Source organism: Corynebacterium sp., assembly GCF_043426755.1.
Lineage (GTDB): Bacteria > Actinomycetota > Actinomycetes > Mycobacteriales > Mycobacteriaceae > Corynebacterium.
The window spans coordinates 57672-112301 of the sequence record NZ_JBHWRP010000040.1; the positions used below are offsets into that span (position 1 = coordinate 57672).

The 54630-nt window shown below is 62.2% G+C and carries 43 protein-coding genes and 2 pseudogenes (1 of these 45 cut by a window edge); 27 read left to right on the top strand and 18 right to left on the bottom strand.

Features of this window, described 5'->3' with window-relative positions; translation table 11 throughout:
- The 8 genes and pseudogenes from ACHFGA_RS03975 to ACHFGA_RS04010 form a co-directional block, all read right to left on the bottom strand.
- A pseudogene (locus ACHFGA_RS03975) lies at positions 1-323 on the bottom strand (YibE/F family protein) (it extends 898 nt beyond the left edge of the window).
- Position 324: 1 nt separating this feature from the next.
- Entirely contained in the window at positions 325-1593 is a 1269-nt protein-coding gene (locus tag ACHFGA_RS03980) for a pyridoxal phosphate-dependent aminotransferase (protein WP_394281129.1), read from the bottom strand.
- 64 nt (positions 1594-1657) lie between these two features.
- Entirely contained in the window at positions 1658-2266 is a 609-nt protein-coding gene (locus tag ACHFGA_RS03985; protein ID WP_394281130.1) for a DUF1707 domain-containing protein, read from the bottom strand.
- Positions 2267-2308: 42 nt separating this feature from the next.
- Positions 2309-5050, bottom strand: coding sequence for a (Fe-S)-binding protein (locus ACHFGA_RS03990; protein ID WP_394281131.1), 2742 nt, complete (start codon positions 5048-5050; stop codon positions 2309-2311).
- Between the two features lie 69 nt (positions 5051-5119).
- Positions 5120-6373, bottom strand: coding sequence for a Fic family protein (locus tag ACHFGA_RS03995; RefSeq protein ID WP_394281132.1), 1254 nt, complete (start codon positions 6371-6373; stop codon positions 5120-5122).
- 99 nt (positions 6374-6472) lie between these two features.
- Complete coding sequence (locus ACHFGA_RS04000) at positions 6473-8419, bottom strand: ABC transporter ATP-binding protein (RefSeq protein WP_394281133.1); 1947 nt, start codon at positions 8417-8419, stop codon at positions 6473-6475.
- On the bottom strand, positions 8416-10122 hold the full coding sequence (locus ACHFGA_RS04005) for an ABC transporter ATP-binding protein (RefSeq protein WP_394281134.1): 1707 nt from the start codon (positions 10120-10122) through the stop codon (positions 8416-8418). The genes ACHFGA_RS04000 and ACHFGA_RS04005 overlap by 4 nt, the downstream gene beginning before the upstream one ends.
- A gap of 90 nt (positions 10123-10212) precedes the next feature.
- Complete coding sequence (locus tag ACHFGA_RS04010; protein WP_394281135.1) at positions 10213-11568, bottom strand: FAD-dependent oxidoreductase; 1356 nt, start codon at positions 11566-11568, stop codon at positions 10213-10215.
- A 274-nt stretch (positions 11569-11842) separates the two neighbouring features.
- Between ACHFGA_RS04010 and ACHFGA_RS04015 the strand changes: the two genes are divergently transcribed.
- From ACHFGA_RS04015 to ACHFGA_RS04040, 6 genes are all read left to right on the top strand, one after another.
- Positions 11843-13510, top strand: coding sequence for a nitrite/sulfite reductase (locus ACHFGA_RS04015; RefSeq protein WP_394281136.1), 1668 nt, complete (start codon positions 11843-11845; stop codon positions 13508-13510).
- 209 nt (positions 13511-13719) lie between these two features.
- Positions 13720-14493 (top strand): phosphoadenylyl-sulfate reductase, encoded by a 774-nt coding sequence (locus ACHFGA_RS04020; RefSeq protein WP_394281173.1) that lies wholly within the window; start codon positions 13720-13722, stop codon positions 14491-14493.
- Positions 14490-15392, top strand: a complete 903-nt coding sequence (gene cysD, locus ACHFGA_RS04025) for a sulfate adenylyltransferase subunit CysD (RefSeq protein WP_394281137.1) — start codon at positions 14490-14492, stop codon at positions 15390-15392. Before ACHFGA_RS04020 ends, cysD begins: the two co-directional genes overlap by 4 nt.
- Positions 15392-16603: a sulfate adenylyltransferase subunit 1 gene (locus tag ACHFGA_RS04030; RefSeq protein WP_394281138.1), complete on the top strand. Its 1212-nt coding sequence runs from the start codon at positions 15392-15394 to the stop codon at positions 16601-16603. Before cysD ends, ACHFGA_RS04030 begins: the two co-directional genes overlap by 1 nt.
- Entirely contained in the window at positions 16600-17289 is a 690-nt protein-coding gene (locus tag ACHFGA_RS04035; RefSeq protein ID WP_394281139.1) for a sirohydrochlorin chelatase, read from the top strand. The genes ACHFGA_RS04030 and ACHFGA_RS04035 overlap by 4 nt, the downstream gene beginning before the upstream one ends.
- Positions 17290-17335: 46 nt before the next feature.
- Entirely contained in the window at positions 17336-18259 is a 924-nt protein-coding gene (locus tag ACHFGA_RS04040) for a sulfite exporter TauE/SafE family protein (protein WP_394281140.1), read from the top strand.
- Here ACHFGA_RS04040 and ACHFGA_RS04045 read toward each other — a convergent pair.
- The 3 genes from ACHFGA_RS04045 to ACHFGA_RS04055 form a co-directional block, all read right to left on the bottom strand.
- A complete protein-coding gene (locus tag ACHFGA_RS04045) occupies positions 18256-19443 on the bottom strand; it encodes an HNH endonuclease signature motif containing protein (RefSeq protein ID WP_394281141.1) in 1188 nt (395 codons plus the stop codon). The two genes, ACHFGA_RS04040 and ACHFGA_RS04045, sit on opposite strands and share 4 nt — an antisense overlap.
- Positions 19444-19561: 118 nt before the next feature.
- Positions 19562-20095 carry a type 1 glutamine amidotransferase domain-containing protein gene (locus tag ACHFGA_RS04050; protein WP_018582275.1) on the bottom strand — a complete coding sequence of 178 codons (534 nt, stop codon included), beginning with the start codon at positions 20093-20095 and terminating at the stop codon, positions 19562-19564.
- A gap of 53 nt (positions 20096-20148) precedes the next feature.
- Positions 20149-21543 carry an AI-2E family transporter gene (locus ACHFGA_RS04055; RefSeq protein ID WP_394281174.1) on the bottom strand — a complete coding sequence of 465 codons (1395 nt, stop codon included), beginning with the start codon at positions 21541-21543 and terminating at the stop codon, positions 20149-20151.
- A gap of 53 nt (positions 21544-21596) precedes the next feature.
- On the opposite strand from ACHFGA_RS04055, the gene ACHFGA_RS04060 reads away from it, so the two are divergent.
- The 5 genes from ACHFGA_RS04060 (at position 21597) to ACHFGA_RS04080 (ending at position 27171) form a co-directional block, all read left to right on the top strand.
- Positions 21597-22565 carry a hypothetical protein gene (locus ACHFGA_RS04060; RefSeq protein ID WP_394281142.1) on the top strand — a complete coding sequence of 323 codons (969 nt, stop codon included), beginning with the start codon at positions 21597-21599 and terminating at the stop codon, positions 22563-22565.
- A gap of 216 nt (positions 22566-22781) precedes the next feature.
- Positions 22782-24644, top strand: a complete 1863-nt coding sequence (gene dnaK / locus ACHFGA_RS04065) for a molecular chaperone DnaK (RefSeq protein ID WP_394281143.1) — start codon at positions 22782-22784, stop codon at positions 24642-24644.
- A gap of 48 nt (positions 24645-24692) precedes the next feature.
- On the top strand, positions 24693-25388 hold the full coding sequence (gene grpE, locus ACHFGA_RS04070) for a nucleotide exchange factor GrpE (protein WP_394281144.1): 696 nt from the start codon (positions 24693-24695) through the stop codon (positions 25386-25388).
- Between the two features lie 160 nt (positions 25389-25548).
- Positions 25549-26739, top strand: coding sequence for a molecular chaperone DnaJ (dnaJ, locus tag ACHFGA_RS04075; RefSeq protein ID WP_394281145.1), 1191 nt, complete (start codon positions 25549-25551; stop codon positions 26737-26739).
- A gap of 21 nt (positions 26740-26760) precedes the next feature.
- Positions 26761-27171 (top strand): heat shock protein transcriptional repressor HspR, encoded by a 411-nt coding sequence (locus ACHFGA_RS04080; protein ID WP_394281146.1) that lies wholly within the window; start codon positions 26761-26763, stop codon positions 27169-27171.
- A 78-nt stretch (positions 27172-27249) separates the two neighbouring features.
- Here ACHFGA_RS04080 and ACHFGA_RS04085 read toward each other — a convergent pair whose 3' ends face one another.
- The 4 genes from ACHFGA_RS04085 to ACHFGA_RS04100 form a co-directional block, all read right to left on the bottom strand.
- Complete coding sequence (locus ACHFGA_RS04085) at positions 27250-28059, bottom strand: TIGR04086 family membrane protein (RefSeq protein ID WP_394281147.1); 810 nt, start codon at positions 28057-28059, stop codon at positions 27250-27252.
- Between the two features lie 125 nt (positions 28060-28184).
- On the bottom strand, positions 28185-29954 hold the full coding sequence (locus ACHFGA_RS04090; RefSeq protein ID WP_394281148.1) for a pyruvate dehydrogenase: 1770 nt from the start codon (positions 29952-29954) through the stop codon (positions 28185-28187).
- A 61-nt stretch (positions 29955-30015) separates the two neighbouring features.
- On the bottom strand, positions 30016-31185 hold the full coding sequence (locus tag ACHFGA_RS04095) for an alpha/beta hydrolase (RefSeq protein ID WP_394281149.1): 1170 nt from the start codon (positions 31183-31185) through the stop codon (positions 30016-30018).
- Positions 31182-31433: a hypothetical protein gene (locus ACHFGA_RS04100; RefSeq protein ID WP_394281150.1), complete on the bottom strand. Its 252-nt coding sequence runs from the start codon at positions 31431-31433 to the stop codon at positions 31182-31184. The genes ACHFGA_RS04095 and ACHFGA_RS04100 overlap by 4 nt, the downstream gene beginning before the upstream one ends.
- 88 nt (positions 31434-31521) lie before the next feature.
- Here ACHFGA_RS04100 and ACHFGA_RS04105 point away from each other — a divergent pair, with 88 nt between their 5' ends.
- Positions 31522-32298, top strand: a complete 777-nt coding sequence (locus ACHFGA_RS04105) for a carbon-nitrogen hydrolase family protein (protein ID WP_394281151.1) — start codon at positions 31522-31524, stop codon at positions 32296-32298.
- Here the strand turns inward: ACHFGA_RS04105 and ACHFGA_RS04110 are convergent.
- The 3 genes from ACHFGA_RS04110 to ACHFGA_RS04120 all read right to left on the bottom strand — a co-directional run bounded on the left by ACHFGA_RS04110 (position 32295) and on the right by ACHFGA_RS04120 (position 35753).
- A complete protein-coding gene (locus tag ACHFGA_RS04110) occupies positions 32295-33440 on the bottom strand; it encodes a hypothetical protein (RefSeq protein ID WP_394281152.1) in 1146 nt (381 codons plus the stop codon). The two genes, ACHFGA_RS04105 and ACHFGA_RS04110, sit on opposite strands and share 4 nt — an antisense overlap.
- A gap of 71 nt (positions 33441-33511) precedes the next feature.
- Positions 33512-34588, bottom strand: coding sequence for an LLM class flavin-dependent oxidoreductase (locus ACHFGA_RS04115; protein WP_394281153.1), 1077 nt, complete (start codon positions 34586-34588; stop codon positions 33512-33514).
- Between the two features lie 64 nt (positions 34589-34652).
- Positions 34653-35753 (bottom strand): NAD(P)-binding domain-containing protein, encoded by a 1101-nt coding sequence (locus ACHFGA_RS04120; protein WP_394281154.1) that lies wholly within the window; start codon positions 35751-35753, stop codon positions 34653-34655.
- A 90-nt stretch (positions 35754-35843) separates the two neighbouring features.
- Between ACHFGA_RS04120 and ACHFGA_RS04125 the strand changes: the two genes are divergently transcribed.
- From ACHFGA_RS04125 to ACHFGA_RS04195, 15 genes and pseudogenes are all read left to right on the top strand, one after another.
- A complete protein-coding gene (locus ACHFGA_RS04125; RefSeq protein ID WP_394281155.1) occupies positions 35844-37205 on the top strand; it encodes a sodium/glutamate symporter in 1362 nt (453 codons plus the stop codon).
- A 151-nt stretch (positions 37206-37356) separates the two neighbouring features.
- Positions 37357-38817 carry an MDR family MFS transporter gene (locus ACHFGA_RS04130; RefSeq protein WP_394281156.1) on the top strand — a complete coding sequence of 487 codons (1461 nt, stop codon included), beginning with the start codon at positions 37357-37359 and terminating at the stop codon, positions 38815-38817.
- A 58-nt stretch (positions 38818-38875) separates the two neighbouring features.
- Positions 38876-40330: an MDR family MFS transporter gene (locus ACHFGA_RS04135; RefSeq protein WP_394281157.1), complete on the top strand. Its 1455-nt coding sequence runs from the start codon at positions 38876-38878 to the stop codon at positions 40328-40330.
- 383 nt (positions 40331-40713) lie between these two features.
- The gene (locus tag ACHFGA_RS04140) at positions 40714-41580 is read left to right on the top strand and encodes a class C sortase (protein ID WP_394281158.1); all 867 of its coding nucleotides are present in this window, start codon (positions 40714-40716) and stop codon (positions 41578-41580) included.
- Between the two features lie 118 nt (positions 41581-41698).
- Complete coding sequence (locus ACHFGA_RS04145; protein WP_394281159.1) at positions 41699-43579, top strand: hypothetical protein; 1881 nt, start codon at positions 41699-41701, stop codon at positions 43577-43579.
- Complete coding sequence (locus ACHFGA_RS04150; protein WP_394281160.1) at positions 43576-45084, top strand: LPXTG cell wall anchor domain-containing protein; 1509 nt, start codon at positions 43576-43578, stop codon at positions 45082-45084. The genes ACHFGA_RS04145 and ACHFGA_RS04150 overlap by 4 nt, the downstream gene beginning before the upstream one ends.
- A 209-nt stretch (positions 45085-45293) precedes the next feature.
- Complete coding sequence (gene clpB, locus ACHFGA_RS04155; RefSeq protein ID WP_394281161.1) at positions 45294-47843, top strand: ATP-dependent chaperone ClpB; 2550 nt, start codon at positions 45294-45296, stop codon at positions 47841-47843.
- 58 nt (positions 47844-47901) lie between these two features.
- Positions 47902-48321, top strand: a complete 420-nt coding sequence (locus ACHFGA_RS04160) for a DUF4265 domain-containing protein (RefSeq protein WP_018581066.1) — start codon at positions 47902-47904, stop codon at positions 48319-48321.
- A 19-nt stretch (positions 48322-48340) separates the two neighbouring features.
- The gene (locus tag ACHFGA_RS04165; protein ID WP_394281162.1) at positions 48341-49180 is read left to right on the top strand and encodes a sulfurtransferase; all 840 of its coding nucleotides are present in this window, start codon (positions 48341-48343) and stop codon (positions 49178-49180) included.
- 89 nt (positions 49181-49269) lie between these two features.
- Complete coding sequence (locus ACHFGA_RS04170; RefSeq protein WP_394281163.1) at positions 49270-50538, top strand: hypothetical protein; 1269 nt, start codon at positions 49270-49272, stop codon at positions 50536-50538.
- A gap of 10 nt (positions 50539-50548) precedes the next feature.
- Complete coding sequence (gene pyrE / locus ACHFGA_RS04175) at positions 50549-51103, top strand: orotate phosphoribosyltransferase (protein ID WP_394281164.1); 555 nt, start codon at positions 50549-50551, stop codon at positions 51101-51103.
- Entirely contained in the window at positions 51096-51752 is a 657-nt protein-coding gene (locus ACHFGA_RS04180) for a TrmH family RNA methyltransferase (RefSeq protein ID WP_394281165.1), read from the top strand. The genes pyrE and ACHFGA_RS04180 overlap by 8 nt, the downstream gene beginning before the upstream one ends.
- Before the next feature lie 43 nt (positions 51753-51795).
- Positions 51796-52977, top strand: a complete 1182-nt coding sequence (locus tag ACHFGA_RS04185) for a glycoside hydrolase family 76 protein (protein ID WP_394281166.1) — start codon at positions 51796-51798, stop codon at positions 52975-52977.
- Between the two features lie 111 nt (positions 52978-53088).
- Positions 53089-54123 (top strand): class II fructose-bisphosphate aldolase, encoded by a 1035-nt coding sequence (gene fbaA / locus ACHFGA_RS04190; RefSeq protein ID WP_394281167.1) that lies wholly within the window; start codon positions 53089-53091, stop codon positions 54121-54123.
- A gap of 98 nt (positions 54124-54221) precedes the next feature.
- A pseudogene (locus ACHFGA_RS04195) lies at positions 54222-54630 on the top strand (hypothetical protein); the annotation flags it as partial.

Below are 54630 nucleotides of genomic sequence, written 5' to 3' on the forward strand. Positions count from 1 at the left end.
CCATTGGTGATGCGCACGAGCGCCCGCTGGCATTCCTCACCCGGAACATTGCGCACAATCTCCGGTGACTCCTCAAACGCCTGCCCCGTAGAAGGCGAGCTGCACTGGCGATCGTCGACAAGCTCAATCGTGCCCTTGACCTGTGGATGGTTCAACGCGAACGTGGAAGAAAACTCCGGCGCAACATTCGGCGGCGCAGACGGCGGCCACAGCAGCACCAGGCCGATCAGCGTGGCGATCAGCGCCACGCCCAGGCCTGACAACAGGCCGACACGGAACGGAGAGCGTGACGACGAAGGCCCCTTCGCAGCGTGGCGTCCCATTTTACTGGTGGTAGCTCGCGAGGAAGTTGCCCATGCGCTCAATCGCGTTTTCCAGCTGGGATGCCCACGGCAACGTCACCAAGCGGAAGTGCTGATTGTCCGGCATGTTGAAACCGGTGCCCTGCACCAGCAGGATCTTCTCGGCGCGCAACAGGTCCAGGGCGAACTTCTCATCGTCGTGAATATCGTGCACCTCAGGATCCAGGCGCGGGAAGCAGTACAGCGCACCCATCGGCTCCACAACGGACACGCCCGGGATCTCGCGCAGCTTCTCCACCGCAACATTGCGCTGCTTCAGCAGGCGGCCGCCCTCGCCGGTGAGCCCGTAAATGGACTGATGCCCGCCAAGAGCCACCTGAATTGCGTGCTGGCCCGGCACATTCGCGCATAAGCGCGTCCCTGACAGCAGCTCTAGGCCCTCGATGAAGCCCTTCGCATAGCGCTTCGGACCAGTAATGATCGCCCAGCCCGCGCGGTAGCCCGCCACACGGTACGCCTTGGACAGGCCATTGAACGTCACCGTGATCACGTCGGGAGCGACCTCTGCCATGGAGATGTGCTGGGCACCGTCGTAAAGAATACGGTCGTAGATCTCGTCGGCAAGAATCATCAGGTCGAACTCGCGCGCAATGTCCGCGATGCCCTCCAGCACCTCACGCGAGTACACAGCACCGGTGGGGTTGTTCGGGTTGATCACCACGATCGCCTTGGTATTGTCCGTGATCTTGGAGCGGATGTCCTCCAGCGAGGGGTTCCACCCATCGTCCTCATCACAGATGTAGTGCACCGGCGTGCCACCCGACAGCGATACAGACGCCGTCCACAGCGGGTAGTCCGGCGCCGGGATCAGCACCTCATCGCCATCGTTGAGCAGCGCTTGGGTGACCATCGAGATCAACTCGGACACACCATTGCCCAAGTACACGTCATCCACATCGAAGCGGGGGAAATCGTCGATAAGCTCATAACGCGTCACCACCGCACGACGCGCCGGGATGATGCCCTTCGACGTCGTGTAGCCCTGCGACGTGGGCAGCGCCGCAATCATGTCACGCATGATCACGTCCGGCGCCTCGAAGCCGAAACTAGCCGGGTTGCCCGTGTTCAGCTTCAGGATGGTGTGCCCGTCCAGCTCCATCCGCTCCGCCTCCGCAGTGACCTCGCCGCGGATGTCATACGCCACCCCCTGCAGCTTGTCGGCTTCGCCGAAAATGCGTCGTGCTTGACGACGAGGGGGTGTGGTTTCTGGGGTCTGTTCACTATGGGCCATGGGCGTTATTCTGCCACATCCCGGCGTGCTTATTGGAGGAGCAAGCCCAAGCGGGGGATCTGCCCTATTTCTTGCGCGGCTGGTTGAATCGCGACAACGCGTTCTGGGCGATGCCCATGGCCTCCCCGGTCAGCTCCTCCATCTGTCGCTTCCGCTCGATGCGGCGCTGCGCCGTTTCCGCGGCGTTGGCCGCCCGGATCTCACGCATCCGCTGGCGCTCCAGCTGACGCGGGCTGGGCACGTACCACTTGGCCGGGCCGACCTTCATCACGTACAGCAGGATGAACACGGTAGGGATCAGCAGCAAAATCGTGACACTGGCACCGGAGCCCGTAGCGGCGATCAGGCCAAACATTGCCGCGAAGGAACCGACCGTGGTTAGCCCGAGGAGACCTGCGCGCGTTTTCTGCCCGCGCTGGTGCGTCTCTGCAATCTCATTAGCGCTGTAGACCGCAACATCTTGTCCCGCCCCAGGTTGGTGCGGGATGTCCTGGAACAGCGGTGTGAGCTCGCCGCGGCAGTCAGCACCGCAGACGGCGTCGATCCGGTCCTCATATTCAGGCAGCGAGATTCGGCCTTCGGCAAGCGCGCGCCCGAGAGCGCTCATGGCGTCTGAGCGCTCGTCGTCGGAAAGGCGCATCTGCGGGTCACGTGGCTGATATGGGAGGTTCACGACAATCAGTATAGAGGCAAGCCCGGCGGCAATGGTCAGCCCTTAGCGATCATCCTCCGGAGCCGGTGGCGCGGGTGGAGTTGGAGGTGCAGGCGGTGCAGGCGGCGCGGGTGGAGTTGGCGCAGCGGGCGGCTCTGGTGGTTCCGGCACGTTGGGCGCGGCGGGAGCCGCTGGGGCACTTGGCGCTGGGGGTGCAGCTGGCGGGGTCGGCGCGGCGGGGGCCGATGGAGCCTCTGGCGCCGACGGTGGCGTTGGCGCGGACGGTGCTGCGGGAGCACCTGGCGCTGCCGGGGTCGCTGGAGCTGCAGGCGGGGTTGGTACAGAGGGAGCCTTTGGCGCGGGCGGCGGAGTAGGAGCACCAGGCGCAGCTGGTGGTGTTGGCGCACTCGGGGTGGACGGAGTACTCGGAGCTGCCGGAGCCGCTGGTGCAGCTGGAGGTGGCGTTGGTGCGCTGGGCGCAGCGGGAGCTGCCGGAGCCGCAGGTGGAGTCGGAGCCGAGGGTGCTGCGGGAGCTGCTGGAGGTGGCGTTGGAGCAGCAGGTGCTGCAGGAGCACTGGGGGCCGCCGGAGCCGACGGTGCTGCGGGGGCGGCGGGCGCAGCGGGTGCGCTCGGCGCGGCTGGGGCAGCAGCAGGCGGGGTCGGGGCGTCGTCGTTAAGCGCGGCGGTTGAGCCGGTAGCGGGCTTGCGCTTCGGCGTGATCGTCAGGGTTGCGCGAGAGGGATTGACGAAGGATTTTTCGGCGGGGGCGGGGAGTTCGCCGTCGACGAGGATGGAATCGCGAAGCAGGGTGGACACGTCGCGCGGGTTGGCGGCGGCGCCCAGGGCCTTCACGCCGCCGGCGAACATGTTGTTGCAGAACGGGCAGCCGGTCGCGATGTCGGTGGCGCCGGTGGCCAGCGCCTGCTCGGTGCGGAACTCGTTAACGCGCTGGCCGATATTCTCCTCCATGAACATGCGGGCACCGCCGGCGCCACAGCAGAAGGCCTCGTCGCGGTTGTTCTCCATCTCGGTGACCTGCACGCCGGTGGATTCGAGCAGTTCACGTGGCGGATCGAAGATTTTGTTGTGGCGGCCGAGGAAACACGGATCGTGGTAGGTGATCGGCTTGCGGTCCTCCGGGCCACGTGGCACGGGCGTGAGTCGGCCTTCGCGCACCAGCCGGTTCAGCAGTTGGGTGTGGTGGAAGACGTCGAAGTGGCCGTCGAAATCGGGGTATTCGTTGCGGATCGTGTTGAAACAGTGCGGGCACGTGGTCACGATCTTGCGCTGGCCAGCAGGAACGCCGTCGAAAGCAGCATTGAGCGTATCGACGTTCTGTGCGGCCTGCATCTGGAACAGGTACTCGTTGCCGGCGCGTCGGGCAGGATCGCCCGTGCACGTTTCACCGGTGGACAGCACCGCGTACTTCACGCCCGCGGTTTCCAGCAGTTCGACGACGGCGCGGGTGGTGCGCTTGCCGTGATCGTCGTAAGCGCCAGCACAGCCCACCCAGAACAGGTACTCGGTATCGGTGAAATCAGCGATATCCTCGCCGACGACCGGCACCTCCAGGCCGTCGCGGCGCGCTTCCTCCACCCAGCTTGCGCGTTCCGACGAGTTCCTGCCCCACGGGTTGCCCTTCGTCTCAATGTTTTTGAACAGGCCGGTGAGCTCGGAAGGGAACTCGCTTTCGGCCAGCACCTTGAAGCGGCGCAGGTCAGTGATGTGGTCGATGTGCTCGATGTCCACGGGGCACTGGTCCACGCACGCGCCACAACTGGTGCACGACCACAGTACATCCGGGTCCACCTCGCCCGCCATGGACAGCACGTCCAGGCCGGCGTGGGAGTCATAGTTGTCCAGCGCCGAATTTCCCAGGTCCATCATCAACTTCTTCGGGCTCAGCGGTTTGCCTGTGTTCCACGCGGGGCACAGTTCCTGGCAGCGACCGCACTCGGTGCATGCGGTGGAGTCCAGTAGCATCTTCCAGGAGGCGGGGGCGACGGCTTCGTTCACGTCTTCGTCGTCAAGCGACGGCGTCGGCAGCGCGCCCAGGGCCTTGGTGCCGTCGGGGTTGCGCTGGAAGAAGATGGTGAAGAATGCGGCGAAGCGGTGCCATGCCACGCCCGCGTTGAGGTTGCGGGAGACGAACATGACGAAGAGGAGGCCGCCGAGCAGCTTCACCAGGGCGAATGCGGACACCAGCGCGGGCGATGCTGGAAGCAGTTTTGCGATCTGGCCGCTGATGAAATCGGCCCACGGTGCGTTGCCGCCATAGGTGGCGATCTTTGCAGCCTTCACCATCAGCATGCCCAGGCCCTCGGTGAACACGATCGCCTCAATCAGGTACGCATGCCACGACACGGAGTTGAAGAAGCGGGAGCCGCGCTCCGAATCGCCCAGTTTCAGGCGCACGCCTACTAGGAAGAGGATGCCGACGATCGTCGCGACCGCCAGCACTTCCTCAACTAAGTGGTACACGTTCCAGTCCGACAGGATCGGCCACCCGCCAGCCGGGTTAAAAGTCTGAATATAGGCCTCAAACCACACCACGATGCCGAACAGGAAGCCCACCATCACCGCCCAGTGTGCGACGTTGACCAGCGGCTTCCCCTTGAAGTGGGTGTGCCCGAACACTTCCACGATCACGCGCACCAGGCGTTGGCCCCAGTTGTTGAACCGCGACGTCGTCGTCGGCCCTCCCGAGGCGATAAACCGCAGCACCTGCAGCGCGCGGTAGAGGAAATATGCCCACACAGGGATGGAAAGCAGAACGCCGACCCAGCCAAGCACCGTAGAAACCATGCCCTTAGCCTAAACGGTGCCGCCCGGTTTCAGGCAGTCAGTATTCACGCATGCGCTTTACGACGATGGCTAGGCCGCATCGAGGTGGAGTAGCTGCACGCCGCGTTCTGTCAGACCAACGACGAGGGGCTTGTTGCTCAACTTCACAATGAAACCTCGCTGCTCAAGGGAATCTAAAGCGGGGCGCACTGTTTGCTTTGAGCGGCCCAAAAACGAAGCGATCTCGTCCCAGTTGGCCCCTCTGCGCGGGCCGAACATATAGATCTGGCCGAGGAGAAACAGCGTTTTCTTTTCATAGTCGCTGAGGCCGTGAGGATTGTTGTCAGCCCATTCGGCCATTAGGGTGCCCAGCGCATGGAGCGAGGCGCGCTTGTCATGGAGGAATTCCTGCCGGGCCTCTTGCGCGTGCACCAGAATTTTCAGCATGCGCTCTAGGAAGAACGTCGCTTCACCGCGGTTGAGGGGGTGTTCTGCGTCTAGGAAGGCCTTATAGTAGGCGTTCTTTTCTCGCATGATCCCAGCAGAAAGGGACAGCGCGGTGGGGGAGGAGAGCACGTGGCGCAACCTTAGAGCAAGGAGGAACCGGCCGAAGCGACCATTACCGTCATAAAACGGGTGGGTATGTTCCAGCATGAAGTGCTCAATGAAGGCACCCGCCAGGGAGGGGACATTGGCTGCGGAATGGATTCCCAGCATTGCTGTCAGCCGGCCGTGAATGTCTGCTTCTGTGGCTGCGCCGCGGTGGATCGGCTCGTGGTGTCCAGCATCGAAAATGGAGACAGGGCCCGCGCGGAATAGTTCACCGTCCAGCTGATCTTCGGGCGAGATCTCGTCGGCAAGCAAAGAGTCGTAGAGCTGGCGGAGATCCTGCAGGCTGGTTGGGGGCTGCGCGGCCGGGCTCTCGTCGAAAAGCGCGAGGTAGGACCGTGCCATTTCCTGAAACCGTTTAAAAACCGCGCTATTGCTAGGGGTTGAGCGGGCGGCCTCGAGGGCTTCGCTGACTTCTTGAAGGGTGGAATGGATATTTTCGATCTCATTTGTGGACTGAATTTCGTCTACGAGAAGCGAAAAGAGGTAATGGTCCTGCGCGGCCCCTGGGAGCGCCGACCACAGCCGCGACAGGTGAAGTTCATTGGTCCACACGCGCTCGACCAGCGTTGCAAGTTCTGTGGTGAGCACAACGAAGAGGTCGAAGTCACCGACCCTGTAGTTAAAGCGAATGGTCGACGGGCCGTTGAGCCGGGCAGCTAACTCGTGGTCCACCGCGGCCGCAGCGGGCTGCTGGGCCTGATGAAAAAAGGACTTCAGCGGCTTGTATGACACGTCGCCCTCCAGTGCTGATTGCTAATAAACCATAATTTAGCACGCGCCGGAAGGGGATCTATCTTATAAAAAACGCGAATTTCAGAAGATAGTGCCCCGTTATTCGTCGGAAGCGAAGCCCGCCTGGTTCAGATCCCAGTACGCGCCGCGGGCAGCCAGCAGCTCATCGTGGGTGCCCTGCTCGACGATGCGCCCCGCCTGCATCACTAGGATCAGGTCGGCGTCACGGATCGTCGACAAGCGATGCGCGATAACGAAACTCGTCCGGTCGGCCTGCAACGCGCCCATCGCGCGCTGCACCTGCACCTCGGTGCGCGTGTCCACGGAAGAGGTGGCTTCGTCCAGGATGAGCAGGGAAGGCTTAACGACGAAGGCCCGCGCGATCGTGATCAACTGGCGTTCACCGGCGGAGAGCGCGCCGCCGTCTTGGTCGATGATGGTGTCGTAGCCGTCGGGAAGCGCGTGCACGAAGCGGTCCACGTAGGTGGCCTTCGCCGCGGCGATCACTTCTTCGTCGGTGGCGTCGAGGCGGCCGTAGCGGATGTTGTCCATGATGGTGCCCTCGAAGAGTACCGCGTCTTGGAGCACCATGCCGATCTGGCTGCGCAGTGCCTCGCGCGACATCTGGCGGGTGTCCACCCCGTCGAGCAGGATCTGGCCGGAGTCGATCTCATAGAAGCGCATGATCAGGTTCACCAGTGTGGTCTTGCCGGCGCCGGTGGGGCCGACGATGGCGACCTTCTGGCCCGGCTGCACCTCTACGTTGAGGTTCTGGATCAGCGGCTCGTCGGTGTAGGAGAAGGAGACGTCGCGGAACTCCACGTGGCCGCTCGCGCGCTGCGCTGTCTCTGCCTGAGCTTGGGCCTGGGCTTGCGAAGGCTCCTCTTCCTCGGCATCCAAGAATTCGAAGACGCGCTCGGCCGAGGCCACGCCGGACTGCACCATCTGAGCCATGCCGCCCAGCTCACCCAGCGGCTGGTTGAACTGGCGCGAGTACTGGATGAACGCGGTGGCAGCGCCCAAAGACAGGGAACCGCCGGCCACCATCAACCCACCGAACACGGCGACCGCCACGTAGGAGAGGTAGGAGATGAACTGCATGATCGGCATCATCAGGCCAGAAAGGAATTGGGCCATCGATGCGGCGCCGAAGAGTTCGCGGTTGCGCTCGTCGAAAAGCGACTGCGCCTCGTCGTGACGCCCAAAGATCGTCAGCACCTCGTGGCCGGAGAAAGTTTCCTCCACGTGCCCGTTGAGCTGGCCCGTGGCGCGCCACTGGTTTTTGAAGTGGGACTGGGAGCGGCTGCCGATCACGCCGATCACGATGGCTGTCAGCGGGATCGCCAGGAGCGCTACCAAGGTCAGCCGCCAGGAGACGGTGAACATCATCACCATGATGCCCAGCACCATCAGCACGGACTGCAGCGCCTGAGACAGCGATTGTTGGAGGGCCTGTTGCACGTTGTCGACGTCGTTGGTGGTGCGCGAGAGGATATCGCCGCGCTGGCCGCGGTCGAAGTAGCTCAGCGGCAGGCGGTTCAGCTTCGCCTCGACGTCGGCGCGCAGCTGGTAAATAATGCGCATCACCAGGCGGTTGAGCAGGAAGCCCTGCAGCCACATCAGCACGCCGGCTCCCACGTACAGCGCCAGCACCACGAGGATCAGCTGGCCCAGCAGCCCGAAATCGATGCCCGCGCCCGGCACCAGGTCCATGCCGGAGAGCATGTCCGCGAACTGGTCCTGGCCGCCCGCGCGCAGGCCGGCGATCACCTCGTCCTTGCTGGCACCGGCGGGCAACTGGCCGCTCACCGCGCCGTTGAAGATCACGTCGACGGCACGCCCCATCACGCGCGGGGCGTACACGTTGAGCAGCACCGACAGCACCACCAGCACGACGACCACGCCAAAGCCCACCTTGTGCGGGGCAAGCAGCCCGAGCAGCCGCTTGGCGCTGGGCCAGAAATTCTTCGCCGTGCGCGGTGCGTCGTGTTCGCCGGCGGCGCCCTGGAGCTCCAGGATCTCTTCGTCAGTCAGCTCATTGCTCATTGGGAGACCTCCATCTGTGAACGCACGATCTCCGCGTATGTCGGCGAAGATTCCACCAGTTCATCGTGTCTACCGCGGGCCACGATCTGCCCGGCGTCCAGCACCAAAATCTGGTCGGCATCGATGATGGAGCTGACGCGCTGCGCCACGATCACCACAGTCGCATCACTCAGCTGCGGCAGGAGCGCTGCGCGCAGATTCTTGTCGGTGGCCATGTCTAGCGCGGAGAAGGAATCATCGAACACATAGATCTTTCGCTTATCGACGATCGCCCGCGCAATACACAGCCGCTGGCGCTGGCCGCCCGAGACGTTGGTGCCGCCCTGTGCGATTGGCATATCCAGCGACTCCACGAAGTGTGCCTGCGCCGTCTTAAGCGCGCGCCACAGTTCCTCATCGGTCGCATCCGGATTGGCCACGCGCAGGTTGGAGGCCACGGTGCCGGAAAAGAGGTAAGGCTTCTGCGACACCATTGTGACAGAGCGCACCAGCTCTTCCCTGGCGAGCGAGGAGACGGGGGTGTCGTCGATAAGCACCGTGCCCTCCGTCGCCTCAAACAGGCGGGGGATCAGGTTGACCAGCGTGGTCTTGCCGGAGCCGGTCGCGCCGATGATCGCGGTGACCGTACCAGGGGTGGCGCTGAACGTGATGTCGTCGAGGACAGGGGCATCCGCGCCGGGGTAGGTGAAACTGACGTTGTCGAAGGTGAGGCGGCCGGTGGTGGGGGCGGCGGTGCCATCGGAGGTCATGGAGGGCTCGTGCGCCAGGATCTCGGTGATGCGGGTGGCACACACCATCGCGCGCGGCAGCATCATGGCCATGAACGCGCCCATCATCACGGCCGCCAGGATCTGTAGCAGGTACTGCAGGAAGGCGGTGAGCGAGCCGACCTCCACGTCGCCGGCCTCCACGCGGTGGCCGCCGAACCACAGCACGGCGGCGGTGGCTGCGTTGAGCACGATCATGATCAGCGGGAACATCAGCACGAAGATATTGCCGATGCGTACGCTGAGCCGGGTCAGGTCGCGGTTGGCGGCGTCGAAACGCTGGGTTTCGTGGTCCTCGCGGGTGAAGGCGCGCACCACGCGCACGCCGGTGATCTGCTCGCGCAGTACGCCGTTGATGCGGTCGATCTTGCCCTGCATGCTGCGGAAGAGTGGCAGGAGCGCCAGGATCAGGCCGGTGACCACCACCGCGAGCACCAGCACCGAGACGGCGACGAGCCAGCTCATGCCGGGGTCCTCGCGGATGGCCATCACCACGCCGCCGACCATCATGATCGGCACCGCCACCATGAAGTTCAGAAACATCAGGAAGGTCATCTGCACCTGCTGCACATCATTGGTGCCGCGGGTGATCAAGGTGCCGGCTCCGAAGTGGCTCATGTCTTCGGCAGAAAAGCGCGCGACGCGGTGGAAGATGTGTTCCCGCAAGTCCCGGCCGACGCCCATCGCGGTGCGTGAACCGAACCACACCGCCGCGCAGGCAGCGATCACCTGCACAAACGCGACGACCAGCATGATGCCGCCGACGCGCCAGATGAAGGGCACATCGCCGCGGGCCACGCCTTCGTCGATAATGCGGGCGTTCAGGCTGGGTAAATATAAGGTGGCGGCGGTGGTCAGCGTTTGCAGCACAACCACCGCAATAATGGCGCCGGCGTACGGGCGGGCGCGACGCGCTAAGAGGCGGAGCAGATCCATGGGGCGGGGGAGGCCTTTACATTTCTGGCGTTAAAATGACAGTACAAATGACCTCGCCGATTTTAAGCTAAAGAACACACTTTTGCGTATTTAGCTGACCACCGGCACTGCGCGCGCGTGCTGCACCATATCTTCCCACTCGACGATCTTCTTGCGCTCGCGTCCATAAATCTCGCAGCCCTCGCCGGCGGCGCGCTCGGCGGCATCCAGGCGGTGCCAGCCCTCCCAGGTGGTATACGGGATCCCGCGGGATTCCAGCAGTTCGACGATCGCCTCTGGGCCCTCATGCTTGCGCGGGGTGAGGCGGCCGGCCTGGGCATCGTCGACAAGCAGGTCGGTGGTTTCCTTCGCGTCGGACTTGGTGTTGCCGATCAGGCCGACCGGGCCGCGCTTGATCCAGCCGGTCACGTACAGGCCGTCGTTGACCTTGCCTTTTCCGCTTTCCGACGGGATCACGTTGCGCTCATGGTCAAACGGCACGCCGGGAAGTGGCTCGCTGCGGTAGCCGATGGCGTGGTACACGGCCTGGACGGGCCAGTCGGTGAATTCGCCCGTGCCGACGACATTGCCCGCGCCGTCATATTCTTGGCGTTCGGTGCGCAGCCCGACAACTGTATTGTCTTGCGCCAGCAACACCTCGACGGGTTCTTCAAAGAAGTGGATGTGCAGCGTGTGCGGGGCGTCCTTCGGCTCGCGCAGCGCGTACTGCTCAAGCACCTGGCAGTTCAGGTCCACGGACTTGTTCGCGCGGCGGGCGGCGACGGAATCCTCGTCGTATTCGATGTCTTCAGCGCTGACCACCACGTTGATCGTGTCGGACAGGTCCAGCTCCTTCAGCTCTTTCGGCGTGAACTTGGCCTGCGCCGGGCCGCGCCTGCCGAAGAGGTGCACTTCTTCCGCCTGGTTGTTGCTTAACGACGAATACACGTTGTCGGGTATTTCGGTGACCAGGAGCTCGTCGCCTGTCTTGGCCAGGATGCGCGCAATGTCCAACCCGACGTTGCCCACACCAATCACCGCGACCTGGCGGGCGGAGAGTTCCCAGTCGCGCTCGAAGCGGGGGTTGCCGTCGTAGAAGCCGACGAACTCGCCGGCGCCGATGGAGTGCTCGCCGCCCGGGATGGTCAGGGCCTTATCGCGGACCGCGCCGGTGGAGATGACGATGGCGTCGTAGTAGTCGCGCAGCTCATCAATGGTGATGTCGGTGCCCACGGTGATATTGCCCAGCAGGCGCAGGTGCGGCTTATCCAGCACGTTGTGCAGGGACTTCACGATGCCCTTGATGCGCGGGTGGTCCGGGGCCACGCCATAGCGGATCAGGCCGAAGGGGGCCGGCATCTGCTCGAAGAGGTCGACGTAGATGTCGTGTTCTTCGTTGCGGATCAGCAGGTCGCTGGCGTAGATGCCGGCCGGTCCTGCTCCAATAACTGCGACGCGCAAGCTCATGATGCACGGTCCTTTCCAAATTCAACACTATCTAGACTGCTTGGTCTGTAAACGTAGCCAGTGAACGGGGTGCTGTAAAGCGAAACGCGCAATAAAATTCACGCACGTCAGGCGCTAAAATTTAGATTCAACCGGGTCGGTGCAGCTCAGGGGGGTGGTGGGGCGCTCGTCGATAAGCAACTATTGCAATAGACAAATTGGTACGGTTACTGTTCACTGCATTAGCAAAACACGGAACACAAAGTAGACCATCCGGTCTGAAAGAGGAGCAGCGATGCCTACCACCACCGCGTCACCACGCCCCCGGTCGAAGAAACCCGAAGGCCAGTGGAAGATCGATGGCACAACGCCACTCAACCACGACGAAGAGGTCAAGCAGGTCGAACCCGTTCTTGAAGTCAAGCAACGCGTCATCGACATCTACTCCAAGCAAGGCTTCGACTCCATCCCCGCCGACGACCTCGCCCCCCGCTTCAAGTGGCTGGGAATGTACACCCAGCGCAAGCAGAACCTCGGCGGCGAGCACACCGGCAAGGACAACTCCGAGCTCCAGGACCGCTACTTCATGATGCGTATCCGCTTCGACGGCGGCCGCTGCACCACCGAACAGGCCCGCGCCGTCGGCGAAATCTCGCGCGACTGGGCCCGCTCCACCATCGATCTGACCGACCGCCAGAACATCCAGCTGCACTGGGTCGAGATCGAAAACGTGCCCGCGATCTGGGAGAAGCTCGACTCCGTCGGTTTAAGCACCCTCGACGGCTGCGGCGACGTCCCGCGCGTCATCCTCGGCTCGCCGGTCGCGGGCATCGCCGCCGACGAATTCATCGACGCCACCCCCGCCATCGAAACCATCAGCCGCGGCCTGGTCACCCGCGAAGAATTCCAAAACCTGCCGCGCAAGTTCAAATCCGCCATCTCCGGCAACGCCCGCCAGGACGTCACCCACGAGATCCAGGACCTCGCCTTCCAGGCCGTCGAGCACCCCGAGCTCGGCCCCGGCTTCCAGGTATACGTGGGCGGCGGCTTATCGACGAACCCTATGCTGGCCCAGCCCCTCGGCGTCTTCGTCACCCTGGAGCAGGTCCCGGAGGTGTGGGCCAATGTGGTGCGCATCTTCCGCGACTACGGCTACCGCCGCCTGCGCAACCGGGCGCGCCTGAAGTTCCTGGTGGCGCAGTGGGGCGTCGAAAAGTTCCGCGAAGTGCTCGAAGAGTACCTGGGCTACGCCCTGCCCGACGGCCCTGCCGCGCCCACCAACCCGATCGACCGGGACCACATCGGCCTGCACAAGCAGAAGGACGGCAACTACTACCTGGGCGTCAAGCCGACCCTGGGGCACCTCTCGGGCGAGCAGCTGATCGCCGTGGCGGATCTCGCCGAATCCCACGGCCTGAGCCGCCTGCGCTTCACCCCGTTCAAGGAGCTGCTCTTCCTAGACATCCCGGAAAACAAGATCGACGCGCTCACCGCCGACCTCGACCAGATGGGCCTGTTCTCCAAGCCCAGCGAGTTCCGCCGCGGCCTGCTCAGCTGCACCGGCCTGGAGTACTGCAAGCTGGCGCACGTGACGACGAAGTCCCGCGCCATCGAGCTTGCCGACGAGCTGGAGGACCGCTTCGGCGACCTCGATAGCCCAATCACGATTGCCCTCAACGGCTGCCCCAACGCCTGCGCCCGCACGCAGATCGCCGACATCGGGCTGAAGGGCCAGACCGTCACGGACGCCGACGGCAACCGCGTCGAAGGCTTCCAGGTCCACCTCGGCGGTACCCTGGGCGAGGGCGCCAACTTCGGCCGCAAGATCCGCGGCCACAAGGTCACCTCGACGGAACTGACGGACTACGTCACCCGCGTGGTCGGCAACTACCTGCGCGACCGCAACGACGGCGAAAACTTCCGCGAGTGGCTCGTACGCGCCGACGAGGAGGACATCAAATGAGTTTCCGCCGGAAACCGAACCCCAACCGCAACCACCCCACCTTCTGCCCGTACTGCGCCGGCGAAGACCTCTACCCGAACGAGGAAACCGACTTCGCCTGGAAGTGCCACGAGTGCTTGCGCATCTTCGACGTCCGCTTCTACGGCCAGGACGACCCCGAAACCCCGCCCGCACCCGCGCCCTCCACCCACGAGGCGCTGCAGAAGTCCCTGGCCCGCCTCAACCTCGGCACGAACTTCCGCGACCCCGGCGTCAGCCCCGACGGCCCCACCAGCACGCGCGCGCTTAACGACGACACCCTGCGCCGCAACCAGGCGCTCGTCGATAAGTGGGCCGACACGCTTTACGACGAATCCGCCGAGAACATTCTGGACTGGGCCCATGAGCACGTGTCTGAAGACCTCGTCGTCACGCTGAGCATGGAAAATACCGTGCTCGCGGAACTGGCCAAGGACCACCTGCCCGGCGCGGACTTCCTCTTCCTGGACACCGGCTACCACTTCGCCGAGACCCTTGAGGTGGCGGACCAAGTGGAGGCGCGTTACCCGGATCAGAAGCTGGTGCGCGCCCTGCCGGTGCTGTCCCGCGCGGAGCAGGACGCGACCTACGGGCCGAACCTATACCTGTCAAATCCGACGGCGTGCTGCCGGATGCGCAAGGTGGAGCCGCTGGCGGTGCAGCTGTCGGACTATGTGGGCTGGGTGACTGGCCTGCGTCGCGACGACGGGCCGACCCGCGCGAACGCCCCGGCGCTGTCGCTCGATGACACCGGCCGGCTGAAGATTTCCCCGCTGGTCACCTGGACCTTGGAGGACACGGACCGCTATATCGCCGAGCACGATTTGATCATCCACCCGCTGACCCAGCAGGGCTACCCGTCCATCGGGTGCGAAACCTGCACCTTGCCCGTCGCTGAGAGCGAGGACCCGCGCGCCGGGCGCTGGGCTGGTCAGAACAAGACAGAATGTGGGCTCCACTCATGACACAACTTTCGCCACACCTCAAAGATCTAGAAAACGAATCGATCCACATCCTGCGTGAGGTGGCCGGCCAGTTCGATAAGGTCGGTCTGCTGTTTTCGGGCGGGAAAGATTCGTGTGTCGTCTTCGAGCTGGCGCGCCGCGCTTTCGCCCCGGCCGCCATGCCGATCGAGCTGCTGCACGTGGACACCGGGCACAACTTCCCGGAGGTGATTGAGTTTCGCGATGCGCTTATCGACGAGACCGGCGCCCGCCTGCGCGTGGCCGAAGTCCAGGACTGGATCGACCGCGGCGACCTCGTGGAACGCCCCGACGGCACCCGCAACCCGTTGCAGACCATCCCGCTGGTGGAGACGATCGCCGAGGTGGGCTATGATGCCGTGCTCGGTGGCGCCCGCCGTGATGAGGAGCGCGCCCGTGCCAAGGAGCGCGTCTTCTCCGTGCGCGACAGCTTCGGCGGGTGGGATCCGCGCCGCCAGCGCCCCGAGCTGTGGGACCTGTACAACGGCCAGAAACTGCCGGGCGAAAATATTCGCGTGTTTCCCATCTCCAACTGGACGGAGGCGGACGTGTGGGAGTACATCGGTGCCCGCAACATCGCCCTGCCGCCGATCTATTTCGCCCACGACCGCGAAGTATTCCAGCGCGACGGCATGTGGCTCACCCCCATGCCTGGTGTGCTGGTACCGAAAGAGGGCGAGGAAATCGTCGTCAAGCGTGTGCGTTACCGGACCGTCGGCGACATGAGCTGCACCGGCGCAATCGAGTCCGACGCCACCACCATCGACGAGGTGCTGCGCGAGATCGCCACCTCCACGCTCACCGAACGCGGCGCCACGCGTGCCGACGACCGCCTGAGTGAATCCGCCATGGAAGACCGCAAGAAGGAAGGCTACTTCTGATGAACGACCGCCAAACACTCCGCCTGTGCACCGCGGGCAGCGTCGATGACGGGAAGTCCACCTTCGTGGGGCGCCTCCTGCACGACACCAAATCCGTGCTCGCCGACCAGCTTGCTTCCGTGGAACGCACCAGCGCCGACCGCGGCTTCGACGGGCTGGACCTCTCGTTGCTTGTCGACGGGCTACGCGCCGAGCGCGAGCAGGGCATCACCATCGACGTGGCCTACCGCTACTTCGCCACCGACAAGCGCGCCTTCATCCTCGCCGATACGCCGGGGCATGTGCAGTACACGCGCAACACGGTGACTGGCATGTCGACGTCGCAGGTGGTGGTGCTGCTTGTCGACGCCCGCCACGGCGTGGTCGAGCAGACGCTGCGCCACCTCAACGTGGCCGCCCTGCTGGAGGTGAAGACCGTGATCCTGGCCGTGAACAAGATCGACCTGGTCGACTACTCCGAGGACACGTTCACCGCGATCCGCGAAAAGTTCATCGCGCACGCCACCGAGCTGGGGATCGCGGACCCACACGTCATCCCGATCTCCGCCCTGCGCGGCGACAACGTCGTCGAACCGTCTACCAACATGGACTGGTACGACGGCCCCACCGTGCTCGAGCTGCTGGAGACCATCCCCGTGAACTCCGGCCGCGCCCTCGACCTGGATTTCCGCCTGCCTATCCAGTACGTCCTGCGCGAGCACGCCACCGACTACCGCGCCTACGCCGGCAACATCACCGCGGGCACCGTGTCTGTCGGTGATGAGATTTCCGCGCCGGGCGGACGCTTAACGACGATCACCCACATCGATACCTCTGACGGGCTGGGCGCGGTGGATCATGCCAAAGCCGGCGATGCTGTGGCTCTACGCCTGGCCGACGATATCGACCTAGTGCGCGGTGACCTCCTTGCCGGCGGCACCAGGCCGGAGGCGGTGCGCGAATTTGAGGCGACCATCGTGGGGCTGACCGACAAGGAGATCACCGACGGCAAAACCGTGAAAGTCCGCTACGGCACCACCCTGGTGCGCGGGCGCGTGACTACGGAGTCGCCGGTGGGCCTCAACGACATCGCCCAGGTGACCATCACCACCGCCGCCGAACTGCCCGTGGAGGAGTACGCCGCCCGCGGTGCTGTGGGCAACTTCCTGCTCATCGACCAGGCATCGGGTAATACTTTGGCGGCAGGGCTCGTCGGAAAGCGTGCCCGATGACCGCACTGATCACCCTGTCGCACGGTTCGCGACACCCGGAGGCGGTCGAGGGCTCCCGCGCCATCACCGCCGCCGCGGGCGAGGCACTGGGCGTGGATGCGGTCGACGCCCACCTCGACTTCACCGCCCCCGACCTCGCCGGGGCCGCCCAGGCGCTCGTCGATAAGCACCATGAGCGGGCCGTGGTCGTGCCGCTGCTGTTCACCGACGCCTACCACGCGAAAGTGGACGTGCCCGCCGCGATCGCTGAAGCCACCGGCATCGAACTGCACTTGGCCGCAGGCCTGGGCCAGGGCGAGGACGTCGCCGCGCTGCTCGCCGCCCGCGCGCCCGCCGACGCCACCCTCGCCCTCTACCCCGTGGGCACTTCCGACGCCGCGGCCGCAGCCGCCACAGAGGCCCTCGGCGCGCGCGTGGCCGAGCTGACGGGGCAACGCACCGTCGTCGTCCCCGCCACCGGCACCGGCCCCGGCCGCCGCGAAGCCGGGCTACGCGCGCTTGCCGACGACAGCCGCGCCCTCCACCTGCTGCCGCTTTTCGTCACCCACGGCACACTGCTGGACCTGGCGGTGGGGTGGCTGAGCGACATCAAAGACGACACCGGCATCGACGTGAGTTACTCGCCGCCGCTGCTGACCGACCTTGTCCCTCTCGTGGTCGACCGCTACCGGGCGAGCACCCAATAAATCGGTTAACCTTTCACACACCCTTGAACAGAAAGCTGCTAGACCCATGATGACATTTATTCTCATTGCGATTGCGGGCTTCGCCGCCCAACTCGTCGATGGTGGCCTGGGCATGGGCTTCGGCATCACGTCCACCACCATCCTGATCGCCCTGGCCGGCCTTGTGCCCGCCCAGGCCGTCGCCGCCGTCAACGCCGCCCAGCTGGGCACCACCTTTGCCGCCGGCATCAGCCACTGGCGCTTCGGCAACGTGAACTGGAAACAGGCCCTTACCCTGGGTATTCCGGGCATGATCCTGTCGTTTATCGGCGCGACCGTGCTGGCCAACCTGCCGGTGTCCGCCGCCCGCCCGTTGACCGGCATCATCTTGATGGTGCTCGGCGTGCATTTGGTGATCCGGTTCAGCAGTGGTCGTCGTAAAGCACAACCTAGTGGCAAGCCGACGTCGAAAGGCGCCCTGATCGGCCTGGGCTCAATCGGCGGCTTCCTCTCCTCGACCGGTGGCGGCGGCTGGGGGCCGGTCACCGTGTCCACCCTGCTGACCATGGGGCGTGCGGAACCGCGCAAGATTGTCGGCACCGTCTCCGCCGCCGAATTCCTCGTCTCCATCGGTGGTACCGCGGGCTTCGTCGTGAGCATGTGGGACGAGCTGGCGCGCAACGCCATGATCATCCTCGCGCTGCTCATCGGCGGCGTGCTGGCAGCACCCATCGCGGCGTGGGCCGTCTCCCGCCTCAACCCTTACCTGCTGGGCGGGCTGGTCGGCACGATGCTGATCGTCCTCAACGTCCCAGCCGTCTTCGGTGGCTTCGGCTGGTCGGAGACGGTGATGTGGGCGATCCGCATCGTCATCCTGGTCGTCGGCTTCACCATCACCTTCGTCGGCGCGCGCCGTGCGAAGCGCAACCGGCAGGTCAACGTTGTCGACGAGCAGGAACCCGCCACCGAACCCACACCCGTGCACAGCTAGACAGCCAGCGGGTGGCGATTCCGTACCAGCTTCCCACCCGGCAGCACCCGGTATGTCACGCCGGCGATCTTGCGATACATTTCGCGGTCGCCGGCTTTGCCGTTGTGATAATCACACAGCATCGAAAGATTGCGCACGACCGTCAACCCGCCCTTACTATGCGGGATATTGTGATTGACCTGTGTGCGCGTCACCGGCACGCTACACCCCTCTGCGGCGCACACTGTTTGTTCGGCTTCGAGGAGGCAGCGATCTTTGTGGCTGGCGAACCTGGCCAGCGCTTTCGCCTTGGTGGCGGCGGGCACGGGTGGGTCGCCGCGGGAGGATCTTCGCTCTTCCTCCCGTTCCAGCCCGGCCCGATCGACGATGTGCCCCTCGTCGAAAAACGGGTGCAGCCCGGTGGAGATCGTGACCGCACCGTCCATGTTCGTCAGGCCGACGTATTCGGCAATTGGCTCGATCTCCATCGCCATCAGCTCGCGCCCGGTGATCAGTGCGCCGTTGGTGCAGTGCAGCACCGCATCGGCACCTTCGCCGTTGCGCAGCGCCTGGACGTCGCGCAGCGGCACCAGCACCTTCACCATGGTGCGCACTCCGCCTTCGCTTGTCGACGAACACATGCCCGCCAATAGTGCTTCTGCTGGAGAGATGCCTTCTTCTTCGGCGCGCTCGCGGGCGATCTGTTCAGCAGCGCGGATCTCAGACGACGGGCCACGCACTGTCAGGGAGGCCTCGGTGGTGCCCTCGTGGTGGGTGACCTTCATGGAGCGCTGTGGCTCGTCCTGTTCCTTCTGGTCAGCTGCGGCGTCAGCGGCGGCCTCATTGTAGGCGCGCACGCGTTCGGCGGCGTGGCGCTGGAAGTCATAGTCGTTGCCCTCGAAGGCGGTGAGCTCTTCGCGCAGGGGCCATTTGCGGGTGGAGTCGGTGAGCCGGTTGGCGTAGTTTTCGATGGACTTCAGCCGCTGCAGGCCCAGGTTGCCGCGTGTGGCGGAGTCTCGGGCGTTGCGCTGCTTGCGGGTGAAGGCGGTGGTGCCGTAGTAGAGCTTGTGCAGTTTGCGTAGCGTCGCTAGTGGTTGGGCTTCGGCTCCATGGTGGCGGAAGTCTTCGTCGGAAAGCGTGCCGACCTCGGCGATCAGCGTCATGGCGCTGGTGCCGAGGGCGGTGAGGATCTCTCCGAGGTTCATGCCTCATACGCTAAACGGCCCCCGCAATGTGCGCGGGGGCCGTTGGCGAAATGTCCGAAATCTGTGGAAAACAACATTGTTATCCACAGGACGGCCGGAAAGTGCCAGGTTTTACTTCTTAGTCGTTGCTCGACTGAAAGGCTTCGACGATCGCCGCGTTGAATGCCTCCAGGTCGGCCGGGGTGCGGGAGGAGACCAGGCCGTTGTCCACGTGGACTTCCTCGTCGACCCAGTTGGCACCGGCGTTGGTCAGGTCGGTCTTCAGCGACGCGTAGGAGGTCAGGGTGCGGCCGCGCAGAACGTCGGCGTCGGTGAGGATCCAGCCGCCGTGGCAGATCACGCCGGTGGGCTTGTCAGCCTCGAAGATGCCGCGCACGAATTCGACGGCGTGGCCGTCCATGCGGATCTTGTCGGCGTTGGAGGTGCCGCCGGGGAGGATGAGGGCGTCGAAGTCGGCGTGATTGGCCTCGGCGGAGGTCAGGTCCACCTTTTCCTCGGTGCCGTTCTTACCCTTGATGGTGCCGGCTTCGGTGGAGATGAGGGAGACCTCGGCGCCGGCGTTGGTGACGGCCTCGACTGGGCTTGCCAGCTCCGAGTCCTCGAAGCCGTTGGTGGCGATGACAGCGATCTTGCGTCCGTTGAGAGAAGACAATTTATGCTCCTTAAGTTTGGGGATCGGACTGGCCCCCACCCTATGCGAATTTGCTAATTCCCGCGTCCGGGTGCTTCGTCGATATCGTTTTCCGCGGCCGCGTCGCCGCCTTCCTTCAGCTTCTTCACGCTGGTGGCGCCATAGTCCGGGTCCACGGGCTCTTCGCCGGATTCTTTAGATTTGCGGCGGCCCATCTTGCGCAGGTTGTCGCGCACGGCTTCGAAGGCTTCGCGCGAGCTCATGGTGGCGCCTTGCTGGGTGGAGATCTGGATGTCGTCGGCAGTAATTTCGCCGGTGCGCAGAGAGACCATTTCGGCGTGGTAGCGGAACCACACGGCGACCACCGCGGCGACGGGCACCGCCAGGAACGCGCCGATGATGCCGAACAGGGTGGAGCCGACCGTCACAGACAGCAGCACGATCGCCGCGTGGAGGCCCATGGCCTTGGACTGCAGGACCGGCTGCAGCACGTTGCCCTCGATCTGCTGAACAGCGACGACGAGCACCAGCACGGCCACCGCCGCCCAGAACCCTTGGGAGACCAGCGCCACGATCACGGCCAGCGCGCCTGCGGTGAACGCACCGACGATCGGGATGAACCCGGCGAAGAAGGTGGTCACGGCCAGCGCCATTGCCAGCGGCACCTGCAGGATCACCAGCCCGATGCCGATGAAGAGGGCGTCCACGAAGGAGACGACGGCCTGCGTGCGGATGAACCCGGACAGGGTGTTCCACGAGCGCATGCACACCTCGGTGATGTGGAAGCCGGCCTTGGCACCGACGTACTTGCGCATCCATGGCAGGAAGCGGTTGCCGTCTTTGAGGAAGAAGAACGTGAGGACGAGCATGAGCACGAGCGTGACGACGATATCTGTGGCCACGCCGACACCCGAAAGCACACCGGAGGCGATATTGGAGGCCTGGTCAGTGATGTATTCGCGGACGTTCGCCAGCGCCTCGTCGATCTGGGTGGTGTCGATCGCCAGCGGCCCCGTCTCCAGCCAGTTCAGCACCTGGTCGATGCCGCGCTGCGCCTGGCTGTACAGGTCTTGGGCTTGGGAGCTGATGGTGGGGGCCATGGCGGCGAAGATGGCGAAGATGGCGCCGAAGAAGCCCACGATCACCAGGATCACGGCGAGCGCGGCCGGTACCTTGCGGTTGCGCAGCCAGCGTACCGGCGGCCACAGGACGGTGCAGAAGATCAGCGCCAGGATGGCCGGCAGCAGGCCCACCCAGATGAAGCCAAGGCCTTGCCACACGACCCACGCGGCGGCAGCGATCGCGAGTAGTCGGATCGCCCAGAGGGCGAGGGTGTGCGCGTCCGCGGACAGGATCACCGAGCGGTCAATATTTTCTTCGGAGAGTTCCTGGGCGGAGTCGGCCGGGGTGGGTTCTTTGGGCACGTTGGTGTCAGCGACGGTCTCATTAGTCTTACTCACAGGTGCCATCATGCCAGAAAACTTATGGTGCAAGAATTGTCCCGATGCCTGACAATAGGTGCATGCGAGTGACTGTGGTGACGACGGTGCCCTCCCAACACGCCCCTGCTACCGATGTGCAGGCGACCGTGGCGCGGCTTATCGACGAGTTCGCGGACGCTGGGCTAGTCGTCACTGGTCCCGATATCCGCAGCACCCACCCGCTGGCCCGCCTGGTCACGCGTGCGGCGTGCGTGTATGAGCTCTATCGTGATGACCATTACACGCCCCTTCAACTGTCAGAATTCGCACACCTGGCCTCTTTGGGCCCCACGGTGGTGCAGGTGGGCAATGGTCCGGTGCGTTCGGTGGACGGGGAGAACCTCCAAGCACCCGGCAATGACGTGAAGGTCCCCGTGGCCGAGGACGCGGTGCGGCGCAGGCTTTCGTCGTTAAGCGCCATGCGTGGGCTGGGCCATGACGTGCCGCCGGTGCTGGGGCGGGCGGAGGCGAGGCTGCGCGCGTTGCCGGAGCTGGAGGCGATGATGCGTTCGCAGGCGCTGGTGGGGCAGGTGGCGGCGCTGGTGATGGCGGGGCGGGCGCCGGAGTCGGATGATCTGGTGAGTGTGGGGCGCGGGCTGATGAGTGCGCGGGAGCGCGATTTTTTGCGCGAGGTGGGCCGGCGCGTGGCGGCGGGCGGTTTTGATGTCAGCGATGAGCTGTATAGCGAGGCCCAGGTGCATCTGACGGCGGTCGCGGCGGCGGAGGCCCTGGGGTGGGTGTTGGGGCGGGTGCTTGTCGACGATGCCCGCGTGACTCCTGCGCGGATGGATTCGGAGGCGTGGGTGATGGGTGCTCCTGGTGGTGGTTCGGGTCAGGTGCGCGGCCTGGAGGAGATTCTGGATGCTTTTGATCTGGCGCATGTGGTGCATCATGCTGCGCCGGAGTGGATGGCGCGGGAGGGGCGTCGGATAGCGAGGGGGTGGAATCGGGCGTTGGGCTGGGCGTTGTGGCCGGGTTCGCAGTGGGGGCAGAGCGAGCGAGTGATTTGAGGTGAAGTTCACAGGAAACTTTTGCCGGCGGCTGTGACCTGCGGAAACGAAGAAAGTTGAGTGGGGTTGGAATAACTTTGTGCTGGGTCCCGTTGTATAGGTTGAGTGCAATCGGCTCAAGGTTGCTGGGATCGTGTGTTAGAGTGGTTTCACAAGTTGAGCCAGAGGCAATCAACTTATCTGATGAACTTCACTTAAACAGGAGGAATAAACATAATGGGACGCGCAGTAGGAATTGACTTGGGTACCACCAATTCGGTTGTATCCGTCCTCGAAGGTGGCGAGCCAGTAGTGATCGCCAACTCGGAGGGCTCCCGTACCACCCCGTCCGTTGTCGCATTCGCGAAGAACGGCGAAATCTTGGTCGGCCAGTCCGCCAAGAACCAGGCGGTCACCAACGTTGACCGCACCATCCGCTCCGTCAAGCGCCACATGGGCTCTGACTGGTCCGTGGAAATTGACGACAAGAAGTACACCCCGCAGGAAATCTCTGCACGCACGCTGATGAAGCTGAAGCGCGACGCAGAGTCCTACCTTGGTGATGAGGTCACCGAGGCAGTTATTACCGTCCCTGCGTACTTCGAAGACGCACAGCGCCAGGCCACCAAGGAGGCCGGCCAGATCGCAGGCCTCAACGTCCTGCGTATTGTTAACGAGCCAACCGCAGCAGCTCTGGCCTACGGCCTGGAGAAGGGCGAGAAGGAACAGACCATCCTGGTGTTCGACCTGGGTGGCGGTACCTTCGACGTCTCCCTGCTGGAGATTGGTGACGGCGTCGTCGAGGTGCTTGCAACCGCAGGTGACAACGAGCTCGGCGGCGATGACTGGGATCAGCGCATCGTCGATTGGCTCGTCGAAAAGTTTAAGTCTGCCCACGGCATCGACCGGACCAAGCCCACGAGGGCGCGGCAGCGTCTGCGCGAGGCAGCAGAGAAGGCAAAGATTGAGCTGTCCAGCTCCCAGCAGGCTTCCATCAACCTGCCGTACATCACCGTGGACTCTGAGAAGAACCCACTGTTCCTGGACGAAACGCTGAGCCGCACCGAGTTCCAGAAGATCACCTCTGATCTGCTGGATCGCACCAAGTCGCCATTCAACCAGGTGATCAAGGACGCCGGCCTGTCCGTCTCCGAGATCGACCACGTGGTCATGGTGGGCGGCTCCACCCGTATGCCAGCTGTTACCGACATGGTCAAGGACCTCACCGGTGGCAAGGAGCCAAACAAGGGCGTGAACCCGGACGAGGTTGTCGCACTGGGTGCCGCTCTGCAGGCAGGTGTGCTGACCGGCGACGTCAAGGACGTTCTGCTTCTCGACGTCACCCCGCTCTCCCTGGGCATTGAGACCAAGGGAGGTGTGATGACCAAGCTCATCGAACGCAACACCACCATCCCAACCAAGCGCTCCGAGACCTTCACCACTGCCGAAGACAACCAGCCTTCCGTGCAGATCCAGGTCTTCCAGGGTGAGCGTGAGATGGCATCGGCCAACACCTTGCTCGGTTCCTTCGAGCTGGGCGGCATCGCACCAGCACCACGTGGCGTGCCACAGATCGAGGTCACCTTCGACATCGACTCCAACGGCATCGTCAGCGAGTCCGCAAAGGACAAGGGCACCGGTAAGGAAAACACGATCACCATCCAGGACGGCTCCAAGCTGTCCCAGGAAGAGATCGACCGCATGATCAAGTACGCCGAAGAGCACGCGGAAGAGGACAAGAAGCGCCGCGAGGAGCAGGAAACCCGCAACTCCGCAGAAACCGCTTCCTACCAGACCCGCAAGTTCGTCGACGAGAACTCCGAGAAGGTCTCCGAGGACGTCAAGGCCAAGGTCATCGCAGCGGCAGACAAGGTCGACGAGGCGCTCAAGGGCGACGACCTCGAGGCCATCAAGTCCGCTGTCGAGGAGCTGAACACCGAGTCCCAGGAGATGGGCAAGCAGCTCTACGAGGCTGAGGCCAACACCGGCGCAACCCAGGCTGACGCTGGCGACTCCGCCAACGCTGCCGACGACAACGTCGTCGACGCCGAGGTTGTCGAAGAGGACGAGTCCGACTCTGATAACTCCGACAACAAGTAGGCCCGACCCCGCGTAGTGACGCGCGGGGAGCCACGAGAAAGATGGTGAATGATAATGGCACAAGAAATGCCGAACGATCCAGGTAACCCGGACAACACCGACCCGGAGTTCACCAGCCCGAACGAGGCCGAGCAGGCAGCAGCCGACGCCGCTAAGGCACAGGCCGACGCCCGCGCTGACGCCGCCGAAGAGGCCGCGGAAGAGGCCGCGATCGATCCAGAGCTTGAAGCAGAGATCGACGAGGCGCTCGCAGGCGTCGACGAGCAGGAAGCCGCCGAAGCGGAAGCAGCAGCCGCAGTCCCTGACGTAGAGGCCCAGTTGGCTGAGCGCACCGAGGACCTGCAGCGTGTGAGCGCCGAGTACGCGAACTACCGTCGTCGTACTGAGCGCGAGCGCACCGCCGCCGTCGAGACCGCGAAGGCCAAGGTAATCACCGAGTTCCTGCCGCTTCTCGACGACCTCGAGCTAGCCAAGCAGCACGGCGACCTCGACGAGGGCCCGCTGAAGGCCTTCGCCGACAAGCTGAACAACGTGCTGGCCGGCCAGAAGCTGGAAGCATTCGGTGCAGAAGGCGACGAGTTCGACCCGGAGATCCACGAGGCGGTCCAGGACCTGTCCGAAGGCGAGGAGAAGCGCTTGGGCACGGTGCTGCGCAAGGGCTACCGCTTGGGCGATCGCCTAGTGCGCAACGCCATGGTGATCATTGCGGATCCGCAGGAGACGCAAGAGCCAGAGGCTGAATAAGTAGCGATAGGCGACACGCCGTGTTAGAAAAAGGCCGGGGACCACTAGCTTTGGCCCCGGCCTTTCCACAATTTCATAGAATTAGATTTGATAAATATTTCACAAAATATATTTAACCCAACAACACTCTTCGAATAGAAGCGAAAGGAGGAGATGACCCGTGGCAATGAACCGTGAATGGGCAGATAAGGACTATTACGGGGACCTGGGCGTCTCCAAGAACGCCTCAGCGGCGGATATTAAGAAGGCATACCGGAAACTCGCGCGCGAGAACCACCCGGACCAAAACCCGGGAGACACGAAGGCGGAGGAGCGCTTTAAGAAGGCTGCCGAAGCTTATGACGTGCTTTCCGACGAAAAGTCGCGCAAGGAATACGACCAGCTGAAATCGATGATCGGTTCCGGTGGTTTCCCCGGCTTCGGAGGGGCAGGTGGTTCCGGCTTTCCGGGCGGGTTTCGTCAGACGTCGACGGAAAACAGCGACTTCTCAGACATCTTCGGAGGAGGACCCGGTGGAGGATTTTCTGAAGAAGGCGGTCTTGGTGACATCTTCGGCGGCCTCTTTAATCGTGGCGGCGGTGGTGGCAAGTCAGCGCGGCCGACGCGGGGGGCGGATGTAGAAACCCGCATTACCCTCGACTTCCGCGAGGCCGCCCAGGGCACCACAATCCCGCTGGAGCTTTCCGGTGAGGCGCCGTGTACGACGTGCCACGGTTCCGGCTCGAAGTCGGGCAACCCGACGACGTGTTCCGAGTGTTCCGGCTCTGGCTTTGTCAGTGAGCAAAAAGGCGCGTTCGGTATGTCGCGTCCGTGCACCAAGTGTGGCGGCTCCGGCCAGGTCATTGAGGACCCCTGCCCGACCTGCTCGGGACGGGGCACGGTGCACCGCACCAGGTCGATTACCGTGCGTATCCCCGCGGGCGTGATCGACGGGCAGAAGGTGCGCCTGGCTGGGCAGGGGGAGGCTGGCCCGAACGGCACCCCGGCGGGCGACTTGTTCGTGCACGTCACGGTGCGCCCGGACAAGGTGTTCACCCGCGATGGTGATGACCTTGAGGTGACCGTGCCGGTGTCCTTTGCTGAGCTTGCGCTTGGCGGCACCGTGACGGTGCCCACTTTGGACAAGCGCGTGAAGGTGAAGGTTCCGGCGGGCACGCCGAACGGCCGCACCCTGCGTGTGCGTGGGCGTGGCATCCCGAAAAATTCCGGTGCGGGCGACCTACTGGTCACCGTTGAGGTACAGGTTCCGACGAACCTCGACGCGGCGGCCACCAGCGACCTGCGCACCTACGCCCAGGCTGAGAAGGATTCCGGCTTTGATCCGCGTCGCGGATGGGCCGGCGCCAATTAGTGGAGCAGGGAGGTGAATACCATGGCAGAAAAGGAATCGCGTAACGATAATTACGAAGAATACTTCGTCATCTCAGTTGCTGCGGAGCTGACTGGCATGCACGCACAAACCCTGCGCACCTACGACCGCATGGGGCTGGTGACCCCGATGCGGACCTCGGGCGGTGGGCGCCGCTATTCCCACCGTGACATCTCGATGCTGCGGAGGATCCAGCAGCTCTCACAGGAAGAGGGCGTGAACTTGGCCGGCATCAAGACGATTATCGAATTGTCGGAGGAGATCGAAGAACTCCAGTCCCGCCTTGAGCACACTGAGCAGCAGAATAAGGAACTGCGCCAGCAGCTGTCGCGGGGCGGACGCACGAGCGGGGAGTTGGTGCATGTTCCGCGTTCCACGGCGATGGTGATGTGGAACCCACGGCGTCGTCGATAGGCGCAGATAGGCGCCGAAAGGCAAAAGTAAACGCCCTGGCCAACCGTGATGGTTGGGCAGGGCGTTCGTGCTGTGTAATTAGCGCTGGGTGCTTACGACCTCGTGAGTCTTCTTGTTGATCACGCTGCGTGCACCTGCAACACCGGCCAGGGCGGCCAGTACCGCGCCAAGCAGGAGGCCACCGAAGGTCCACCAGCCACCTTCAGCGATTGCTGGTGCGGCTTCGTTCAGAGTCTGCTGAGCATTGTCAGCTGCCTGCTGTGCGGAATCCTGAACCTGGTTCGGGTCAACGTTGTTAGCTGCGTTGTTGGCAGCATCCTGTGCCTGCTGTGGGTCCACAGTGGTTGCCTGCGCGCCGGTCTCAGCGGCGGTGCCCACAATGCTGCCAGCGGTGCCGATCAGGCTTGTGCCCAGCCAGCCGGCCAGAACAACGGCGGCGATTAGGGACGTAGCCCAGGTAGCGAAGCCGTGGAAGAGGCCACCGCGAACGCCCAGGGCGCCTGCGACGTAACCGGCTGCCAGGAAGGCAATAACCAGCCCGATCAGTGTGAAGATACCCACCGCGGTGCCGGAGGAGTCCTGCAGACCCATGGCGGCAGCGCCGACCCCGAGCAGGATCATGATGGACAGGAAGGTCACAACACCGGCGAAGATGGCGCCCCAGGACACGTTGCCTTTGGCCACATGTGGGTTAGAGGTGCCGATGAAGGCTTCCTGCGCGCTGTGGTCGTCGGGGTGGGTTTTCGTCTCCACGTCGTAGGCACGTGTGGTGCTGTGGTCGTGGGTGTGTGCCTTCGTTTCCACGTCGTGGGCACGCGCGGTGCTGTGGTCCTCGTTACGCACTGTGCGCGCGTCGCGGTTGTCTGGTGTGCGGGAATGATCGGTCACTTAATCGTCCTTTCACAAACAATCATATAAATAACGTACAACTTATAGCTTAACGGAGGACTAGGAATTATGCCGTTGCGTTTATATAACGTTTTGACTATCCCGTTGTGACCGACCAATCGCGACTAGGTCAGCGTGTTCTTGCCAATCGTCGCAGCGCCACCAATATTGCGCAGGTTGGCACGCGCCAGATCCACCATGCGGCCCACACCACCGTCAAGAACCGTCTTCGCGGCCGACGTCGAAAAGCCCATGAGCATCTCCCAGGTGATATTCGGTGGCAGCGACAGGGCGTCGGGGTCCGTCACCATGTCCACCAGCGCGGGGCCGGGGTGTGCCAGGGCGGCGCGGACGGCGTCGGCAAGCTCGTCGGGCTTTTCGACGCGGAACGCCTTGATCCCAACAGCCTCGGCGATGGAGGCGAAGTTGACCTGCTCGTGGTCGGTCTCGAACTCCTGCAGGCCGGCCACCATCATCTCCAGCTTCACCATGCCCAGCGAGGCGTTGTTGAACACCATCATCTTCACGGGCAGGTCGTGCAACTTCACGGTGAGCAGCTCAGACAGCAGCATGCTCAGACCACCATCGCCGGAAAAGGTGATCACCTGGCGGTCGCGGTCAGCGGCCTGGATGCCGATCGCCTGTGGCAGGGCGTTGGCCATGGTGCCGTGCTTGAAGGAACCGACCTCCTGCCGCTTGCCGTTCGGGGTGATGTAGCGGGCGGACCAGACGTTGCACATACCGGTATCGACGGTGAAGACCGCGTCCTCGTCGGCAAGCTCGTCGATAATGTTGGCTGCGTACTCGGGGTGAATCGGGGTCGCGGCCTCTGCGTGCTTCTCGGTATAAGCATCGACGACGCTTTCCAAGGCAGCAGCGTGATCCTTCAGCTGCTTATCCAGGAAGGAGCGGTCGGTCTTTTCGTCGACATGCGGCAAAATATTCTCAATCACGCTAGCGACATCGCCGACCACAGGGTACTTCACGGTGGTGCGACGCCCGATCTTCCTGCCATCGATATCGATCTGCGCCACGTTCTTCGTCGGCAGCCAATCGTTATATGGGAAGTCGGTGCCCACCAGGATCAGTAGGTCGGCGTCATACATGGCGTCGCGGCACGCGCCGTAGCCAAGCAGTCCGGACATACCCACGTCAAAGGGGTTGTCGTACTGGATGTACATCTTGCCGCCGAAGGCGTGGCCGATGGGGGACTTAATCTTCTCCGCCAACGCCAGCACCTGCTCGCGCGCGTCCGCGACACCGGCGCCACAGAACAAGGTGACAGTGTCGGCCGCATTAATTGCCTGCACCAAAGCGGCAGCTTCGGACTGGTCAGGGAAGACGCGCACGTTCGTGCCACGCGCAATCACCGAGGCAGCCGGGCCACTATCGATAGCGTCTTGCTCGAAGACATCGCCAGGGATCACGGCCACGGACACACCGGCGCCAGCCATCGTCGACTGGATCCCGCCGTGCACCACCCGTGCGGCCTGCTCGGCGCTGAAGCACATTTCGCAGTACGACGAGCACTCCTGGAAAATCTTTTCTGGGTGGGTCTCCTGGAAATAGCCGGAGCCGATCTGCAGGCTCGGAATGTGGGAGGCGATCGCTAGGACTTTGGCGCCGTTGCGGTGGGCGTCGTACAGCCCCTGGATCAGGTGGGTGTTGCCGGGGCCGCACGATGCCGCGCAGACCGCCAGCTCACCGGTGATCAGGGATTCGGCACCGGCGGCGAAGGCTGCGGCTTCCTCGTTGCGGACGTGGATCCATTCGATGGAGCTTTCGCGCACCGCGTCCGAAAACGGGTTCAGCGAGTCGCCGACCAGGCCATAAATGCGTTTCACGCCTTGCTCTTCGAGCATGGCGACTATCTGTTGTGCTAGATTCTTTGCCATATCACTTCTCCTTTATTGGTACGACCACCATGGTACGCGTCGGAGAAAATTCCAGAGCAGGCTAGCGACGGTTTAATTCACCCACCCTCCGCCACAGTTCCTTGCTGGTCCAATGCCCGCCGTGCCCGCCGGCCGAGTGCAGCCGCATGATCTCCGCGCCAAAACCGGACCAGCCCGGGTTGTAGCCGTGGACCGCGCGGATTCCGGGGCGTGTGAACCGGATGGGATCGTTCAGGGTATCGGCCACCAGCAGATGCGGCTCCTCGCTAAACAGTGTGAGCTCGTCGGCACGCGCCACGGGCACCCCGGGAGAGCCCAGCAGCACCACGTTATCCGCATACAGTCCGTGCGTTGCCGCGGCTTCGCTGACCACCACGGTGCCATAACTATGCCCCACGACCGTCCGCGTGGCGTCGGGAAAGCGCTGGTGAAGCGCGGATTGGAAGTAGGAGAGATCATCGCCGGCCGCCGCCGCATATGTGTCTTTCGCCGCCTCCAGCAGGTTGCCCGGCGCGGTATAGCCCAGCCACACCACGGTGGGCGCCCCGGCCTCCTGTGCCATGAATGCGCCGCGCTCGAGGTAGCCTTCCAGGCCGTCGCTTGCCGACGAGCCCATGCCCGCTACCAAGGTCATCACCGCCTCGGGGTCCTCTTTCACCTCGCCGACCAAGACGGCGATCCCGCCGGGCCCAGCTTCCAGGATCCTGCCATTGTGCTTGTCGACGACCTCCGCGACCTTTGCGGGGACCGTGGCCATGTGGCGTTGGTGCAGCTCATCGAAGGTGAGGTCTGGGTGGTCATAGAGCCGGTCCATGGTGGGTTCTGGCACCGACATGTTTTTGCTGGTGAGCGCGGCTGCCACCGCCAAGTTCAGGTCGATGCGGTCGAGTTCGGTGTCTGCGATGAACCCGAGGGCCGCGATATTGACGGGGCTGAAAGGCTTTGCAAAGGGGCGCAGCGCCGCGATGATGTGCAAGGAAAGCTGCTCCAGCAGGTCGGCTGTCTTCAGGACGCCGATGCTTGGTGTGGCGTCGGCGGCGATGCGGGAGGCGTTCGTCGATAAGCCTGCAAAGCGAGCACGGGCGGCGTCGGCTGCTTCGCCGGAAAACTCGCCTGCGTTGAGGTGGTTGAGAATCTTGGCCACGGTGGCTTCGTGGTCTGTGGCGGATTGGCGCAGGTCGTCGAGGATTGCGGCGGCGTCGCCATAGGGGTGTGGTGGCAGGGCGATCATGACAGCTCCTGGGAAAAGTTGTCGTCGGCACGCTTGACGGTCTGGGCGAAGGCCGCGACTTCAGCGGCGTGGGTGGTGATGCGGACGGCGCACTCGTTCAGCCGGTCCGCAAGCTGGCCGGACAGCGCGGCGAAAGCGGTGGACGCGTTCGACTCCGGCAGCGGGTTATGCACGACGAACCGGGGCAGGCCGGGGGCTAATGATTGGACGGATGTGACGTGTGTGGGATCAATATCTAAAGGTTTCATGCCCATACTGTGACCCATGTGCGCCGGGCGCGCGGGGCGGCCAGAAAAATCTGTGGATAACTCAAAGTTATCCACATAAAGTGGTGCCATGAAGATCGGAATCGTGCAGATCACCACCGCAGACGATAAGATAAAAAATTTTGCCCTCGCCGCCGAGTCCATCCGGCGCGCGGCCGACCAGGGCGCAGAGCTCATCGTGTGCCCCGAGGCAACCTCGCAGGCTTTCGGCCAGGGGCGGCTAGACACACAGGCCGAAAACCTGGATGGAGAGTTTTCCACCGCCATGGCATCGCTTGCCGACGAATTGGGCGTGGTTCTTGTCGCCGGTATGTTCCGGCCGGCCGATGTGCTCGACGACAAGAACCGCGTGTATAACACCGCGCTAGTCACCGGTGGTGGGCACCACTTTGGCTACGACAAAATCAACACCTATGACGCGTTTAACTATGCGGAGTCCGACACCGTGAAACCCGGCGAGGACCTGATGATTTTTGACCACAACGGGGTCAACGTGGGCGTGGCCATCTGCTTTGATATTCGCTTCCCAGATCTCTTCCAGGAGCTGGCGCGCGCCGGGGCAGAGGTGATCGTGGTGCCCACCAGCTGGGCGAATGGTGAGGGGAAGTTGGAACAGTGGCGGATTTTAACCTCTGCTCGCGCGCTGGACTCCACGGCGTTCATCGCGGCGGCTGGGCAGGCCCGCCCGACAGGTGAGACGAGTGGGCCGACTGGGTTGGGGCATTCCACCGTGGTTGATCCCTTTGGCCACCGCGTGATGGAGCTGGGCTATGAATCGGAGGTGGCTGTCGTGGAGATTGATCCGGCGCTGGTGGAGAAGGCGCGTACGTCGCTGCCGATTCTCTAAGGCTGTTCGGGCATGGGCCACTGGTCGGGGCCGGTCGGGGTGACCATTTGGATGTCCACCTCCTCGGCGCCGGCCTTGAGCAGTGCGTTCTTGATGGCGCCGGTGGCGTCTTCGGGCCCGCACAGGATGATCTGGCGGCCCCAGAACATGCCCACCCCGGAGACGACCATCGTGACGGGCAAAGCCACGGGGGTGAGCCCGGCTAAGCGATCGCCCTTACTATCGGCGTCGACGAAGTCGTCGCCGTCGACCACCGGGGTGACGGTGAGCCAGTCCTGGGTGGCAGCAAGGGCTGCGAACGTAGACACCTCGTAGAGTTGTGTCGGGCGTTCGGCGGCGAGTACCACGTGGACTTTTGGCCGTTCGGACTGTTCCAGCAGGTCGAAGACAAGGGCCTTCACGGCCGCGATCCCCGTCCCGACGCCCACCAGCAGCGCATCGCGGGCAGGATCGAGCGAGACATCGCCGCGGGCTGCGCCCAGTGTCCAGTATTCGCCTTGCTGGACGGGGATGTCGTCGGGGACGTGCAGCTCCATCTGGCCGAAGCGGTTCGGTGGGACAGCGGGGGCGAGGTGGAGCCATTCGCCGCGGCGCTGCATCGGCATCACTGGTACTTGCTGGCCGGCTTCGTAGTCCACGGGCAGGCCGGCTTCCAGATGCAGCACGTTCACGCCTTCGGCGGCGTGCTCCACAGCCGTGACTTGGGCGGCGTTGGCCGGTGGTACGCCTTCGGCGTCGGCTTCGGCGGCACCCGCGCTCATCTCTGAACAGATTCGCCCGGCAACAGCCATCGCGGCATCGACCCGCGCGGCTGGCAAATCATCGCCGATGGTTTCTGCGATGGCATCGCCAAGTAGCAGGCCGAACAGATCATAGGTATCTGAGGGGAACCCGTGCCGGCGGTGGTCCACACCCAGCTGCCGGATCCGCGCACTGAGCTCAGGGGAGATGGGTTCGTCGATAAGCGAACGCTCCAACACCCAGCCCAAGGCCCGAGGTAAGTCGGCGTGGGCGCCGGCGAGGTCCTCCCGGAAGAGGTTGCGTGCCTCTGGGATGGCTTCGAAGAGGCGTTGGTTCAGGATGCAGTTAAGGTCGCCGCCACGCTCGCGGATGAGCTGGCCGACGTCGGCGAGTGTTCCCAATCGAATCGAGAGCTCCCTAGCGCAGGTGTATAGACAATTACTTTCCGGCGAAAGTATCGGTTCCCTTGATCTTAATACGCCGAGATGTCATAACCCTCCACGAGGCCTTCGGAATTCGGAATCCAGCCAAGCGAAGGGGCGACGTGCTCGGCGAAACTCTGCAGAATCTTCACGTTCAGGTCCACACCCATGGTGTTGGGGATGGTGATTAGCAGCGTGTCGGCGGCGGCGATCGCGGGGTCGGCCTGTAGCTGCTCGATCAGCACATCCGGCTCGGCGGCGTAGGTGCGGCCGAAGGTGACGTTGCGGCCCTCGCCTAGGGAACCGATCTGATCTTCGCCGGTGGCCTGGAGCTGGAAGTAGTTGCGGGTTTCGTCATCCACGATCGGGAAGATGGAGCGGGAGATGGAGACGCGCGGGTTCGTGCGCTCATGCCCGGCTTCCTTCCATGCCTGGCGGTAGACGTCGATCTGGCTGCGCTGCACTTCGCCGAGGCTGCGGCCGTCGGCCTCAGAGACCAGCGTGGAGCTCATCAGGTTCACGCCGTCCTTGGCTGCCTGGATCGCGGAGTCGTTGGAGCCGGAGCCCCAGAAGATCCGGCTGTGCAGCTCAGGCGAGTGCGGGAAGATGGGCAGCGGCGCGCCGTCCTGGTACATCCGCGGGTACTGCTGCGCGGCGGGGGCTGCTTTGGCCATGCCGTAGCCGTCGATGGCCTTGAGGAAGAGTTCGAATTTCTCGCGCGCCATGTCCGCCCCGTTGGGTGCTTTGGCGGAGTAGCCGAAGGATTCCCAGCCCTTGTCGGCCGGCTCTGGTGATCCGCGGGACACGCCCAGCGCGGTGCGCCCGTCCGCGAGTATGTCTAGCGCTGCCGCCTCTTCGGCCAGGTACAGGGGGTTTTCGTAGCGCATATCGATTACGCCGGTGCCCACCTCAATGTGCTTAGTCGCCCCGATCACGGCGCCGAGCAGCGGCATGGGGGAAGCGCCCTGGGGTGCGAAGTGGTGGACGCGGAAGGATGCATTGTTCACACCGATCTCATCGGCCGCCTTAGCGATCTCTACGTGGTCGTGCAAAACCTGGCGCACGTCAGGGCCCTGCTGGGCGCCGATGGCGTGGTGTCCGAAGCTCAAAAATCCAAAAGCTTTCATTGTAGCGGGTCTCCTCGTAAAAGTTAGTGTCTTATCAACAATGTTAACGCGTGCAGAGGAGCGCCTATTCCACAGCCGCACGCCCCGCTTTCCGCCCAGCCCGATTCGCACCCAACGTCGACGCCGTGGAGCCATAGCCGGCCAGCAGGATTCCAGGATTGCGCTCCGGGGTAACTTCATCGGACATCGTGATCCCGCCACCAGGGTTACGCAGGCCCAGCGGCGCCAGATGCGGCACGTGCGCTCGGAAACCCGTATTCCAAAAGATCACATCCACCTTCTCTTCGTGCCCGGCCGGCAGCGGAGCCCAAGACTCCGGCACCGCCAGGTCGCTTATCGACGAATCCATCCGCCCAAAAATAACGGAATCAGAAGTGATCTGGTCGAACATTCCGCGCGAAACTAACGTGCCCGCTTCCACACCTTCTAAGTAGGTGGGGATCATCGGAATCCCAGTGTTCGCGACTACTGATCGCGGCGCTTCACCGGCAAAGGTGTTGGCGCGCACCCGCTCCTCCACTTCGAGCCCCCAGTCCGGCCTGTCATAACCAGGCTTGAAATCTGGCGGACGGCGCGTTGCCCAGAGGGTTTCGGTCACGGGCGCCAACTCCAAGAGGAACTGCACCGCCGACAAACCACCGCCGACCACGAGGGTTTTCCTGCCCGCAAAATCTTCCGCCGCGCGGTAGTGCTGGGTGTGCAATTGCTTGCCCTGGAAGTTTTCAATCCCCCGAATGTAGGGGATATAGGGGCTATCCCACGTCCCTGTGGCATTAATCACTCGGCGGGCCATGTGCTGGTCTCCCGAGTCAAGGGTGATGGTGAAGGGAGCGTCGATACGCTCCTGCGTGACCTGGCGGACGTGTGCCGGGCGGAGGACGGGCAGATCGAACTCAGCTTCGTAAGCGCCGTAGTAGTCGGCGACGAGTTGGCTGGCGGGCACGGTTGGATCGGGTCGGTCCATGGCTAGGCCGGGGAGGTCGGCGATGCCGTGGGTGTGGCCGAGGGTGAGTGAGTCCCAGCGGTGCCGCCATGCTCCGCCGGGGCCGTCGTTGGCATCGAAGATGATGAAGTTCGTATTGCCTCGGCGTTGTACCTCATGAGCTGTGGCAAGGCCTGCCTGCCCGGCGCCGATGATCACTACGTCCCACATCTTTGTTGTCATGTACTCGACTGTATCACTGTTGTGATGTGGCTAATATGCGGTAGTTTTGACTAATCACATCAGTCTTAAAAATATCGGTTGGAGGGCTCCATGGAGTACACCCCCTACGATTTCCTGATCGATTTCGGCTGGATCTCGTTACTCCTTATTATCGGTAACATTTTGCGTCGCCGTGTCAAACTTCTGCAGCAGCTGCTGTTGCCCGCCCCAATCACGGCGGGCCTGATCGGCCTATTTCTTGCCGACGAAGTACTTGGCTGGATCCACTTCTCTGAGCACATCGGTACCTACACCACACTGCTCATCGCCGTGGTCTTCGCCTCGATGGCCTACTCCATGGACATTGGCGGTTCGGTAGGCAAGGGTGCCCGCAACATGTGGGGCTTTTCCACCACCATGTTCATGTTCCAGTGGGGCATCTTCACCCTGCTGGGCATCTACCTCTTTGCGCCGGTGATGGATACGGAGAACTGGTTCGGCATGATGCTGCCGGTGGGCTTCGTCGGCGGCTTCGGTACAGCGGCGGCCGTGGGCTCCGCGCTGGAGGGCGCGGGCGCAGAGGCGGCCTCCTCGCTAGGCTTTACCTCGGCGACGATTGGCACGCTGGTGGCCATCATCGGTGGTGTGATCGTGGCCAACTGGGGCATCCGCACGGGCCGTGCCTCGGAGCTGAAGGGCGACCTGCCTGATGATCTGCGCTCCGGCTATATCGAGAAGGTGGAAGACCGCCCTTCGATTGGTAGCGCAACCACCAACCCCTCGTCGATTGAGCCACTGGCACTGCATGGCGGCGTGATCGTGTTCACCGTGTTCATCGCCTACTACGTCAACCAGTTCTTCAGCAACCTGTGGCCCAACGTGTCCATCCCACTGTTCGCGATGTCCTTTGTGATCGGCCTGCTGGGCCGCGCCGCACTGGCCATGGTGGGCAAGGATGACTACCTGGATAAGCAGACCGTGTCCACCGTCTCGGGAGCTGCAACGGACTACATGATTGCTTTCGGTATCGCCTCGATCGTGCCCGCGGCACTTGCTGACTACTGGGTGCAGCTGGTCCTCCTCTTCGTCCTAGGCACCATCTTCTGCCTGTTCTACCTGCTGGTCATGGCGCCCCTCTTCTTCGGCGAGAAGTGGTTGGAGCGCGGCCTCTTCGGTTGGGGCTGGGCAACCGCGGCCGTGGCCACCGGTATCGCCCTGCTGAAGATGGTGGACCCGAAGATGCGCTCCGGCACATTGAACGAATACGGCGTGGCCTATGTGGGCTTCGCGCCCTTTGAAATTGGCATGACCATCATCGCGCCGATTGCCGTGCTTAACGGTTTTACCGCAGGTCTGGGCTGGATCAGTACGCTCTTCGCTGCCGCGGTGATGGTGGTGGCATTTGCCCTGAAGTGGATCCCCGCCGGGGGAGGGAAACAGAAACGGGAAAGCCCCTCATCCACCGGTGATTAGACACACGTATTGACGTAGCGTGATTGATCAACGATAATCGTCACCGGAACTCGGGCTACCCACAGTGCCCGCCTTACTACCGCTGCCACGTGCGCATACTATTCGCACGGTGTTGCAGCGGTCCTTTGTTTTCATATCGGAGGATGCTCGGATGTCTTCGTCGGCAAGCAAGAAACCAGCACAACGAATGACCACGGACACCATCATGATCATCGCGGTGCTGGTGGGCACCACGTTCGTGATGATGCTCAACGAGACCGCCCTAGCCGTCGCCCTGCCAAATATCATGGCGGAGTTCGCCATTTCCGCGGGCACGGCACAGTGGTTGCTGACCGGCGTGATGCTGACCATGGCGATCATGATGCCCATGACCGGCTGGATCTTGGACCGCTTTTCGACGAGGAAAGTGTACTTCTTCGCCGTCGCGTTCTTCCTTGCGGGCTCTGTGGTTGCGGCAATCTCACCCAGTTTTGAGGTGATGCTGCTTGGCCGTGTGCTGCAAGCTGTGGGCACGGCGATCGTGATGCCGCTGCAGATGACCGTGGTGATGACCATCGTTCCACCTGCACGCCGCGGCACCGTCATGGGCGTGATCTCCATTGTGATGGCCGTGGGACCGGCACTCGGCCCCACCTTCGCCGGCACTATTATGAGTGTCTCCACTTGGCACATGATCTTCTGGATCATGGTGGTCCTCGTGGCTATCGCCGGCCTCTTCGGTGCGTGGAAACTACGCGACATCGGGGAGACGAAGAAGGCTCCGCTGGATGCGGTATCCGTGGTGCTCAGCGTGTTCGCTTTCGGTGGCCTCGTATACGGTCTGTCGTCGATCGGGGAGATCGTGGAAGGCGGCGAGGGCGCGACAATCGCGCTGACCATGTCCGCCGTCGGCGTGATCGGGCTGGCGCTGTTCGTCTGGCGTCAGATTTCTAAGGGGAAGAAGGGCGAGGCACTGCTGAACCTCGCGCCGCTGAAGATCCGCAACTTCGTCATCGCGCTCATAGTGATCATGCTGTACCAAGGCGTGCTGCTGGGGGCATCCAATATGCTGCCGCTGTACCTGCAGGGAGCACTGCTGACCACCGCCCTAGTGGCCGGCCTGGTGAACCTGCCTGGTGGCATCGTCGAAACGGTGTTGTCTCCGGTCGCCGGTGCGCTCTATGACCGCATTGGCCCGCGCCCCCTGGTCATCCCGGGCACAATTTTGGGGGCTGCGTCCCTGTTCTGGATGTCCACCGTGGACCACACCACCCCGGTGTGGCTGGTGGTGGTCATGTTCGCCGTCTTCTCCTTTGGCTTGGCGATGTCCTTGACCCCGCTGATGACCACCGCCATGAGCTCGCTTCCCGACGATATCTACTCCCACGGCTCCGCCATCTTGAACACGCTGATGCAACTGGCCGGCGCGGCCGGTACCGCGGTGATGATCACCACCTTTGACCTGGTGAGCATCGCCGGCGGTGACACGGTGGAGTCCCGCGGCCAGGGTGGTGCCTCCGCTTTCTTAATCTGCGCGGTCCTGCTTACCGTTGCCGCGGTGGCCACGTTCTTCTTGCACCGCCCTGAACTATCAGGCCACACTAAGACCATCGCTGAGGACAGCCCGCGCTAGGCGGCTGTTTTCATCTAGTCCTTATTAATACTCAGCTAATTTCCCTGGAGGTTGCCGGATGAGCACGCCTGATCCGCGTTCTCGATCCATGGCAGGGGAGACCATCCTCGTCATATCCGTTCTTGCTCTGACGACTTTCGTCATGATGCTCAATGAGACAGCGCTGTCGGTGGCGCTGCCGTCCATCATGGCGGAGTTTGATGTGACGGCCGCGGTGGCTCAGTGGTTGCTGACCGGCGTTCTGCTGACCATGGCCATCATGATGCCCATGACCGGCTGGATCCTGGACCGCTTCAGCACCCGCGCGGTCTACTTCTTCGCCGTAGTGGCCTTCCTGCTGGGCTCTGTTATCGCGGCGATCTCACCCACCTTCCCGATCCTGCTTGGCGGGCGTGTCCTCCAAGCCATCGGCACCGCGATCCTGCTTCCGCTGCAGATGACCGTGGTGATGACAGTTGTCCCACCGAAGCTCCGCGGCACCATCATGGGCGTGATTGCCATTGTCATGGCCGTCGGCCCCGCCCTGGGCCCCACCTTCGCTGGTGCGGTGATGGCGGTATCCACTTGGCACACAACCTTCTGGGTCATGGCCGTCCTCGTGGCCATCGCCGCGGCTTTTGCTGGTTGGAAGCTGCGCAACGTGGGCGAATTGAAGCGCGCCCCGCTGGATGTGCTTTCTGTTGTTCTTTCTGCCATCGCCTTCGGTGGGCTGGTCTATGGCCTGTCGTCGGTGGGGGTGCTTATCGACGGTGGCCCCGGCTCTGGTGCCGTGATCGCGATTACCGTGGCTGGTGCCGTGGGGCTGGCGTTGTTCGTGTGGCGCCAGATCGCTCTTGCACCGCGGGGCCGTGCCTTGCTGGACCTCACCCCGCTGCGGGTGGGCAACTTCGTGGTGGCGATCGTCGTCATCGTCCTTTTCCAGGCCGCGATGCTGGGAATGGCCAACACCTTGCCGCTGTATCTGCAGGGTGCGCTGCTGACCACCGCGCTGGTGGCTGGCTTGGCCTCCCTGCCGGGTGGGCTGGTTGAGACTGTGATTTCTCCGATTGCCGGTGCGCTCTATGACCGGGTGGGCCCCAGGCCGCTTGTCATTCCAGGCACCATCATCGGCGCTGGGGCGTTGCTGTGGATGGGGACTGTCGACGAGCACTCCCCGGTGTGGCTGCTGGTCACCCAGTACACGATTTTCGGCGTGGCGATGGCGCTTTCCTTAACACCCTTGATGACCACCGCTTTGTCGTCTCTTCCTGCATCGATCTATTCGCATGGATCCGCCATCTTGAATACTCTGCTTCAACTTGCTGGCGCGGCGGGGATTGCGGTGATGATCGCTATCTTTGGGTATGTCTCCGACGCTGGCGGGGGTACCCGCGCGGCCCAAGGGGAGGGCGCAGCAACGGCGTTTCTGACCTGCGGTGGCATACTGGTCATTGCTGTTATCGTTGCACTATTTCTGCGTAAACCTGAAGATCATGGCGAAGTGAAAACAGTGGAGACCACAGACCCCGCTTAAATACTCTCGTGATCAGGGGAGACTGAAGAACCTTGGAGTTGTCTTACTTTCCAGCTAAAGTATTGTGGTGTGCATGCGAAGGTGATGACTCGGCCACGAGCCTTTATGAGAGGTTTCTGCGATTTCTGTTAACAGCATCTCATAGAACCTAACGTGCGGGGGTGGCGTGCGTCCCCATTCTTATCTTCTTGCGAACGTGATTGGCTGCCCTTGATAGGCGAAAGCCAAGGATGTGTAAGTCGAGAATTCGTGGCGTGCAGCATCTGGTTGCGCGAGTGAGCAACACACGTGAACTAAAAGAAAGTTGGTGGTCCAGGATGACAAGTTCGTTGCAGTCTGCAGCTAAACAGCCCTCGCTATGACGGAGGGTAGGCCTGCCTGCATTGATTATCCTGGTCGGTCTGGCGGTGCTGCTGTACCCAGTGGTGGCTACGGTGGTAAATAACCAGGCCCAGCAACGGGTTGCGCAGTTCTATCAGTCGCAACTTGAGAACGTTCCCGAGCAAGAGCTTAATGAAGCTGTTGAACGCGCCCGGGAATATAACCGGGAGAACCAGGATGGCCCCGTCCTCGACCCCTGGTTAGAGCAGATGAGCGAAGATAACCTAGAGTATCAACGATATTTTGATCAGCTGGCGGGGATGCCCGCGATGTCGAATGTGTTCATTCCCGCCATTGACGTGCGCCTGCCTGTCTATCATGGTACGGATGAGAAAACCCTGCAGAACGGGCTAGGGCACCTGTTTGGCTCCTCTTTGCCGGTAGGCGGTGCCTCGACGCACACTGTTATTACTGGGCATACAGGATTGTCCACTGCAACACTTTTCGACGATCTTAACAAGGTCGAAGTAGGCGATTTTGTCTATCTGTCCACGTTTGGTGAGCGGATGAAATACGAGGTTCGCGATATCGAAGTTGTGTTGCCAAATGAAACAGAGAGTCTACAGGTGCAGCCAGACCGTGACCTGCTGACTTTGATTACCTGTACTCCCTACGGCATTAACACCCACCGCCTATTGGTCCACGCGGAGCGTGTCCCGATGGATCCAGAGGATGCAGAGAACTTTGACCGCTCCGGTTCCACGATCCAATGGTGGATGTGGTTACTGGTTCTGCTAGCTGTGTTGGTTGTTGTTGGGCTTGCGTGGTGGTTGTACCGCGAATCACGTGCAGCACGGTCGATGTCCGGTCCTAGACCTGATGGTGCCGACAACGATCAGCCGGATGATAGGGATGGCGGGGATGTCTAAGCGCATCTTGCTCAGTAGATCGAGACTTGTAGGTGTGGGGACTCGTTTAGTTTTATGGTTTTCAGCGCGTTGGCATCGTGGCGAGGGGAAGTGAACTGAGGACATGTTAGGAAATAGGATGACAAAGAAACGTCATGGCTGGTGGCGCCGCCTAGGCGCGTCTATTGCGGCGGTCGGTGTATTCGCTGCGTCGGGGGTTGTTGTTGCGCAGGCGCAGGATGATAGCGGGGTCGACGCGGGCACGGTTGGGTCTGAGACGGTCGATACGCCACCGTCTTCTGAAGCCTCGACAGGCGGGCTAGATGTTCCTGGTGGTGTTGAGTCAGCTCCTGACGATGGTAACGCCGAGGCGGAAGAGGGAGACATCGATGCTGCCGATTTCGCCGGCATGAATGATGTGCCTGACGTGTCCAGGATGCGGTCTCTTCCAGATACGTTTGGTCGTGCTGCTCAACAAGCATATTCAACGAAGCAATTGACGTTAGTCCCCGAGGCAAACCCCCTAGCGTACGTCGATCAGCAGGGGGCTTCAGGCGGGATTGCTCCACGGTTGCGGGTGGGTACCACAATAGGAGGCCAGCGGGATCAGACAACTATTCGTTTGACAGAGCTGGTGATTCGGTACTATCCGTCTAGTCCACAGTATGACCTCGGTGGCCCTGTCGAAGTGGTGAAAAACGGCAATGAGTTTTGCAGGGTTGGCACCGAGAACATTAAAGCAGTTGGGTATGCTCGTAATGGCAAGGTTAATCAAATCTCCGTGGATTTGAGTTCCTGCAAGCCACAAATTGGTGTGTGGGAAGGTCATAATGACCGGGTCGAGGTCTACTTCCATGGCACAGGTACGAATCCCGCCCGAGTAAACCAGAATTACACTTTTGAACTTTATGGGCAAGTACCACTCCCCCCTCCTGTGGAACCGGAAAAGGACCCAGTGGTGAAGACGTGGGTTAATGATAAACCCACGTGGGGATCAGTCACGACCACGGTGACTTCCGGCGAGAAAGATAAATCTCATGGGAGGCCGGCTCGCGTGAAGATGGAAGCCACGGTGACAAAGCCGATGGCGCTGCCTGCTGCTATCACTGCTCGCATTCAGGACCAGAATGGGTGGGATTTCGATGGTGATTCCACACCAACGATGACCATTTACAACCCTGATGGCTCAGTGCTACATAAAGCTGTACCCACGCCAGCAAAGAATTTCCCAGCCCTAGGGACGAACACAAATATGTGGGGTGGTTCTCGGTTTGCAATGCCGGCCGATTTCACGGTGCCGGAGGGGGCAAAAATCGTCGTCGAAATGGAGTTCCATTCAAGGAGTGATACCGAAGTTACGAATAGTAGTTTTGAAGGCCCCTTGGGACCGGGTGATTTGAGCATGTTCGACTATCCTGAAAAAACTGAATGGCTAACGGCACCTGTAGCTAATCCTGAATTGCCCAAGCGTTGTGGGCTTCGCATCGCCATTGTCGGAGACCAATCAAGGTCGTTGGTATACGGCGATAAAGACGGTTGGGAAGCTAGTCGTGATGCTGCTAAGGCACTTGTTGCAGGGCTTTCTGGAACGCCCACGAAGGTAGGTATCTTTAGCTTCGCTAGCCAAGCGCCAGCATCCGGAAAGGAAGGGGTCGGCACTACTTGGACTAAGGCCCCCGGCGTCGACTCAGCACGAGACGTGAATAATCAGGAAGAGTTAAAGGACATTACCTCGGCAATCGATGGATGGAATACTCGCGACCTTGCGTCAGGGGAGGGGGCTACCAACTGGGCTCATGGGCTAAAACAGCTTCAGGGTCAGAATTACGATGTCGTCTACTTCATCACCGATGGGATGCCCACATTGAGCTTCCCCAACGATGCACGCCAAGGTTTTGGTGCATTCATGGATGAACAAGCACTTAATGCAGCTATCGACGAGGCAAACAAGCTGAAAAAGCTGGTACGAGGATCGTTCCGCTCCTTGTCGGACAGCGTGCTCGAGCCGGTAATCTCGTGACCGAAGATTTGGTGTTGAAGCACGTAGGGTCGAAGAGGACTATTACCCCGGAAGAAGGTGCTTTAGCTTATACCGCTGCGGTGGGGGTCCCCGATGAAATGGCTAACCCAGGGTTGTACCCAGAATTGGACCAAACGAAATATCCGGAGTTATTTCCAGATCCGACGAGAAAGAGGGATAATTACTTCGTATTTAAAACAGCCGTCGAGACAGGAGACTACGTCGTTCAAGAATACAAGAATGGTCAATGGGTCGACGTTACTAACGACACGGCTAAGTGGACCCGTGGAGTTCGTTCCTTTAATGATATGATCTCCGATATTTCTGGGCCGAGCGATACCGTGAACATTGCTCGTTACGGCTTGTTGGCGAAGGAGATGGGGCAAATTGCGAAGAAGCTTGCCGATCTGTGTTATTTAACCAAAACATCGACCGGCGAGATCGAGCAGCTCACCGCGGACCAGGTCACCAAGGTCTGGGGGCCAGAAGCGGCGCTAAGCAATAAGGAGTCTGCCTATAAGGCCAGCTACACAGTAACGTATCACGGTGTCGGCCCCTACGGAGCTATCGTCGATACGCCTAGTCTGCCTACAGGCGCACGCCTGCTAGGTGCGAGGGTCGTTGAATGGCGCAACGAGTTCAATAATGTCATTGGTGCTAGTTGTACTGTTCCCTACGGGCAAAGCGAGTTCCGCATTGATGACTGTGCTCCGACCGATGCCGGGCCTTCAAAGTACGCTGATCTGCGGATGATCAAGGAGCTGCCGCCTAATGCGGATGGGACGACGAACATTGGATCCCATGAGTATGACGTTGAAGTGGTTTTCGCGCGCGACCCAGATGTCTACACGAAGGCATACCCGAACCCTGACGCCAATGTATGCGATGTCTCCAATGGGGATGTGGTAAATATTGCGCGCATGGGCGATCGAGAAGCAATCGCATGCGATGAGCTCCCACGGCCAGATCCTCGGGATTTGCGTCTGCGAGCACGTAAGACCGATCTTGAGGACAACGAAACGCTCCTGGATAATGCGGCCTTCGAAATCCGCTGGACCGATAATGATGGCACCGCGCATATTCAACCCCTCGTGTTTAGTGAAGGCATGTACCAAACACCTCGTTCGTTGACGACAGGTGTGAGGTATTCCCTAGTGGAGACTAAAGCTCCAACGTGGGAACGCAAGGACGGTACAGAGGTAAGCTACAACCTTTTGGTTGAGCCGATCGATTTCGTGCTTAACTGGAATGCGGATGAGGGGCGGGCGGAGATCCGTTTCTACGACGGAGACCTGCTAACGAACTCGGCACCTCTTGCGGGAATCTGGACTAATAGTAGCTGCGCTGCAGCAACGGGTGCGAAGGATGTGTGCATTCAGGTGGCTAACGTACGCGTCGGCGATCTCCCGAAAACCGGTGGAAACGGTGTCTTCGCATCGATTCTGGCCGGGTTACTGATACTGCTCGGCGGAGCGTATGCGGCACGACGTCGCTCGTTGAGCTAACAATCGCCTGAGGCCGCGCACTATCCGGTCGTTCCAGCGTGACATCGCTGGGGCGACCGGTGTTTTGCATTCGCTAACATCAACTACCACAAAATCTGATAGTTGAGTCAGGCGCGCTCAATCTTTCTTGCCTTGAGTGGAACATTATCAACTTTGATAGCGTTGGTACTAATGACAAAGAAAAAATAAACGAAAGGAATTGAGCGCACATGAGCTCGTTTAGTCCCACAGCAAAAACACAAGAGGCACTGCAGTCTGCACTGCAGACCGCCTCGGCGAAAGGTAACCCGGACATCCGTCCGGCCCACCTGCTCGCCGCAATCTTAGAACAAGAAGACGGCGTCGCAGCACCAGTTCTCAAAGCAACCGGTGTGGATGCAGAGACCGTCGCAGGAGAAGCCCGCGACTTAGTCGACTCCTACCCGACGGCGTCTGGGGCAAACATGGCCAACCCCAACTTCAACCGCGAGGCACTCAACGCCCTCACCGCCGCCCAAGAGCTGGCCGGCGAATTGGGTGACGAATACGTCTCCACTGAAGTCTTGCTAGCAGGGCTGGCAAAGGTTACCTCGGATGCCTCTGAATTACTGACCAAGCGCGGAGCTACTTATGAAGCCATCACGGCTGCTTTCCCCTCGGTACGTGGTAACCGGAAGGTGACCACCCAGGAACCGGAGGCGGAATTCCAGGCCTTAGAGAAATACTCCACGGACCTCACCGCGAGGGCCCGGGAAGGCAAGATTGACCCAGTTATCGGGCGCGACTCTGAGATCCGCCGGGTCGTGCAGGTACTGAGCCGCCGCACGAAGAACAACCCGGTGCTTATTGGCGAACCTGGCGTCGGCAAGACCGCGATCGTCGAGGGCTTAGCCCGGCGTATCGTCGCTGGCGACGTTCCAGAATCGCTGAAGGGCAAGACACTACTGTCCCTGGACCTGTCCTCCATGGTCGCGGGCGCGAAGTTCCGTGGCGAATTTGAGGAACGCCTCAAGGCGGTCCTCGAGGAGATCAAGGATTCGGATGGCCAGATCATCACGTTTATTGATGAGCTGCACACCATCGTTGGCGCCGGTGCGTCCGGCGAGGGTGCCATGGACGCCGGAAACATGATCAAGCCGATGCTCGCCCGCGGTGAACTGCGCCTTGTCGGTGCAACCACCCTGGATGAGTACCGCCAGTACATCGAAAAGGACGCCGCCCTGGAACGCCGGTTCCAGCAGGTCTACGTCGGTGAGCCCTCGGTGGAGGACACCATCGGCATACTGCGTGGCCTAAAGGAACGCTACGAAGTGCACCATGGTATCCGGATCCAGGACTCCGCCCTGGTTGCGGCCTCGGAGCTGTCGAACCGCTACATCACTAACCGCTTCCTTCCGGATAAGGCCATCGACCTGGTCGATGAGGCCGGCTCGCGCCTGCGCATGGAGATTGACTCCTCGCCACAGGAGATCGATGAGCTTGAGCGCGTAGTCCGCCGCCTCGAAATCGAGGAGATCGCCTTAGAGAAGGAGACCGATGAGGCCTCGAAGGAACGCCTCGAGCAGCTGCGACAGGATCTTGCCGACGAGCGCGAGAAACTCTCCCAGCTTCAGGCCCGGTGGGCGAATGAGAAGAGCGCGATCGACAAGGTGCAGGCCGCCCGCGAGGAGCTGGACCAGCTGCGCCAAGAATCCGAGATCGCTGAGCGCGAAGGCGACTACGGGCGCGTTTCTGAGCTGCGCTATGGGCGCATCCCAGAGCTTGAGGCGGAGCTAGAGAAGGCTGAGTCGGCCTCGGACGCCGAAGGCCACATGCTGGAAGAAGAAGTCACCCCGGAGACCATCGCGGACGTCGTGTCGGCGTGGACGGGTATCCCGGCCGGCAAGATGATGCAGGGTGAAACAGAGAAGCTGCTCAACATGGAGTCCGTGCTGGGCAACCGCGTCGTCGGCCAGAAGGAAGCCGTCCAGGCAGTCTCGGATGCGGTACGCCGCTCCCGGGCTGGCGTTGCGGACCCGAACCGCCCAACAGGTTCCTTCCTCTTCCTCGGTCCCACCGGTGTGGGCAAGACCGAGCTGGCTAAGGCACTGGCGGAGTTCCTCTTCGACGATGAGCGCGCCATGGTGCGCATCGACATGTCGGAGTATGGGGAGAAGCACTCGGTGGCCCGCCTCGTCGGTGCTCCTCCGGGATATGTCGGCTATGAGACCGGCGGCCAGCTCACCGAAGCTGTCCGACGCCGCCCCTACACCCTCGTGCTTTTCGACGAGGTAGAAAAGGCGCACCCGGATGTCTTCGATGTGTTGCTGCAGGTCTTGGACGATGGTCGTCTCACGGACGGGCAGGGTCGCACCGTGGACTTCCGCAACACGGTGATCATTCTCACCTCCAACCTGGGTGCCGGCGGCACCCGCGAGCAGATGATGGACGCCGTCAAGCACACCTTCAAGCCGGAGTTCATTAACCGCCTCGACGATGTGGTGATCTTCGAGCCGCTCTCGCAAGAGCTACTGCGCGGCATCGTCGATATCCAGATCGGTGACCTGCAGGACCGCCTCGCGGAGCGTCGCTTGACCTTGAAGGTCTCGGACTCTGCGAAGTCCTGGTTGGCCGATCGCGGTTATGACCCGGACTACGGCGCACGTCCGCTGCGTCGCCTCATCCAGCAGGCCATTGGCGATCGCCTGGCCAAGAAGTTGCTGGCCGGTGACGTCGTCGACGGGGACACAGTCCACGTGGATGTGGAAGACGGCGGCGAGGCACTGTCCATCAGCGCCTAAAGACGAAGAAACGACAGCTGTCTTCGTCGGAAAGTGATACTCGGTCTACGATGGTGGAATGACTTCGCCGACCACGACCATCGTGACCCGGGTGCCCATCCCCGGCATTAACAACGAGGAGCTTGCAGCACATGACCTCGGCGGTGGCCACTTCGTTGTGGCAAGCGTGCCGTTTGTGGATACCACCTTGGCGGTAGGAGACATCGTCGAATGCGTCCGCGTCGGCGGCCAGTACCACGTCAACCAGGTCGTGGTCCGTGGCGGCGCGTCGACGGTGCGCATCCTGCCCAACGGACCCGATGACATCGCCGGCACCCTCCTTGCCTTCGGGTGCCGCGTCGAGATCGGCCCGGGCGGCATGCTCGCGGCCTCGATCGGCGCGGACTGCCCGCAGGAGGGGATCCAGGAGTGGCTTGAATCGCTTGTCGACGAAGGCGTGATCCAAGTAGCTCCTGGGTATACGGCGGGAACAGCTTAAAGCACTTACACTTGGTGCTATGAACGTCTTCATTTCAGCAGACACCCTCAACGATTACATCCGCAACGGCAAGAAGCTGACCATTCTGGCCTCCCTGTGGAGCCCGAAGGAAGGTGGCGCGGCCGCGAAGTTCCAGTCGCACCACATCCCCACATCTGTTTTCTGTCACGTGGCCTTCTCCCTGGCAGGCCTGCCGGGCTCGGGCGCGGGGCGCAACCCCATGCCGCCGGTGGAAAACCTCGAAGAGTCCTTCCGTGTGTGGGGCCTGGAGAAGAACCGCCCCGTCGTCGTGTATGACGAAGGAAATAACGTCTATGCGGCGCGCGCGTGGTGGACCCTGCGGTGGGCGGGCGTGGAAGACGTGCGCATCCTCGACGGTGGCCTGCGCGAATGGGACCGCCTCGGCTACGACACCATCGCCGGCCCCGGCAATATCGTCGTAGGCTCGGACATGGAGGTCCAGCCCAACACCCTGCCTACGGCGACGATGCAGGACGTACGCGAATTCGATGGCATGCTCCTCGACGCCCGCAATGAGTCTCGCTTCGCTGGCCGCCGCGAGATCCTTGACCTGAAGTCCGGCCACATCCCCGGCGCGGTGAACATCCCGATGCCGGACCTCTTCGACGACCAAATGCGCGTGAAGCCCGAAGACGAGATCCGCGACAAGTTTGCGGAGTTCGGCATCACACAAAATACCGACCCAGCATCCGTGATTACCTACTCTGGTTCGGGCAACCACTCCTCGTCGTTGCTTGCCGTGATGGCGCATGCTGGCCTGCCGATCATCACCCACTACGTGGAGGGCTGGTCCCAGTGGGCCGCCAACGTAGAGAACAAAGTGGCCCGCAACATCTAGGCCGCACGTGACTGCCCGGCCCGAACCGCGCACAAGGTTATGTTGCGCGGTTCATGCCTTGGGCGGTTCAGGCACTAGAGTTTCTACTGATGGCATACATAGCGCTTATTATTGCAGTGCTCGCTCTGATCGGAGCGGGCGTTTTGTTGTACCTAGGCCAAAAGCAGGCCAAGCAGGCCAAGCGGACTGAGCCTGCACAGCCTGCTGAGCCGGTGCTTCACGACGAGGGCCCTGTCGAGCCCGAACCGGAACCGGAGCCGGTGCCAGAGCCAGCTCCTATTTCAGAACCTGATCCAGCGCCTGAACCGGTGGCTGAACCCGAACCGGAGCCAATCCCAGAACCCGAACCGGAGCCGGAACCGGAGCCCGAGCCAGTTCCGGAACCTGAGCCAGCACCTGACCCTGAGCCGGTGGTCGAGCCAGAATCCGCTCCCGAGACAGAACCCGAACCGGAAACCACTCCCGAGCCGGAGCCGGAACCCAAACCCGCACCGCGCCCGATGCGGCGTTCAGGCCTGCAACTTCCAGGCTCAACGCGCCGGGAGCGGCGCGGGTGGGCGGAGCAGCGCGAATTCGAGTTCCGCCGCAGCGATGAGTACCTGATCGACGAATGGTCCCGCGGGGCAGCTGCGTCGGGTGCGGCTGCGAAAGATATCGTGCAAGGATTCGTCTACGGCCATGAGATGCTGCTGATGGATCTCGGCGGCGTCAACACGATGGCCATGCGCACCGGTGTGGTCAGCGATGTCGTCGTCGATATGCGCCGCGACGGTTTCCACGCCTCAGCCTCACATGACCTGCTCGAAGTGATGAGCATCGAGGGCTTCACCATCTATGCCACAGAGGTCGGCCCGGCGGAAAGAATGATCGACGACCGCGTGGTCACCGCCCTAGAGAACCTGCCCGAGGCGGTCACTGCCGTGTGGTTCGAAAGCGATTGGGTGCTCGCGCAAACCCAACGCGGCTCCACCCCGGAGGACTGGGACGCGATGCTGGCACCGCTCGGCCTGCTAGCCGATGCGGCGCGCGTCCTGCCCCCGCAAACGTGGCAGAAGCTCGAGTTTGAGTACCCCACGCGCGAGATGGGGGAGCCGGTCAGTATCGCCCCGGAGCCCCAGGAGGAGACCGCGGAGGATCTCGTCCCGCATGTGGTGCGACCGGAGGAGCCTTTGGAACTGCCCACGCGCATGACGGGTGCGGTGCGCGGTGTGATGGAGCCCCGCTCGCTGGGCGCGGATGAGGTTGAGGCGATCGCCGACGGCCACGACAAGCCCATCCAGAACGACGGCACCCGCGCCACACGTGAGCTGAAACCGCCGAGCATTTTCGACGACCGCACCGACACTCCCACCGACTAGTATTGATCGCATGGCTGAAACACAGATCGATCAACAGGCGAAGGCCGAACTGGCGGAGCTAGTCAAGGAACTAGCGGTTGTGCATGGGAAGGTGACGCTGTCGTCGGGCAAAGAAGCCGATTACTACGTTGACCTGCGCCGGGCCACGCTGCACCACAAGGCATCGCGTCTGATTGGGCAGCTGCTGCGCGAGCTCACCGCGGACTTGGACTACGTCGCCGTCGGCGGCCTGACCCTGGGCGCGGACCCAGTGGCTGCCGCCGTCATGCATGCGGACGGCGCCCCGGTGGATGCGTTCGTCGTACGCAAGGAAGCCAAGAAGCACGGCATGCAGCGCCGCGTGGAGGGCCCGTCGATCGTCGGCAAGCGTGTGCTCGTCGTGGAAGATACGACGACCACGGGCAATTCGCCGCTCACCGCGGTGGAGGCCGTGCGCGAAGAGGGCGCTGAGGTCGTTGCGGTGGCCACGGTGGTGGATCGCGCGACGGGTGCGGACGCCGTCCTGGCCGACGCCGGGCTGGAGTACCGCTACCTGCTTGGCCTGGAGGATCTTGGGCTTGCTTAACGACGAGCAGCCGGGCCCCACCGAATGGGGCGAGGGCAGGCATGGTGTGGGGCCGTGGGCCGGTGAGTGGCCGACAGATCCGCGTTACGACGAGGAACTCTTGCGCGAAGGTGACACCCGGAATGTGGTGGATGCCTACAGGTACTGGACGCGCGAGGCCATCGTGGCGGACATCGACAAGCGCCGGCACCCGCTGCACATCGCGATTGAAAACTTCGAAAATGATGCCAATATTGGCACGGTGGTGCGCACCGCGAATGCTTTTGCGGTGGACACGGTACACATCGTCGGCAGGCGGCGGTGGAATCGTCGCGGGGCGATGGTCACTGACCGCTACCAGCACCTAGAACACCATCCTGATATTGCTGAGCTGGTGCAATGGTGCGTGGAGCGGGATCTGCCGATCGTGGCGATCGACAATACGTCAGGTAGTATCCCGCTGGAAACCGCTTCATTGCCAGAGAAATGTATGCTGGTGTTTGGTCAAGAAGGGCCGGGGGTCACCGCCGAGGCACAGGGTGCCGCGGTGATGACGTGCTCGATCGCCCAATTCGGGTCAACTCGCTCGATCAACGCTGGTGTCGCTGCCGGGATTGCGATGCATACGTGGATTCGTCAGCACGCGGACCTGAAACATTCGTGGTCTTAAAACAGATAGTTAGACTGTTGAGCATCTACCAGCAAGGAGAACCGTGCCAGAGACCTGGGCGCACCGCGCCGATCTAGCTGAAGCAGCCATCACCGAGCGCCATGCCACCCGTTTGTGGGGGATTCCGCGCACCAACCTAGCAATGGTCAGCTGGCCGCCCACCAACAAGGAACGCCTTTTCGTCCACTGGCACTACTGGTGGCAGGCGCACTATCTGGATTGCCAGGTCGATGCGACGCTGCGCCGCGACACGAAAACTCGTCGCAAACGCATCGGGCACACCATCCGCGGCATCAAGATCCGCAACCTGGGCAAGCTGAAGAATAACCGCTATTACGACGACAAGGCGTGGCTGGCGCTGGCGCTGGACCGGGTGGCGCACTTGGACAAGTTCAAGCGCGGCAAGCAGCTGGACAGCCTGGAGTTCAACTTGCTGGCCGGGATTGATTCCTTGACGGGCGTGTTGCCGTGGCGCAGCGGGGAAACGTTTTTCAACGTACCTTCGAATGGGCCTTCGGCCATCATGATGGCGCGCACGGGGCGCGTGGACCAGGCCCGCCAGATCGTGGACTGGATCTACGACAACCTGATGGCGGACAACGGCCTAGTCATGGACGGGGTGCGGATGCGCATGCACGGCCCCGAGTTAGTGACCATCCCGTACACCTACAACCAGGGCGTTTTGCTGGGGGCCTCGCTGGAGATCGTGCTGGCGCTGCGTGAGGCCGCCGGTTTAAGCGACGACGAGGCGATCGACTCCTACGACGAGGCCGATACTGCCAGCGATTCCATGCAGTATGTCACCCACATCCGTTCCCTGGTGCAGTCGATCGCGCTGCACATGGCGTCGCCACAGTCCGTGATTTTGGGCGGCGGCGACGGCGATGGCGGCCTGTTCAAAGGCATCCTCGCCCGCTACTTGGCCGATATTGCGGTGCGACTGCCTGCAGATTCCCCGACGAATATCGCCACGCGTAAGGTTGCTCGTCGTTTAGTGCTGGCCAGTGCGGAATCGGTGTGGAACCACCGCCTCGAGGTCGACGGCTTGCCGGTGTTTTCCTCCGACTGGACGAAGGATGCCCGACTGCCGCACAACTACGGCATGGGCCCGTCCACTGTCAGTGAGGCGATCGGGCTGGTGCGTATCGACGAGCGCGACTTGTCCGTGCAACTCTCCGGCTGGATGCTGCTCGAAGCTGCCGCGCGAGTGGAGGGCCAGAAGTAGGTCGCAACTATGGCGTAGATATCACTTTGCGGATTGACGGGCATAGAGGGCGAAAAGAGGGCATACTGGGGGTGTATCCCAATTTCGCGAAAATGGAGGAAATCAAAGCATATGCCTATCGCAACTCCCGAGGTCTACAACGAAATGCTCGACAGGGCGAAGGCGGGTGGCTATGCCTTCCCAGCCATCAACTGCACCTCGTCTGAGACCATCAATGCTGCGCTGAAGGGCTTCGCTGAGGCGGAGTCGGACGGCATCATCCAGTTCTCCACCGGCGGTGCTGAGTTCGGCTCTGGCCTGGCAGTGAAGAACAAGGTCGCTGGCGCTCAGGCCCTGGCTGCTTTCGCACACGAGGCCGCGAAGCACTACGGTATCAACGTCGCCCTGCACACCGACCACTGCCAGAAGGAAGTTCTGGACGAGTACGTGCGTCCTTTGATCCAGATCTCCCAGGAGCGCGTGGACCGTGGCGAGCTGCCGCTGTTCCAGTCCCACATGTGGGATGGCTCCGCTGTTCCTATCGACGAGAACCTTGAGATCGCCCAGGAACTGCTGGAAAAGGCACGCAACGCGAACATCATCCTGGAGATTGAGATCGGTGTCGTCGGTGGCGAAGAGGATGGCGTTGAGGCAAAGGCCGGCGCTAACCTGTACACCACCAAGGAAGACTTCGAGAAGACCATCGACGCCATCGGCACTGGCGAGAACGGCCGCTACCTGCTGGCAGCAACCTTCGGCAACGTGCACGGTGTGTACAAGCCAGGAAACGTGAAGCTGAAGCCAGAGGTGCTGAAGATGGGCCAGGAGACCGCAGTGGAGAAGCTGGGTCTTGAGCCAGGCTCGCAGCCATTCGACTTCGTCTTCCACGGTGGCTCCGGCTCCGAGAAGGAGAAGATTGAAGAGGCGCTGTCCTACGGCACCATCAAGATGAACGTAGACACGGACACCCAGTACGCGTTCACCCGCCCAGTCGTGTCCCACATGTTCGAAAACTACAACGGTGTGCTCAAGATCGACGGCGAAGTGGGCAACAAGAAGGTTTATGACCCACGCTCCTACATGAAGAAGGCGGAGCAGTCCATGTCCGAGCGCGTCATCGAGGCATGCAACGACCTGCACTCCGCAGGCAAGTCCGTTTCCAAGTAGTCCATACAAACGGCAACTTTTTCACCGGTTTTCCTGCCCATTGTTGGCGGGGAGGCCGGTTCTTTCTTGAGCGTCTTTCTGCCAGTACAGTGAGGGGTATGTTTCGTCGTAAAGCGTCAGCGGTTGGTGCGGTGGTGATGGCAGTGGCTCTGGGCTTGCCGTCGGCAGGTGCACAATCGGATGAACAAGAAGTGGTCCCAGGCTGGAATATCATCGGCGAGGAAGAAATGGGCGCGCTCAAGCCTACGGCCAAGGCGAATGTGTGTGGACCGCTCAAGCCAGGGCAGGCGACGGCCTATGACTTCACTTTTCAGCCCGGCTTGCCCAAGGAGGACCGGGGTGACTGGACCGCGCAAACATGGGCCACCGTGGTGCTGTGCGAAGACCCAGACGTGCCCTTTGATCGAGCGCCTACAGCTGAGGACTTCACCTGGACTGGTGGCACCGTCCACCACGTAGAAATAGAACCGGGGCGCACGCCGGGGTGCTGGGTGGCGATGTTCGGCC

Bases quoted from the DNA above. Each gene is read 5' to 3' on its own strand.
- ACHFGA_RS03980 (WP_394281129.1), bottom strand. From the start codon at position 1,593: ATGGCCCATAGTGAACAGACCCCAGAAACCACACCCCCTCGTCGTCAA.
- ACHFGA_RS03990 (WP_394281131.1), bottom strand. From the start codon at position 5,050: ATGGTTTCTACGGTGCTTGGCTGGGTCGGCGTTCTGCTTTCCATCCCT.
- ACHFGA_RS04000 (WP_394281133.1), bottom strand. From the start codon at position 8,419: ATGAGCAATGAGCTGACTGACGAAGAGATCCTGGAGCTCCAGGGCGCC.
- ACHFGA_RS04005 (WP_394281134.1), bottom strand. From the start codon at position 10,122: ATGGATCTGCTCCGCCTCTTAGCGCGTCGCGCCCGCCCGTACGCCGGC.
- ACHFGA_RS04010 (WP_394281135.1), bottom strand. From the start codon at position 11,568: ATGAGCTTGCGCGTCGCAGTTATTGGAGCAGGACCGGCCGGCATCTAC.
- ACHFGA_RS04015 (WP_394281136.1), top strand. From the start codon at position 11,843: ATGCCTACCACCACCGCGTCACCACGCCCCCGGTCGAAGAAACCCGAA.
- cysD (WP_394281137.1), top strand. From the start codon at position 14,490: ATGACACAACTTTCGCCACACCTCAAAGATCTAGAAAACGAATCGATC.
- ACHFGA_RS04030 (WP_394281138.1), top strand. From the start codon at position 15,392: ATGAACGACCGCCAAACACTCCGCCTGTGCACCGCGGGCAGCGTCGAT.
- ACHFGA_RS04035 (WP_394281139.1), top strand. From the start codon at position 16,600: ATGACCGCACTGATCACCCTGTCGCACGGTTCGCGACACCCGGAGGCG.
- ACHFGA_RS04040 (WP_394281140.1), top strand. From the start codon at position 17,336: ATGATGACATTTATTCTCATTGCGATTGCGGGCTTCGCCGCCCAACTC.
- ACHFGA_RS04045 (WP_394281141.1), bottom strand. From the start codon at position 19,443: ATGAACCTCGGAGAGATCCTCACCGCCCTCGGCACCAGCGCCATGACG.
- ACHFGA_RS04055 (WP_394281174.1), bottom strand. From the start codon at position 21,543: ATGGCACCTGTGAGTAAGACTAATGAGACCGTCGCTGACACCAACGTG.
- ACHFGA_RS04060 (WP_394281142.1), top strand. From the start codon at position 21,597: ATGCGAGTGACTGTGGTGACGACGGTGCCCTCCCAACACGCCCCTGCT.
- dnaK (WP_394281143.1), top strand. From the start codon at position 22,782: ATGGGACGCGCAGTAGGAATTGACTTGGGTACCACCAATTCGGTTGTA.
- grpE (WP_394281144.1), top strand. From the start codon at position 24,693: ATGATAATGGCACAAGAAATGCCGAACGATCCAGGTAACCCGGACAAC.
- ACHFGA_RS04080 (WP_394281146.1), top strand. From the start codon at position 26,761: ATGGCAGAAAAGGAATCGCGTAACGATAATTACGAAGAATACTTCGTC.
- ACHFGA_RS04090 (WP_394281148.1), bottom strand. From the start codon at position 29,954: ATGGCAAAGAATCTAGCACAACAGATAGTCGCCATGCTCGAAGAGCAA.
- ACHFGA_RS04095 (WP_394281149.1), bottom strand. From the start codon at position 31,185: ATGATCGCCCTGCCACCACACCCCTATGGCGACGCCGCCGCAATCCTC.
- ACHFGA_RS04100 (WP_394281150.1), bottom strand. From the start codon at position 31,433: ATGAAACCTTTAGATATTGATCCCACACACGTCACATCCGTCCAATCA.
- ACHFGA_RS04105 (WP_394281151.1), top strand. From the start codon at position 31,522: ATGAAGATCGGAATCGTGCAGATCACCACCGCAGACGATAAGATAAAA.
- ACHFGA_RS04115 (WP_394281153.1), bottom strand. From the start codon at position 34,588: ATGAAAGCTTTTGGATTTTTGAGCTTCGGACACCACGCCATCGGCGCC.
- ACHFGA_RS04120 (WP_394281154.1), bottom strand. From the start codon at position 35,753: ATGACAACAAAGATGTGGGACGTAGTGATCATCGGCGCCGGGCAGGCA.
- ACHFGA_RS04125 (WP_394281155.1), top strand. From the start codon at position 35,844: ATGGAGTACACCCCCTACGATTTCCTGATCGATTTCGGCTGGATCTCG.
- ACHFGA_RS04130 (WP_394281156.1), top strand. From the start codon at position 37,357: ATGTCTTCGTCGGCAAGCAAGAAACCAGCACAACGAATGACCACGGAC.
- ACHFGA_RS04135 (WP_394281157.1), top strand. From the start codon at position 38,876: ATGAGCACGCCTGATCCGCGTTCTCGATCCATGGCAGGGGAGACCATC.
- ACHFGA_RS04145 (WP_394281159.1), top strand. From the start codon at position 41,699: ATGACAAAGAAACGTCATGGCTGGTGGCGCCGCCTAGGCGCGTCTATT.
- clpB (WP_394281161.1), top strand. From the start codon at position 45,294: ATGAGCTCGTTTAGTCCCACAGCAAAAACACAAGAGGCACTGCAGTCT.
- ACHFGA_RS04160 (WP_018581066.1), top strand. From the start codon at position 47,902: ATGACTTCGCCGACCACGACCATCGTGACCCGGGTGCCCATCCCCGGC.
- ACHFGA_RS04165 (WP_394281162.1), top strand. From the start codon at position 48,341: ATGAACGTCTTCATTTCAGCAGACACCCTCAACGATTACATCCGCAAC.
- ACHFGA_RS04170 (WP_394281163.1), top strand. From the start codon at position 49,270: ATGGCATACATAGCGCTTATTATTGCAGTGCTCGCTCTGATCGGAGCG.
- pyrE (WP_394281164.1), top strand. From the start codon at position 50,549: ATGGCTGAAACACAGATCGATCAACAGGCGAAGGCCGAACTGGCGGAG.
- fbaA (WP_394281167.1), top strand. From the start codon at position 53,089: ATGCCTATCGCAACTCCCGAGGTCTACAACGAAATGCTCGACAGGGCG.